We start from the raw sequence: 57,671 nt of genomic DNA on the forward strand, positions 1-57,671 counted from the left end.
CTACGTAAAAGTATTTTGATGTGTTCTTTCTCGCTAATGGGTGTTTATTCAGTGCTAAAGCACTTTGTAAACGCTCTTCCCTTTCGACTGGGTGGCATTATACGCGCTTTTAGTAGGGGGTCAAGGGGGTTTGAAAATTTAAATTGATATATCTTCTAACCCCTTGATTGCTTAGGATTTAAATCTGATTTTTTGGCTTTAGTCTTACATTTTACTCTTTAAGGTGGTTACGATACCTGATAATGCATAGATGATACCGATGGCTAAAATGCCTACTGGGATATCATATAAGATGATACTCATGACCAATACGCCAATGATAAGCACAACAAATGGCACTTTCTTTTTATCGAACTCTTTAAAGCTATAGTATTTAACATTACTGACCATCAATAAGCCGCAGATAACCACCCATGCCGCAAATAAGAACATGATGGCAGTATCGTATTGTCCGACCCATTCATTATGATCGACCGCAACCATGACAGCGGCGGTAACCAAGATAGCCGCAAGCGGACTTGCCAAACCGACGAAGTATTTTTTATCGACTATACCAACTTGCACATTAAAACGTGCTAAGCGAAACGCGGCGCAAGCGGTAAAGACGAAGGCGCAACCAAGACCAATACGACCTAACGGCTCTAAAGCAAAGCTATAAATCAGGATTGCAGGCGCAACGCCAAAAGCCAACATATCAGCGAGTGAATCATACTGCTCGCCAAAAGGACTTTGCGCATTAAGCATACGCGCAACACGCCCATCGGCACCATCAAGGATAGCGGATAAGAAAATCGCCAGTGAGGCTTTATAAAACTCGCCTTGGGTACTGGCTAAAATAGAATAAAAACCCGATAGTAAGGATAAAGTGGTAATCAGATTCGGTGCTAAATAGACACCGCGACTAACCACACGCTTACCTTCGGCAACCTCTGCTTCAATCACCTCAAAGGTCAAACCATCATAATTGTCATTATCCGCTAGGCGAATATTGAACTCATGCTCATCGACAAAAGGCGGCTGAGTGGCAGCACTATCCTGTAAGAGCGGCTCTTTTACCAAACCGTCATTCATAACCTTGTCGGTTACCAGACTGTCCTTTGCAAGGCTATCTTTGCCCATACTACTTGATGATTGATTCGTCGTCATAACGATATCCTTATTCGCCGACCAGCCAGCGCACATTAGTGGCACTATCAGGAGACATGTCTGGGGCATCCGCAACTTTTAACACCGGCTGTAAGAAACGCAAAATCTCACGTGCGTGATTGTCAAATTGCCAAGGCGGATTGATAACGAGTAACCCTGTACCATTTAGACCAACAGCGATGTCGTTAGGATAGATATTGAGCTCGCAGACCAATTGACGTCTCATTTCAGTCCGTTTTAGCTTTTTGTAAAACAGCTCAACCGCTTCCATGTTTTTAATTGGATACCATAACGCGTAAGTACCTTGTGGCCACTTATTATAAGAATGTACCAATAGGTCAATCAGGCGGGTGAAGTCTTTATGCTCTTGCTCGTAAGGCGGATCAAGAAAAATCAAACCGCGCTTCTCTTTTGGTGGAATCACCGCAGCGATACCTTCAAAAGAATTGCGATGATGAATACCAATCGGCAATTTATGGAGCTGATAATTTAGTGCATCGTATTCACTGGCTTTGGCTTCAAACGCTTCACCGCGCACGCCGGCATCAGGATTTTTTTCAACATGATGGGCAATCCACCAAGGTGAACCAGGATAGACTTTTTTATCATACGTGAAACGCGCTTGCTTAATGCTTTCCATATAGTCTTTGACGGCCGCCGGTGCTTTTTCGATGTCGGCTTTTAACAAAGCTTGGATACCGCCTTTGGCTTCGCCTGTTTTGCGCGCCTCTTCACTGCCGAGCGAATACAGTCCACGACCACCGTAAGCATCAAGCACATAAAAAGGTTTGTTCTTTTGCCCCAATTGATTCAGCAGTTGTACCAATAAAATGTGTTTAACGACATCGGCAAAGTTACCGGCATGATAGGCGTGTTTATAGTTCATAAGATCAAAAGTTTAAATAAGAAAAATTGCATCTATGGTAGCATAGGCAGAGTAAAAGATAACGATGGTTTTGGTAAAAAGGCATGGATTGGCTGTGTATTGACAGTGAATGGCATGTTTATTGATAACGGCGAGGCAAAATGACGCAGATTATTAGCAATCTTGAAGTGACACAGTTAGTCGTCGATCATCCGATTGGAGCGGATAACCCGCCACTACTATACCCACCTAGCGATGACGAAAGGCAAACGCTACTCACTCAGCATGAATTACAATTTTCGGACTTTGATGTCGATTGGCAAAATAAGCTAACCGATAAACAGCTAGATACGTTTGTAGACGATGGCTGGATGATTATTGACGATGTGTTTGAAAATAAAGCGCTATTGGCTCTGCAGTCTGAGAGCGGTTTTATTGACTATCGTGACGCCGAGCTGACGGCTGGCATTCGGGTTAGCAATATTCGCGGTGATCGCATTCGCTGGATTACCGAAAACTTCTTTGCAGGCTACTATTATTTACAAAGTATCAATGCGCTTGCTGCTTTATTCAATCAAAGCTTGTTTGCTGGTATTCGCCATAGTGAGGCACATTACGCTTGTTATCCGGTAGGTTTTGGCTATCAATGGCATAGCGATAATCCGGCTGGACGTGATGAGCGCGTTATCTCGGCGGTGTTTTATCTCAATGATGATTGGCGTGATAGTGATGGCGGTGCGTTAGAAGTAGTCGACAAACATGGCATCAATCATAATGTCATGCCTGTTGCCAATCGACTGGTCATATTTGATAGTGACTTACAACATCAAGTACAAATTGCCCATCGGCAGCGTTATTCTATCGCGACGTGGATGCGCCGTGATGGTTTGGTGCCTTTTGTTGAGGATAATATTTAAATATCGTTATATTTATATACTATTCTTCACAAGCGCCGCTTATTTAATTACTCTATCTATCATTTCATCATAAAAAAGGTTTCTCATGTCAGATATGGATAAAGACCTAGTTTCTCAAACCCATCAACAACAAACCTTAGATTTAAGCATCGCCCTACTTGAACGTCCTTCTGTCACCCCCGATGATGATGGCTGCCAAGACATATTGTCAGAGCGCCTGACGCAGGCTGGGTTTGATTGCGAGTTTATGTATTTTGGTGAGAGAAACCAAGGCGGCGAACATGCGGAAGTCAAAAACCTCTGGGCGCGCCGTGGCATCACCGATCCGGTTATTTGTTTTGCTGGTCATACCGACGTCGTGCCTACGGGTGATGAAAACAATTGGACTTATCCGCCATTTACACCCACCATTGCCGATGGTTATTTATGGGCGCGCGGTGCCGCTGATATGAAAACCGGCATTGCTGCTTTTACCGTTGCCGCCGAGCGTTTTGTCGCTAATCATCCTCAGCACAATGGCTCTATTGCTTTTTTAATCACCGCAGATGAAGAAGGCCCGTCCATCAATGGGACGGTGAAAGTCATTGAAACGCTTGAAGCGCGCAATGAGAAAATCACCTATTGCCTCGTTGGCGAACCCTCAAGTACCGACACGCTTGGCGATATCATTAAAAACGGTCGCCGCGGCTCATTGGGCGCCGAGCTGACCGTCACTGGCAAACAAGGTCATGTTGCCTATCCGCATCTGGCTTGCAATCCGATTCATGCGGCAATGGCGGCATTAGCAGAATTAACCAATGCCACTTGGGATAACGGCAACGAGTATTTCCCTGCGACTTCTTTGCAAATCTCTAATATCAATGGCGGTACAGGCGCAACCAACGTTATTCCTGAAACGCTAACCGTTATCTTTAACTTCCGCTTTTCCACAGAAACGACGGAAGAAGAATTAAAAGCGAGAACTCATGCTATTTTTGATAAGCATTTTGAGAACAGCAAAGCCAGTTATGATATCCAATGGAAATTATCCGGTCAGCCATTTCTAACCCCTGAAGGCAAACTCGTATCGGCCTGCCAGCAAGCGATTAAATCTGTGACTGATGTTGATACTACGTTATCTACTTCTGGCGGTACTTCAGACGGACGCTTTATCGCGCCAACCGGTGCGCAAGTGGTTGAGCTTGGCGTACGTAATGCGACGATTCATCAGGTGGATGAAAAGGTAGAAGTAGATGATTTGGGCAAATTGGCGCAGATATATGAAGGGATTTTGGAGAATCTGCTGCTTGATTAGACATAACCTATAGAAACAAAAAAAGCGCCATCTGCTTCGTATTTGGCGCTTTTTTATTATGATCTTTTATCGATAAGGACTTGAACAACACAAGTCAATTAAGCTACTTACTAGCTTCACTCAATCCCTATATAAACATCCACTTGCCCATACTCTAAATTACCATCAATATAGTGCTCAAAATCGACATTATAACTACGAGTATACTCACAGCTTGGGTCGTTGAAGTACTCCCAAGCCTTCTCCCACGCATTCATGACGGTATTAGGCATATTACCTGTTTCTGAAAAGACTAAGTATTTCCCTGCGGGAATGGCTATTGTTACAAGATTACTCTTATTGGCGACCGCCGCATTATCCGGCTGCGCCTGCTCATTGCCCACTTCCCAACCAGCGACAACATCAAACGCCCCTACTAAATCAGCACTTTCATAATTGTGGTAGATACCATAAATATCCTGATCTTCAGGCAAATCACCCATGTAGTTTTGATAAAACTTTTGCCATAAGCGGCCTAATTTTGCCGTTTCGTGGCTGATTTCAGCGTGATTGGTGGTACGTACGCTAATACCCTTGCAAGCTATCGCTTCGGGTAGCTCTTTAATTTGTGACGTCATGATGCTGCCTGCCCTGTTGTGCTGTGTGATTTTTATTTGATGTGCGATTAAATGAGCATAACTGCCTTAATCCGCTTCATCAATCCAATTCATTTGAATGGCTTCTAAGATACCCTCGTTTGATTTTTGCGGATCATCATCAAAACCTTCTAGCTCCGTCACCCAGCGGTGTAAATCAGTAAAGCGAATATACTGCGGATCGGTCTCAGGGAATTTTTCATAAAGCTCAATAGCGATATCTAAGCTGTCTGTCCATTTTAGTTTTTGCGGGCTCATGGTAGCTCCTTAACTGTTATTTATTTTATAGTTTTCATCAAACTAGAGATTAGTTTGACCAGTTGTTTGTATAATGTTTGTCTAACGCTTTACTTGCTCACTTACTAACCCCCTATCCTATCAAAATTCGCCAACTGATTATAGACAAGTTCGTTATACCGCCTTTGTTGCTTTAACTTTTCGCTTTATCTTTTTATTTTGTTTCTGCAGATTTAATCGCTACTTGATGCTGATTCCAAGAAACAATGACCTCATTTGTCTGCTCACCTGTCATATCCAATATCTCTGGTGCGCATTTGCCTTTTTTATCGTTTAAGACAAATTTAGTCATACCAACACCCATGAGCTGATTTTTTACCAAAAAGCGCGTTTCAAAATAGACGTATTTTTTATCCCAACCGACAAGCGTACTATTTACCGTCATTTTATTCAGGAATTTAATTTCTTTGAGATAGACCATTTCTTGCATGGCAATAATCCAGCCGAGATTTTTAAGCCCCTTTTGATGACAGCAGGCCATCAGCCATTTAGTGATGTTTAACTCGATAAAAGACAAGTAGCGGTAATTGGGCAGATGGTCGCGAAAACCCATGTCGTGTGGCAATACGCGATAGTGGCGCACAATTGGTTTGGTTAATGTCTCGACACTTAGGTGTTCATTAGCCGTTTGCTGTTTAAGCTGCTGCTTTAATAAGCTGACCATAATAAAAAAACGTATCAACATGTTCATAAAGGAAATCTCTGCACGGTTATTCTGTATGAATTATGAGTAAATATAGCTTTGATAAATGCTGCCTACCTTAACGCAAAAAAAGCCACCTCAGTGACTTTTTCGTGAAAATATTGCTAGTAGATGATTAGCAATTAATGACCGCCGCCATTGATACTACGTACCATCTCTTCAACCATTTTCTTGGCATCACCAAAGATCATCATGGTTTTGTCCATATAGAACAAGCTGTTATCAAGACCTGCATAGCCCGTACTCATTGAACGCTTGATAACCATGACCGTCTGCGCTTTATTGACTTCTAAAATTGGCATACCAAAGATTGGGGATGATGGATCATCTTTTGCCGATGGATTGACGACGTCGTTGGCACCAATGACTAAGACCACATCAGTACTGGCAAAGTCGGAGTTAATCTCATCCATCTCAAGAATGTCATCATAAGGCACGTCAGCTTCCGCCAATAGTACGTTCATATGGCCTGGCATACGACCAGCGACCGGATGAATGGCAAAGCGCACATTGACGCCTTCCTCTTTTAACAGCTCATACAATTCTTTGACCGCGTTTTGAGCACGGCCTTGCGCCATACCGTAGCCCGGTACAATCACCACACTGCTGGCATTAGACATGAGGAAACCTGCGTCTTCTGCCGAACCTGCTTTGTAGTTTTTAGGTGCGCCATCATCTGCGCCTGTAGCGGCAGCTGCCGTACCCATACCACCAAACAAAACGTTTAGTAGAGAGCGGTTCATGGCTTTACACATGATGTAAGATAAAATCGCGCCTGACGAACCAACGAGCGAACCTGCGATAATCAGCATCGAGTTGCCAAGGGTAAAACCGATACCCGCTGCTGCCCAACCTGAAAATGAGTTCAATAGCGACACAACCACGGGCATATCACCGCCACCGATTGGCGCAATCCACATCCAACCAAATATTACGGCTAATACTGCCATCGCATAGAAAGCTGGCAATGAATCGGTCATAAAGTAGACGATACCAAAACCAATCATAGCAATAAATAGAATCGCTTGTACCGGTTTTACCCAGCCGCCTACTAGGGTTTTTGCCCAACTTTTTGCGGCTAATTTACCAAAGGCAAAAACAGACGCTGAGAAAGTAATCGCACCAATAAAACAACCAATAAACAGTTCAGCACGGGCGACTGCGCCATGCTGTTGCTCAGTATGCAGTACGGTCGCTAAGGCAATCGCCACTGCTGCCAAGCCTACGAATGAATGCATCAAAGCAACGGTTTCTGGCATCTGGGTCATAGCAACCGTTTTTGCTTTCCACATGCCGACGACTGCACCCAATACCATGGCACCGATGATTAACCACAGCACAGGGCCTTCGGCTAAGAAAAAGGTCGTTGCAACTGCAATTGCCATCGCTACCATACCAAAGCGGTTGCCACGAATGGCGGTTTTTGGACTAGAAAGACCACGCAACGTTAAGACAAAAAGGATAGCACCGATTAAGTAAAACCAATCCGCATTTGCTGCAATCATATTTGTTAAATCGCTCATGCATCGCCTCCGCTTTCAGTCGTCGCAGTTTCAAGCGCTGGCGCTTTTTTTGCTTTTGGTTTAAACATTGCCAGCATACGCTCAGTCACCGCAAAACCACCAAAGATATTGATACTGGCTAAAAATACGGCAAAAGCACCGAGCAAGCTGGTTGGGGTAAACATCGCGCCGTCAATGGTGACGGTTTGTAGCATCGCGCCGACGATAACGATACTTGATAAGGCATTGGTTACTGCCATTAGTGGCGTGTGCAGTGCTGGCGTGACGCCCCAAACGACGTAATATCCGACGAAAATAGCGAGCACGAATACCGTGAAAATCGCTACAAACGGTGTGCTACTCATGGCCGCACCCGCTGGCGCTGCCGCTAAAATAGTGGCAATCATCTAATCCTCCTAAAAATTTGTTCGTGTCTGGCAAATGTAAGGTAATGAAATTCGAGACTGGATATTTAAGGCTTAGCGTTTAGCAAGACGTACTTGATTGTCATGCGTCACTGCTAACGCCCCTTGAATCTCATCATTCATGTCTAAATTCAGTGCCAGCGTTTTCGCTGAAGCGTCGTCTTTAGCTGCAGGAGCCATTAAAGTAGTGATAAAATTAACAAGGTTATTGGCATATAAATCTGAAGACTGCGCCGCCAATTGTGATGGAATATTGGCTGCCCCGACGATACGCACACCGTTTGGCGTAGTAATGGTTTCATCAGGCACGCTGCCTTCGACGTTGCCGCCCGTGCCAGCGGCCATATCAATCAGTACTGAGCCAGCTCTCATTTTGGCAAGCGTTGCCCCATGCACCAAGCGCGGCGCGTTACGTCCAGGAATCTGCGCGGTGGTAATGACGATATCTGCGTTGCTCAAGGCTTTATCTACGACAGCAGCCTGATCTTTGATATATTGCTCAGAGGGCGTCCATGCATAACCGCCCGTGGCTTTGGCTTTTTGCGCTTCGTCTTCGCTCATTGGCACGTCAAGCCATTTACCACCAAGCGATTCCACCTGTTCTTTGGCAGCAGGGCGCAAATCACTGGCTTCAACGACGGCGCCCAAACGCTTCGCCGTCGCAATCGCCTGCAAACCTGCAACCCCGACACCTAAGATGACCACTTTGGCAGGTTTCACCGTACCCGCTGAGGTCATAAACATCGGAAATGGACGCGAGTATTCATTAGCAGCAAGCAAGACCGCTTTATAACCGGCAAGGTTGGCTTGTGACGATAAGACGTCCATATTTTGCGCACGTGACAAAGTACGTGGCAATAACTCCATGGCAAAGACGGTTGCACCTTTGGCCGCATAAGTATCTAGCTGGCTATTGCGATATGGGTCAAGCATACCAATGACCACTTGACCGGCTGTTAAATGCTCAGTTACCGCCGCTGGCAAGTCGTTGACCGTGGTAATAATTTGAGACTGGGTGACGACCTCGGTACTACTGTTGGCAATGTCAGCACCCGCCGCTTGATACAGCTCATCAGCGTAATACGCCGCTTGACCTGCACCTGACTGAATGACGACTTCAAACCCTAGTTTACGTAATTTTTTTACCGCGTCTGGGGTTAGCGCTACCCGTTTTTCACTCGCGCTATCTGCACTAATAACACCAATCTTCATACCGTCTCCTTACTTACGTCAAATGACTATACTCACGTTTAATGACTATCTTTTAACACCCGCAACGCATCTTTAAAAAGCACAGGGGACAAAAAAATCTTTGGTCGTGGTTGGTTAAGAACTTAAGACCAAAGATTATCAATTTAATAAATGATAGCTCCTTTGCCATCATGCCTTTTTATTATAGAGATAACATCTGCAAACTTTCATTGCCTAATGATGACCCACAAGTAAAATAAAAAGTTAGGCATTTACACCATCATCATAACTTTTATTGTTATATTAAAAACTTTTATTTTTTCCAAAAGCGCGCAAAGCCTGTAAGCTATTAGCTCTGAGCCAACGCACAAATTGTTTTGATATTTGACATATGTCTACGATGACGCTTAAAAATACAAAACAGCTACGACTAAGTCAAGATAAAATACTGTCTACCGTATAATAAGAAAACTTGACACTTAATTAGAACGCCCTTTAACTCATTATAAATAAGGACTAACCATGTATTTTTTACTTTCCCCTGCTAAATCTCTTAATGAGAAAGATGCTGTACCAGTCAATCTTGGCAACTACTATAGCCAGCCCGAGCTGATTGAGCACTCGCAAGTGCTAATGAAAAATCTAAAAGCCAAAGAGCCGATCGATTTACAAGAGCTGATGAGTATCTCTGACGATTTGGCGCAGCTTAATGCCAGACGTAATCAAGACTGGGCTTGGAGTACAAATAGTCCCTTTACAGGCGACAACGCCAAACCAGCGGGTTATTTATTTGACGGAGATGTTTATAGCGGGCTTGATATGTATCAGATGGACAAAGATACTGCTATTTACGTTAACGAACACTTGGGTATTTTGTCAGGTCTTTATGGCGTGCTTAAACCGCTCGATTTAATCCAGCCATATCGCCTAGAGATGGGCACCAAGCTAAAAAATGAGCGCGGGGATAATCTTTACGAGTTTTGGGGCGAAAAAGTGACTAAAACAATCAATGCACGTATGGCAGATAGTGAGGACAAAGTTTTAATTAACCTTGCTTCTAATGAGTATTTTAAGGTAATAAAAAAGAAAGCGCTAAATGCTGAAATTATCACGCCAAGATTTGAAGATGAGAAAAATGGTCAATATAAAGTGATTAGTTTTTATGCCAAAAAAGCACGTGGATTGATGGTGAAATACGCAGCTGACAATAAGCTGACCAATGCAGAGCAGCTAAAGCAGTTTGATTTGGCAGGCTATTATTATGTTGATGAGCTGTCTGACGATAAAACGTGGACATTTCGTCGGGATGAAGCAAGTCAGTAGTCTTCAAACAAATATCTAATTTGCATAAAAAAACCCCGATAAGCTCAGCATATCGGGGTTTTATTTTACTACGTACTATAAAATATAGTAGTAAGCATTATAGGTAAAGAGGCATAAATTACATCATGCCGCCCATTCCACCCATACCGCCCATTCCACCGCCAGCACCCATGCCAGCCATAGCATCATCACCTTGCGGTAAGTCAGTAATCATGACTTCAGTTGTAAGCATGAGGCCTGCAACAGAAGCCGCATTTTCTAGTGCTGAACGTGATACTTTTGCTGGATCAAGGATACCCATCTCTAGCATATCGCCGTATTCGCCAGAAGCAGCGTTGTAACCGTAGTTACCACTGCCGCTCTTGACTTCATTAACCACCACTGACGCTTCTTCGCCTGAGTTGGTCACGATTTGACGTAAAGGTGCTTCCATCGCACGGCGTAGGATTCTAATACCCGCATTTTGGTCGTCGTTATCGCCACGTAGTTCAGACAAGGCATTCATCGCACGAACGAGGGCAACGCCGCCGCCAGGGACAACGCCTTCTTCAACCGCTGCACGAGTCGCATGTAGCGCATCATCAACGCGGTCTTTCTTCTCTTTCATTTCAGTTTCAGTTGCCGCGCCTACTTTGATAACGGCAACGCCGCCAGCAAGTTTTGCCATACGCTCTTGAAGCTTCTCTTTATCGTAGTCAGACGTTGATTCTTCAGCTTGACGTTTGATAGATTCAACGCGGTTTTCGATGTCAGCTTTGTTACCAGCGCCATCAACGATAACGGTGTTTTCTTTACCGACCGTGACTTTCTTGGCTGTACCAAGCTGCTCAAGAGTAGCAGTCTCTAGGCTTAAGCCAATCTCTTCAGAGATAACCGTACCGCCAGTTAGCGTTGCGATATCTTCTAGCATGGCTTTACGACGATCGCCAAACCCTGGTGCTTTAACCGCACAAGTTTTTAAGCCGCCACGCATGTTGTTTACAACTAGTGTTGCCAATGCTTCGTTTTCTACGTCTTCAGCAATGATTAGCAACGGTTTGCTTTGCTGCATGACTTGCTCAAGTAATGGCACGATCTCGCGGATATTGCTAATTTTTTTATCAACAAGCAAGATGTAAGGATTTTCGAATTCAGCGGTTAAGCTGTCTTGCTTATTGGCAAAGTACGGGCTGATATAACCACGGTCAAACTGCATACCTTCAACAACTTCCAAGGTATCTTCAAAGCTTGAACCTTCTTCAACGGTGATAACGCCTTGCTTACCGACTCTTTCCATCGCTTGGGCAATCAGTTCGCCAATTTTGGTGTCTGAGTTAGCAGAGATAGAACCCACTTGGGCAATCGCTTTTGAATCATCAGCTGGCGTTGATAGCAAATGGATTTGCTCAACAGCAGCGCGAACGGCTTTATCGATACCGCGTTTTAGATCCATTGGGTTCATGCCAGCGGCAACTGATTTCATGCCCTCAACCAAGATTGACTGAGCCAATACAGTCGCAGTCGTTGTACCATCACCAGCAACATCGTTGGTACGGCTAGCCACTTCACGCACCAGTTGTGCGCCCATGTTTTCAAATTTGTTTTCAAGCTCGATTTCTTTGGCAACCGAAACACCATCTTTAGTGATGGTAGGTGCGCCAAATGATTTATCGATAACCACGTTACGACCTTTAGGGCCTAAAGTTACTTTTACCGCATTTGCTAGAACGTTTACACCGTCCATCATTTGTTTACGGGCATCAATGCCGAATTTTACGTCTTTTGCCATGTTAAATTACTCCACTATTATAAGTATGAGAATGCAATGAAAGGTTTCAATGATATTTTTTTATAAATGTTCTTGGGTATAACTGTTGTTGGCTAAAAATCGTTAGCCAAAAAATGTTAGCCAAAATTTCCTTATTGGCAATTAGCCTTCTAGTACACCCAATACGTCTGCTTCTTTCATAATCAATAGCTCTTCGCCGTCAACTTTTACCGTTTGACCCGCATATTGACCGAACAAGACTTTATCGCCAACTTTTACATCTAACGCGCGAGTTTCACCGTTGTCACGAATCTGACCGTTACCGGTTGCTAGCACTTCACCTTGAGACGGTTTTTCTTGAGCTGAACCAGGAAGCAAGATACCACCAGCCGTTTTTGTTTCTTCTTCGATACGGCGGACGACAATACGGTCATGTAAAGGACGAATATTCATCGATACGACTCCAAAATTTGGTTAGTTAACATAAGGGTTTATTTGAATGAATGATCTCAATACCAAGATCTAGCAGAATGTCTGCTTAAAAACAGCATTCTTTAGATAAGCTTTGAGCTTGTATCAGAAAGTGGGGGCAAGGCAAGTTTGCTTCAAGTGTAAAGCCCAAAAATTTACAAGAATTTTGCACATCCTTACCTATGCAAGCAGTAGTGAGAGTGATAAATAGTCCATTGATTAAATTGCACGCTATTAAAGGCTTGAGCATTGCTTTAAAACAACAAGCCTTCCATCAAATAATAAGGAGAAAATGAGCGATTATAAATGAAGCTTTTAGCAGTATCAGCTCATTAACTTCCTCATTTCTTACCAAGCTTACAGCAAGTTACGGCGTAAGCTCGCTTTAGCTAAACCAGCAACATCGACTACAATAGCCTAACGCTTCACTGTGCCCCTGCCCTTGAAAATGTAACAGAGTATGACAATATATAAGGGTGAGCACATAACAACCCCTATAAATAATAGTTAAATAAAATACAGTAGCTTTAATCGAAACTGCCAATACAGCTTGAAACCAAATTAAGGAATATCCATGAGTTTTTTATCACAAAATAAACAATCCCTAACAACCCATTCTAATAACCCGAAACGCAGCCCCTCTAAAATTTTAACCGCCTTAGCCACTGGGGCAAGCATTGCTGCGATTGGAGCTTTAAGTATGACCGCACCTACCCTTGCCAGCGCCAAAAGCGTTGAGCCCTCAAGCGCGAACTATAGTTTCACCATTGAAGATAAATATAAAGGTACAGCTACCCGTACGTTGAATAAATCTGGTAATACCTGGAAATACAATGTCAATGCTCGCGTTGCTGGTGTCGCCACCGCCGCGCAAAATAGTACCTTTACTATTAACGGTAATAATGTGGTGCCAACTCAGGCCAGCACCACTTATAAACTATTGGGCGTTGGTCGTACGCACAAATTGGACTTTAATCCAAGCAGTAAAAAGGTAGTAAGTAACTATCGCGGCAAATCGACGACTTTAAATATGGCGCAGCAAGCCTTTGATGATTTAAGCCTTGAGGTGCAAATTCGCCAAGATTTATTAAATGGTAAATTCTCTGGCAACTATTACATGGCGAAAAAAGACAAAATTGAGAAAACGCCTTTTAAAAAATCAGGCAATACTAAAATCACCGTACCAGCAGGTACGTTTGATACCGTGCGTGTGGACCGCGTGCACGATGACAATAGCCGCTCGACCAGTTTTTGGTTGGCGCCAAGCTTAGATTATCTGCCAGTTAAAGTCAGTCAAATTAACGATGGTAAAAAGATGGATTTAGAATTAACCAAAGTCAATTAAGCCCTTATCTTTGTATAAATGGTTAACGTAAAAAAGCGGCGCTCTAAATGAAGCGCCGCTTTTTTTATCCGTATAAAACTTTCTATGTGAATTTTAGCGAGAACGTGGCTGTTTAACGACATTGTTCATTGACGGTAGACGTTTTAACAAGATAAATAACCAGACGTTGATGGTAAGTAACAACACAAAATCAAATAGATAGACCATTATCTCAGCCCAACTACTGCCATAAACACGGGTAAATAGCACCACCCCACTCGCGCCAAGATAAACCAAGGTAAACATACTGTCTATCAATAGCGCATAAGGCGAACGCCCGCGTAATATCGATGGCGTTAAGACCAGCGCCGGTAGCAACCATAACGCTTGCCAAGCGATACCGCCAACGATATCGGGACGGCTAGGATTAAAGACGCTGATTAAAATCGGCAATGCCAATAATCTAAACGCTAGCCAAACCAACCACGTCACCATCAAACGCTGACGTATAGGCGCTATCGGCTTTTGCGCATTAACTATCTCAGGCGTTTTTGCTGCGGGCGTGTCGATATTACTGTCCTGCTTGGATTGGTTAGTGACCATGAGAGATATGTATTTCCTAATTGATAACAGCAAGCGGCAATATATAAGGGTTAATTAACGCTGCCAATTGGCTTGCGCTAAGGCAGACGCGGTAATTGCCAAACGCCGACCTTGGGCAATCGCCAGCTCGCGCTCATCTGCCGATACTGGTTGGTCATGTAACGCGCCGCTGACATGACTTGCGCCATAAGGCGAGCCGCCACGCTGCGTTCTATTTAACGCAGGCTCAGCATAAGGGACGCCCACAATCATCATGCCATGATGCAATAGCGGCATCATCATCGTCAGCAAGGTCGTTTCTTGTCCGCCGTGCATCGAGCCTGTGGCCGTAAATACTGCAGCCGGTTTGTTTTGCAGATTGCCAGCCAGCCATAGGGTGACGGTATTGTCCCAAAAATACTTCATTGGTGCGGCCATATTACCAAAGTGCGTCGGACTACCAAGCGCAAGCCCGCTACAATCTTTTAAATCATCCATGGTGCAATAAAGGTCGCCTTCATCAGGAATGGCAGGCTTAGTTGCGGTGGTTTCAGGCGCGACGGTCGGCACCGTACGAATACGCGCCGTCATCCCAGCGTCTTCAATACCTTGAGCAATGGCATATGCTAATGTCTTCGTCGTACCATAATTTGAATAATAAAGCACCAAAACATAAGGGGCGGTCTGACTCATTAGCAAAACATCCTTAAAAAGTCGTGAAAATGAATGGTTAAAAGCGCGTCAACCACACTATAAATGACCCGCATGAATAATAGATGTGCATATTATGCCCGAGTCATGCATTGACAGCAAACAAAGCCCATTTAGCAATGACGTTTTGTAGATGCTATAGACAAGCATGTAAACCAACGCTGACTCAGTGCATTTTGACACAATTCAGTGGCAGATTCTGCACGCTTACTTTTGTTACACTATTCGCACTCTTATTGCCGTTAAATGGTTGTCATGGAAAATTTACTAAAAAAAATCCCTTTTTTACACCAACGTTGGTTTCAGTTTCTACGTTTTTTGACGCGGCACTTTTTTGAAGACAACTGCCAACAAAAAGCGGCGTCGCTAACGTATACGACGCTATTATCGATTGTGCCTATCTTAACAGTACTATTGATGATTTTGTCGTCAGTGCCAGCGCTTGCGTCGGTCAGAGCGCAGATTTATGAAGTGATATATAGCAACTTGTTGCCGCAATCGAGTTTGCAAGTCAGCAAATATATCAATAACTTCGCTGAAAAGTCATCTAATCTGACCATCATCGGTTCGATGGTACTGTTTTTTACCACCATCATGACTTTGACGACCATTGAGCGCGCCTTTAATCAAATCTGGCGAGTAGAAAACCGCTCTGGTGGCATGAAAAGTATTCTGCGCTACTGGACGATTGTGACATTAGGACCGCTGATTTTAGGCACAGCATTTATCGTCTCAAGTACGGTGCAAAGCTTAAGTTTCTTAAATCGACAAATCGCCGGCTACGGTATCGACTGGTCGTTTTGGATTCAAATCGTTTCTATTGCGGTCACGGTAGCGGGCTTTATTAGTATGTACTGGTTTATACCCAAAGCGCGTGTCCCGGCAAAAAATGCGGCGATTGCTGGTGTCTTTGTGGCGATTATTTTTGAGTTAATGAAGAACCTTTTTGGTACGGTCATGGCGAATTTTACCAGCTATGAGGCCATTTATGGGGCGTTTGCCGCGCTGCCAATATTTTTATTATGGATCTATCTGTCGTGGAATTTGATTTTGCTCGGCGTTGAGATTAGTTATACCTTGACCATTTTTGAGACCAAAGAGGTTTATCCGCGCCACCCGCTCCTAAGTTTGCTTGATATGTTAAATCTCATTTATACCCATCATTTAAAAGGCGAAGCGGTGAGCGAGCAAGCGCTGCGTAATGTCTTAGGACGTAAAGAGCTGCCAAAATGGTATACCTACATTAACTATCTGCAAGACAGCAATCTTATCACCATGACCGAAGAAGAAGATTATGTGCTGAAAAAAGATTTGAGCAAAATGACCTTGTGGGATTTTTATCGTACTCTGCCTTACCCTTTGCCTATCAAAGATGAGCTTGATGAGATGAGCATTGAGGACCAAAAACCTTGGCTGAGCTTATTGGTTGATCGCTTTGAAAATACAGAAGCCTATGCCAAACAGCAATTGGCTTTACCATTGAATATGATTTTCGCTCATAGCGAACCCCGTAAAAAATCTGAGGAAAATACAGCAAATTCAACTAAAAAGACTCGCTCTAAACTCTTTAGAAAATCTAACGAGGCAACCCCTAACTATCTATCTAAAAAAGATAAAGATAGGGATAACGTCACGCCGGACTTTGATCCTATCGCTTATGATAAGGACAGCGACGTAGAATGCGATGAGAATAACAATGAAATTCTCATTCCTAAAGATATTGGCGACAATAAACCTTCTACACTTGACCACAGAATCGGGAAGAGAGACGATATTATTACAGAAGCGGATAAGCCTATAATAAAGTAAGCTTATGTTAAGTAAGCTAACTATCATTTTTTATCTTCGTTACAACATATAAATAAGCTCCTATCATAGGGGCTTTTTTTACTAAATTTTTAAACGATCCTATTTATATGGTAAGGTAATTCCTTTTAAGCCTCGTCATTTAGTGAGGCAATAGCACGGCTTTTTTCAATAGAACTTGTTTAGTTTTTAGGTCATTTTTGGAGCGCATTATATTGGATAAACACCCTAAAAATGGCTGGCTTAAGTCGCTATTGCTCACCCTTATGCACAGGTTAAAGCAATTTGCCCAGCTGTGGTCGCTACAGACGCTATTGGATTTACCCGATCGCCTAAAAAATCTGTGGCAGCAGCTGATTGGTTCTTATTGGTTTATTCCTAGCGCTTGTGTGTTAGCGGGTATTCTCCTCGCGCCCATATTGGTCACCATTGATGAACATTTTGACCGCGAGACGGTTAGAGAGCTAAGTTTTGCTTTTACCGGCGATGATGAGGCCGCTCGCGCTATCATGACCACCATTGCTGGTGCCGTACTTGGTGTCGCGGGGACTACTTTTTCGATTACCATTGCCGTGTTATCAATGGCGTCTTCGCAATTTGGCCCCAGATTGCTGCGTAATTTTTTGACCGATACGCCCAATCAGTTTGTTTTAGGCGCGTTTATTGGCACCTTTAGCTATAGTTTATTGGTGTTAAAAGCGATTCATAAATACGATGTTGCCTTTGGTGTACCGCAATTGGCGGTGACCTTTGGCATTATCATGGCAATTATTTGCGCGTTATTATTGGTGTATTTTGTGCAGCATATGGTGCATGCGATTCAGGCATCGCATGTGATCGAAGGCGCCAGTAATGAGGCGATTAAAAATATTCACTACTGGTATAAAGACCGCTGTAATATCAAGCATCAACGTGATGTTGTGCATCAGGATGTCGAACAGTTTCACACTTGGTCTGCAACGCCGATTTATGCGCCAAGCTCGGGGTATTTACAGCAAATTTATCTTAAATCACTGGTGACGTTGAGCCAAGATTACGCAGGCGTGGTGCAAATCAAAGCCAATCTTGGTGATTTTGTCACTGATAGAAATATTATCGGCTATTTTTATCAGCGCCCAGCCAACCATCCAGACAATCGCCAGCAGACCAACACACCAAAACTTGCTATTGTGCCGCGCGCGCCAGATAGCTTGTTTTGGCAGCGCTTTGCTGGTTGTATCCGTATTGAGCAGCGCCTAAGCCATTCTAACGATATCGCTTATAGTTTAGGACAAATGACCGAAATTGCGGTACGCGCCCTTTCTCCAGGAATTAACGATCCCAAAACTGCGGTCAATTGCGTACAGTCTTTGACCAGCTGCCTTAGCATCATGATGCGTCGTCAGCCGCCAAGCCCCTATCATTTTTATATAAAAAATCCAGACAAGTCGACGTCAAATAAAACAACATCTGATAATAGCACTATTGAAAACTTAAGCCATAAACCACGCGACGCCATATTAGCCGTCGTGACTCATACCCCTAAAATATCCGACTTTATCGATACCTCGCTTGGCGAGATACGGCGTTACGCGACCGCAGACTTAATGGTGTTAAAGGCGCTTTGTCAGGCAATGGTAGACCTTAATTATGCCAAAGTTAATAATGCTCAGCAGCAAACGCTCTTACATGAGCTGACGTTGATTGAACGTGCGGGACAAGACAATCTTAGCTATCAGGCCTTGGTCGATGACTTAAGCGCCATGTGTGCGCAAGCCAAGCAGTTTATTCTCAGCGACAATGACCAACACCAATATTTTGCTTATGTCGCTAAGTTCGATGCTCATATTCATCAAGCTCTACAAACACAATCAAGATAGCGTTTAAAATGATCTTTATAACTAAAAATAAGTTTGCCACTCATAACTGGTAAGCCAGCACAAAAACAACTAAAATAAAACCCCGTTAATCCTCCTAAGTCCTAAAATCGGGGCGAATTTTTATCATTACTTGAGACCCTTTTTATGGCTCCTACCAGCAGCTTGAGCGTACTAGAAATCAGCGCTATTTTTTTATCGATTACTGCCTTACTGACTTATGTCAATCATCGCTTTATCGGCTTACCAACGACTATCGGCGTGATGGTAATCTCCATTTTATTATCTATCGGCGCGATATTTTTGGGCTTTTTAGGTTTTGATCAGCTCATTGATTACGAAGTGAGCTTATTAGAACAGCTTGATTTTACCGAAGTCTTATTGGACGGCATGCTGTCTATGTTGCTCTTTGCGGGCGCGCTACACGTCAATATTGGCGATTTAAAACGTTATAAACTGCCCATTGGTATCCTTGCTTTTATTGGCACCATCGTATCGGCGTTACTCATTGCCGCTGCCCTTTATTTTATGCTGCCGCTATTTGGTTTTGGCCTGCCGTTTTTGTGGTGTTTATTATTTGGCGCTTTGATATCGCCGACCGACCCAATCGCCGTGATGGGTATTTTGGCCTCAGCTGGCGCACCAAAAAGTATTGAAACGGTCATCGCTGGTGAATCACTATTTAATGATGGTATCGGCGTGGTTATTTTCGTGCTGCTGCTCGGTATTTTATCCAGTGGCGATATCCCAACGGCCAATTATGTTGCCCATACCTTAGCCGTTGAAGCTGGTGGCGGTATAGTCTTTGGTTTAGTGCTCGGCGCAGTTTTGTACTACATGCTCAAAAGCATCGACAGCTACCAAGAAGAGGTGTTATTAACGCTAGCAGGCGTCATAGGCGGCTATGCACTCGCCAGCCATTGGCATTTATCAGGGCCACTTGCGATGGTGATGATGGGCTTAATGGTAGGTAATCGTGGACGGGCGCTAGCGATGAGTGATAAAACGCGCCATTATATTGATTTGTTTTGGGAATTAATTGATGAAATTCTTAACGCGATTTTATTTGTCTTGATTGGTTTAGAGGTGGTGATGATTGCTTATTCGGGCAATTTATTTATCGCTGCTGGTTTGACCATTGTTATTGCCCTAGTTGCACGCTTTATCGTCGTCGGCATGACCACCAAAACCTTTCATCGTCAGCTTGATTTGCCAAAAGGCGCGTGGAAAGTGCTGACATGGGGCGGATTGCGCGGTGGCATTTCGGTTGCTTTGGTGTTGCAGCTGCCAGCAGGCGGTGAGCGCGATATTTTATTGGCGCTGACTTATGCGGTGGTGATATTCTCTATTTTGGTACAAGGTTTGAGCGTTGGTAAAGTCGCCAAAAGCATTCGTACCGACGAGAAAGTCGCAGAAATATAAGCTTTACATAGTTTTCATTTAGCCGTTTTAATCAAAGAAATGCCAGTATAAGAGGATAACTTATACTGGCTTTTTTAGGTCTCTTAAACCCGTTTATTGGTTTGTATCACAGCCTAGTTATATCAAACCTTTGCGCTTCATATTGCGATAAACCACGATAACAATAATAATATTTGATATTAAGATGGCAAGCTTAAACCAGTCAAATGGGCTAGCAAACAAATAATAAATCTCAATAGGAATAAATATCCCGTAGCCCAATACCCCAAACCAATACGCCCAGGTTTTGTCTTGCCACAAACCATAAGCTTCAAGAAAGCGCAAACTGGCATAAGCAAAAATGAGCAATAAAAATACTGGCCAATTTCTGCTTGCCTGCTGAGCAATGCGTACCGCACTATCAACTTGCGGCGCTAGCAGTTGCCCAAAGACTTGCTGCCAAGACGCAGTCGCTGTCGTTAGCCAATGCTCAAGGTCACTATGCCAGGACCATAAAGCCCCCGCCCCTAATAGCGCACCAACGCCTTTGACCACTTCATAGATTGCCACCGCTTTGATCGATTCGCTAGAGGTACTAGCGCCACTGCGCGGTGTATGCGGCTGACTGGTTAAATCTTGGTTATTATCCTTCGAGGATGGTAGCAGACTGTCATCCTGTCTGGGCAAATTAGGCAAAGAAAGTCTCCACCACACGACCCTGCAACTGCTCATTAAAGAACGGTGTGTTTTTCCCATTTGACAGCATGGTTTCTGTGGTTACTTGCCACTCAAGATTGGGATCGACCAACACCGCGCCGCCGATACTTTCATACTTCTCACTAATGCCCGCAATTTTTGCGGGGTTCAGACAGATTTTATCGACCAGTTGATCAAGCGTTAATACTTCATCGCGTACCAGCTGACAGGCCAGCGCCATAAAGGTATCAAAGTTTGAGATACCAGGCGTACTCTCAGCAAAGGGTGCTTTTTTAGCGGTACTATTTAGCGGCTCATGATGGCTGCAAATCGCATCAATAGTGCCGTCTTTTAGCCCGCGGCGAATGGCTTGCTGATCGGTATTACTACGCAGCGGCGGTAGCACATAGGCTTGGGCATTAAAGCCTTTTAAATTATCATCGGTTAAATACAGCTGATGCATCGCCACATCACAAGTCACCGGCAGACCTTTGTCTTTCGCCCAGCGCATCAGCTCAATCGAAGACTTACAAGATAATTGGCTAAAATGTGCGGCAATACCCGTTTCTTCTACCATCAATAACTGCGTTGATAAAGCAACCGTTTCTGCAATCCAAGGAATGCCTTGCAAACCATGATACGAAGCGATATAACCTTCATGTGCCACGCCATCACCAGAGAGACTTGGCTCGTCAGGATAAAAGAATACTTTCATGCCAAAAGTCGCCGCATACTCCAAAGTACGCAGTAACACTAAGTCATTACGAAAAGGTCGACGCGCATTAGAAACTGCGATACAGCTGCCTTTTTTCAGACCAGCGATATTTGATGGTCGCTCGCCTTCTAAGCCTGCGGTCAACGCCCCTAAAACATGCAAATAAATACCGCCATCACTCAGCGCCCGCTCACGCAAACCTTTTAATAGCGAGCCATTTTCTAAAATGGGGTTGGTATCAGGTGGAATCACCACATGCAAAAAGCCATTGCCACGGGCCGCACGCCCTTCTGACTCTAACGTACCGTGTTGTTGTTGACCCGGTTCGCGTAAACGGGCGCATAAATCAACCAAGGGAGGCAGTAGCCACATTTCGCGCTCTGACTCAAGAGAAGCCAGCTTATCGGTTACTGTGCTTGGTAGCCCGTCTTTAAATGCTTTTGGAAGTAAGTCGTGCATATGAATATCTGAATTCGTAATGTGAACCATGAGCGTTATTACCGTATCAATAAAATGTGATAAATAAATATAAAACAGCGCAGCAGAGAATTATTGACTCGCCGCTTGATGCGCGCGCTGACCTTCCATAGCTAGCGATAACACTGCCATGCGAATCGCAATGCCATTATTTACTTGCTTTAAAATAACAGACTGGTCACCATCGGCAACGCTTGAGGCAATCTCAACCCCGCGATTCATCGGCCCAGGATGCATCACCAACGCATCGGGTTTAGCCAGTGCTAGGCGTTCAGGCGTAATACCATAGTGTTTATAATACTCACTCGACGACGCCAGCAGCGGCGAGCCGATACGCTCATTTTGTATTCTTAATCCCATAATGACATCACAGTCGGTGACGCATTCGTTCATATCTTCATAAACTTGCACGCCAAAACGCTCAATACCTTTGGGTAATAAGGTACGCGGCGCACAAACACGAATATCTTTAACGCCCAAGGTTTGCAGCGCACTGATATCTGAGCGTGCGACCCGCGAATGCTTAATATCACCGACGATGGCTACAGACAACTCTTCAAATGGCCGCGGTGCTTCACGGTGAATGGTCAGCATATCGAGCATACCTTGCGTCGGATGAGCATGCCAGCCATCACCGCCGTTGATAATAGCAATATCTGGCGTCACTTCGGTTGCCATAAAATGCGCCGCGCCTGACGCTGAATGCCGTACCACAAAGATATCCGCCGTCATCGCTTGTAGATTCCATAAGGTGTCGCGCAAGCTCTCGCCTTTTTTGGTACTGGAGCGCTCAATATCGATATTGAGCACATTGGCACCAAGACGCTTTTCGGCGACTTCAAAGGTTGTACGCGTGCGCGTTGACGGCTCAAAAAACAAATTCATCACCGTATAGCCTTCAAGCTCAGGGCGGTTAATCAGTTGCCCATTATCATCAAAAAATGTCTCTGCTTTGGCAATAATTGCCTGCAGTTGCGCTTTACTTAAACCCTCTACCCCTAAGAAATGGCGAATACTGCCATCGTTATTGAGCTGCGGACGACTGAGCGAGGCGTTGAGCTTTTGATGAATAGTCTCAGGATCAAACTTGGCATAATCAGTCGGCGAAACGGTTGGTGTTGAGCGACTATCGATAGAATTTGACATAATGGCACATCTTTATTGTTAGGTGATATGAGGTGATTATCATTATTTAGGCGTTTTACGCTCGTTAAGCACACAGACAAGGACATTTTGGCGCTTATTTGCTACAATTTAGCGCAATGACAAACAACCTTAAAAGATAGCTTTTGGCGTCTTAGTGAGCAATGGCTCTAGACATATAGCAAACCTTATCAAAAGCCACTTATTAACACCATAAATAAATAATCATAGCGCTAGTGTAGCTGATTTTGTGGTCAGGACAAAGACGCCTTGCTGGGTATTTAAAAATTTGCCAAATTTAGGCAAATTAAAGGTGACCTAACCGTCTCTCAAACCTCTATTTAATTTTTATTCTCATTGGTCTTATTTTTAAAAGTATTTATTTTAATACTATCTATTTTAACCGCCTTTATCAGGAAACCTTATGACAACCTTAGCAAATTATCTAAACGCTGATGCCAGTAACCCGGCACTTAATGACGTAATTACCACTGTGACTGATGTTGGTAAAACCATCTCGCAGTTATTAAGAAAAGGGGCGTTAGCAGATATCTTAGGCGAAGCAGGTAATCAAAATGTCCAAGGTGAAGAGCAGAAAAAACTCGACGTCTTAGCTAACGATTTATTATTAGAGGCGTTGGCAAACAACGCGCATTGTGCAGGTGTTGCCTCAGAAGAGCTCGACGATGCTACCCCTGCCAATGCTGATGGTAGTTTATTGGTATTGTTCGATCCACTTGATGGCTCATCAAATATCGATATTAATATGGCCGTCGGTACCATCTTCTCTATTTTACCGTACCAACGCCAAGGTCAAATCAGTGCAAATAGCGATTTTCTACAAGCGGGTAATCAACAGCTAGCCGCCGGTTATTTGCTATATGGCACCTCTACGGTACTGGCATTAACCATTGCTGATAATGTCGTGATGTTTAGCTTAGACCCTGATACCAATGACTATGTGCTGATAGAAGAAAATGTTCAGATTGATGCGGATACTAGTGAATACGCTATCAACGCTTCAAACTATCGCTATTGGCAAGCGCCTATGCAGCAATATATCGACGAGCTCATCGCTGGCAAGACCGGTGTGCGCGGCCGTGATTTTAACACGCGCTGGGTAGCAGCGATGGTCGGCGATGTGCATCGAATTTTATGTCGTGGCGGTTTATTCACCTATCCATTTGACACCAAAGATGCCAATAAAGCCGGCAAGTTACGCTTGATGTATGAAGCCAATCCGATGAGCTTATTGATTGAGCGAGCGAGCGGCGCTGCTACCGACGCGGTGCAGCGTATCTTGGATATAGAACCAACGGATATTCACCAACGTGTCCCTGTGGTACTTGGCAGTAAAAACGAGGTCGATTACGTTAAAAATCTACATTTAAAACATGCTGATAAATAAATCATTTGCACCCAATTTGATAATACACAGCGTACAGCGATATAAACAATCGACTTTACGCTGATGATTCAAACTCTTTATATTTTAAGCGATCTATTATGGTAGCAAATCCCACCGAGCTGATTACCTCAGATAAAAATACGACTGTCAAACTTATCAAAGGGCTATTGACGCAAGCGCGCCAGCGTAAGAAACAAGGGCAAACCGTCATTGAAGGCGTGCACCTTATCGATGCCGCTCTGCGTAGCGATTACCCATTTGTGCAGATATTACTGTCTGAATCGGCGCACCAGCATTCTGAAGTTCAGCAGCTTTTGACGCGCCTACCGACTTATACGCCTATTTTGACTTTAGCAGATAGCCTGTACGAAGGTATTCGTAGCTTAGGGACTGGCATCGATATCATGGCGCTGATTAACATTCCAGCGCCTAGCCTTAAACCCATCAATGATGACTGCTTGATTCTTAATGATGTCCAGGACAGCGGCAATGTCGGTACGCTACTGCGTACGGCGGCGGCGGTTGGCATTAAAAACATACTTTGTACCAGTGCAACAGCGCAAGCATGGTCACCAAAGACGCTCAGAGCAGGTATGGGCGCGCAGTTTGCCCTCAGCATTTACGAGGGGTTAAGTGTGCAAGATATTTTAGATTTCGTACAAACGCCGCTATTTGCCACCAGCTCACATACCGATACGGTCATTTATCAACATGACTTAAGAAAGCCAATCGCTTGGATTATGGGGCATGAAGGCCAAGGTGTTTGCGACGAGCTAATGCAGTGTGCCACCCCTATCGCCTTGCCGCAGCCTAACGGGCAAGAAAGCCTGAATGTCGCCATTGCAGGCTCATTATGCTTGTATGAAACGTTGCGACAAAGAAATTATATTTAAAATCTAAAGTTTTAAAAGGGTTAAGTGGAAAAATAACTGAATATGAATAAAATTTACTCAGTTATTTTCCGTTTCAAAACCTTGAGAGATAATTATCATATTTGTAAGATTATATATAGTATTACTCAATACCTCTTCAGTATATAAATCTATTTTTAGAAAAACTTTTTAATATTAGTTGTTATCGTATTGCAGCCAGCTAACTAACATAAGCGTTAGTCCTCAACCATTTAGTTGCCAAATACTTAGTTCCTTTAATAACAGGCATACCAGCATGTAGACTCAAAGGTTCTACACTTCCATCAAACTTAGTATTACTAAAGTAGAGTGCTGTACCTTTTTTAGGACGCACTTCAAGATTAATTTTAGGAAAACATGTACCACCCCCTGATTCGACATCTGATAGGTACATTAATAAAGTACCCACACGTTGACCTCCTTTTCCCGTAATTTCCTTATGATTGGGATGTTTAGGATCGAAGAAGTCGAAGTGTGGACGATACTCTGCTCCTTTTTCATAATGTAGCACTTGTAAACCTTCACCGCGAATCTCTGGCCAATGTAATAATGCTTCTATTCTTTTTTCAATTTTCGTTATTAAATCTGTCGCACCTCTTTGAAAACCGCAACTCGTACTAGTTCGTGCATCATGGTCTGCAAAACTACCATCAATAGGGCTAACGACTCTAGAGTTTTTTAGCTTCCCCTCACTACTTTTTATTAGTTGATCACATTCTTTATTACTCAAGAAGCTATCTATAACTGCTACGAAAGGTGGGTAGAAAGTTGAGGTCAACTTCACAGTTCTGTCTGGCAGTGCTATTGAGTTATTACTGACATCTATATAAGGTATATTTATAACTTCAGACTGCTGAGACATAAGCTCATATGCTGCATTATAGAAACCTCTTTCAAAAAGCGTGTTTATTATATTATTGAAAGGTACACCACGATTGATATTCTCTACAATCCATTTTTGCCAACTCGGTTCTAGCTGTAATATCGCGTTCATACTCACTCCTTTTGATTTTACCTATAAAGAAACCATACAACCAATATAACAGTATCTCATAATCATTTATTTAATCAAATATTCATGAAACAACCGAATTAAAAAATTTGATAATAAAAAAACCCGCTATAAAAATAGCGGGTCTTTTTTGCTTCATTCCTTATGCAAGAGGTAACAATTAAATCTTGCTAGTCAGCTCAGGCAATGCCTCAAACAAATCGGCTTCTAAGAAGTAATCAGCAACGCTCGCGATTGGTGATTCTGGATCATTGTTGATAGCAACGATGACTTTAGAATCTTTCATACCTGCTAAATGCTGAATCGCGCCTGAGATACCCGCTGCAATATAGAGATCTGGAGCAACGATTTTACCTGTTTGACCAACTTGCATATCGTTTGGTACATAGCCTGCGTCAACAGCAGCACGTGATGCACCAACCGCCGCGCCAAGCTTATCAGCTAGTGGCTCGATGTATTTAGTAAAGTTTTCACCGTTTGCTAGCGCACGACCACCTGAAACCACGATGCTTGCTGAAGTCAACTCAGGGCGGTCAGATTTTGCCATCTCTTCATTGACGAAGCTTGATTTACCCAAATCTTGAACATTATCGAGTGTCTCAACAGACGCTGAGCCGCCTTCGCTTGCCACAGGATCAAAAGCCGTTGTACGGACTGTTAAAACCACTTTATCTTCTGAAGTCTTAACCGTCGCCGTGGCATTACCTGCATAGATAGGACGCTCAAAAGTGTTTGCGTCTACGACCGCAGAGATCTCTGACAACATGCTCACGTCAAGTAAAGCGGCGACACGTGGCATAAAATTTTTGCCAGTAGTAGTAGCAGCAGCGATGATATGGCTATAATCACCAGCGATGTCAGCAACCAATAGGGCGATGTTGCCTGCCAATTGATGCTCATAAGCGGCGTTATCGGCTAATAGTACTTTAGTCACGCCTTCAGCTTTAGCGGCTGCATCAGCTGCTGCCTGCGCGCCGCTACCAGCGACCAATACATGGACGTCATCGCCTATTTGCTTAGCAGCAGCGATCGTGTTCAAAGTTGCCTTTTTTAGACTGGCATTGTCATGTTCTGCATATACCAAAATTGCCATTGTTTTTATCCTTTATTTATTCGTATCATCTATTCATGCGGTTGTTTGTGTACAAAACGATTTATCAAATCAGCTTAAATATGAAACCTTTTAGATAACATCATTTTGCACAAGATATGCCGTAGCAAAATATTAAAAGACTCACGCCTTAGATAACTTTTGCTTCATTTTTTAGCTTATCGACCAACTCGTCAACTGAACCTACCTTGATACCCGCTTTACGCTCAGAAGGTGGCACGACTTTGATAATTTCTTGCTTAGAAGTCATATCGACACCGAAATCAGCAGGTGTTTTTTCATCAAGTGGCTTTTTCTTTGCTTTCATGATGTTAGGCAATTTTGCATAACGTGGCTCATTTAAGCGTAAGTCAGTGGTGATAACCGCTGGTAGCTCAAGTGCTAGGGTTTGCAGACCACCGTCGATTTCACGCGTGACGTTGACTTTGCTGCCTTCAACTTTTACTTCTGACGCAAAAGTACCCTGACCGATACCCATCAATGCTGCTAACATCTGACCAGTTTGGTTGTTGTCGTCATCGATGGCTTGTTTACCCAATAGGATAATATCCGTAGACTCAGATTCAGCGATATTCTTAAGGATTTTAGCAACTTGTAATGGATAAGGTTTTTCGTCAGATACAACCAAAATCCCACGGTCAGCACCCAAGGCTAAAGCTGCACGAATTTGCTCTTGTGATTCTTTTGGACCGATTGAGGCGACGATGACTTCATCAATCACGCCCGCTTCTTTTAGACGAACGGCTTCTTCAACAGCAATTTCATCAAAAGGGTTGATTGACATTTTAGTGTTAGATAAATCTACGCCCGAATTATCAGCTTTTACACGAACTTTTACGTTGTAATCAATGACACGCTTGACCGCTACTAATGCTTTCATACGTTCCTCGTTTATTAATGTTATGAATTAAAAATTACCAATTAAGAACCAAAGGTTCATTTTTTTCAAACTGTGATGCAAATTGTCGTTCAAAATACTACTAAAGGTTTTTACCACATTAGCATAGATTTAAACATAAATATGTATAAGCCGCTCACCCAAGATATCGCGGTATCATATTTATTATTCGCTAGTCGTGATTTATTATCGGTATTTACTCATCTAAGTATTTACCAATAACAAAAGTATACCAGTAAACGATTAAATCCTGCTAAAACTAAGCCAACCGTTATTATCAGACCCGTCTATCTTGCGTGAGCTCAGGACTAAGGTCAAGACAACGCCGTGAATAATGCGTCATAAATTTGTCACCATTGTTGCAAAAACAGTCTGTAAGTGCCTAAATAGAAAGTTATTTGACGTCTTAGATTAACACATGAAGTGCAATACCAAATGCAAGGTGAAAAAAAGACCTAGATGCGCTAGCATCAAAGTTTTTATCCACCGACCAAAGTGAGATTGCAACCATGAGCTATACGCATCTAAGCCTAGGGGAACGATACCAGATTTATGCCCTAATAGGGGCAAAACATAGTATTAATTTCATAGCTCGAGAGTTAAACAGAAGTCCCAGTACCATATCAAGAGAGCTTAGGCGTAATAAAAGCCTACGAGGTTACCGAGCAAAGCATGCTAATAACAAGGCTTGTGACAGACGGCCAAACAATGCGCTCAGCATCATCGCTGACGTATGGGGCTGGGTCACAGATAAGCTTAAAGAGAACTGGAGTCCTGAGCAGATAGCTGGCGTTCATGCTGGTATCAGTCATATGAGCATTTATCGCTATATTTGGCGTGATAAGAGGCAAGGCGGCACATTGTGGCAGTGTCTCAGACGTAAAGGAAAACCATACCGGCAGCGTCTAACCGCTGAGACCCGAGGCCGTATCAATGACAGAGTCTCGATTCATGAGCGCCCTTGTATTGTTGAAGAACGCTCACGTATTGGAGATTGGGAAGCGGATACGGTGATTGGTCAGCATCACAAGCAAGCGATTGTCACGCTCGTTGAAAGTAAAACAGGGCTACTGAAGATGAAGCGTGTCGATAATAAAACAGCACAGCAAGTATCACAGGCAATGATAGAACTCTTAAAGCCAGTAAGGTTGCAGGTTAAGACCATTACCTCTGACAATGGTAAAGAGTTTGCTCAGCATAAGAAGGTGAAACAAAAGCTCTTTAGCCCTTTCTTCTTTGCCGATGCTTATGCGTCATGGCAGCGAGGAACCAACGAGAATACCAATGGCCTTATCAGAGAGTACTTGCCTAAGGGTTGTGACTTTAGACAAGTCTCTGATAATGAGATACAGGACATTGAGAACAAACTAAACAACAGACCAAGAAAACGATTAGGGTTTAAAACGCCTATGCAGGCGTTCTATAATATTAATTAGCGTTGCACTTGGTGTGTTAATCTAAGATTTTAAATCCTGGGAAAATATGGCCTGAAGCCTTACCTAAAGCTTAATTTTAAAAAAACTGCAGTATGAAAAAGCGTTTACCTTTAATCTCACAATTAAAGGTAAACGCTTTTATAGTTTTAATATGGTTCATTTATTTTGAAATAAATGCGTGACTGCAGATATCAATTTTTTGAAGCCTCTAGCGTGCACAGCAAAAAGCAAGCGAGGACAATTGATACCCGCACCGTGCAATTAAAGACACGCTTCGTGCGTTTTGAACTGACTATCCTACAACATCTGGTCAATCGCCATTTGTGTCAATACCCGACCACGCGCCGTACGCAGCACATAACCTTGCTGTATTAAATATGGCTCAATCACATCTTCAAGCGTACCGCGATCTTCGGCCATTGCTGCTGCTATTGCTTCAACGCCTGCAGGACCACCATCGAAACGCTCGTGTAATATCTCTATATAGCGTCTGTCCAAATGGTCGAGACCTCGTCTATCTACGGCGAGCATATCAAGCGCACTACCGGCTATCGCGCCATTGATACTGCCATCTCCTCTGACTTGGGCATAATCACGTACACGGCGTAATAGCCGATTGGCAATCCTTGGCGTTCCGCGCGAACGGCGCGCAATCTCTACTGCGCCATCTTCGCTCATCGGTACCCGCATCAAACGCGCCGCACGGCTAACAATCGTTGTCAGATCAGCGATATTATAAAACTCTAAGCGCTGCACAATCCCAAAACGATCTCGCAATGGCGAAGTCAGCAGCCCTGCGCGTGTGGTTGCTGCCACCAAAGTAAACGGCGGTAAATCAAGCTTGATAGAACGTGCCGCTGGACCTTCGCCAATCATAATATCAAGCTGAAAATCTTCCATTGCTGGATAAAGAATTTCTTCAATGACCGGACTTAGACGATGAATCTCATCGATAAAGAGCACATCGCCCGCTTCTAAATTGGTCAGCATGGCGGCCAAATCACCAGCACGCTCAAGTACAGGCCCTGAGGTAGAACGCAGATTGCCACCCATTTCACGGGCAATAATATTAGCAAGTGTGGTTTTACCAAGCCCCGGCGGACCAAAAATCAAGGTATGATCTAATGCCTCGTCGCGACCACGTGCCGCGCCAATAAACACTTCCATCTGTTCACGCACCACCGGCTGACCAATATATTCAGCCAATAATGCCGGTCGAATATTAGAGTCAGGCGCATCACCTGCTCCTTCTAACGGATTAATCAAACGATCTTGCATCATAGGTTTTATCATTTTATTAAAATCATTATTTTTAAAAGACTAAATCATAAACAGCATAACCAAACGCTGCGCATAAGTCATGCAAAACATCATAAAGCAGGTAGTCAATAAAACACAGCCCAAAACGAAAATAAGCGACAATCAATGTCGCTTATCTGTTTAAAATTTAACATAATTATTTATAGTTTAAATAATTAAAAGCCAGAGAGCTGTTGCAGAGTGGCTTTTAACAAGCTCTGCGTATCGGCAAAGGTATCACCATTACTTTTCGCCGCTTTAATAGCTTGCTGCGCTTCTCGTTCTTTATAACCCAAGCTAATCAACGCGCCCTCGACCTCAGCGATGATACTGCCTTCAGCAGAAATAGGCGCAGGTTGAAGCGCAAATTCTAAACTGCTATTATCAACCTCGATATTTTTCAGCTTATCTTTTAACTCAATCAATAAACGCTGTGCAGTCTTTTTACCGATACCGGGAATACGCGTCAATGCCGTCTCAGACTCTTGCTCGACGTGCATCTTTAGCTCAGCCGCTGACATCGCAGACAGCATCGCCAGCGCCATTTTTGCCCCAACGCCATTGATTTTAATCAATTGGCGAAAAACATCGCGCTCTTTACGATCGATAAAACCAAAAAGCAGCTGCGCATCTTCACGCACGTGAAAATGCGTCCAAATGCTCGCCTGCTCTTTGAGACGCAACTGACAAAATGACGGCAGCGGCAGCTCTATATCGTAGCCTACGCCAGAGGCAGTCATGATACAGGCAGTTGGTGCCATCAAATATTGCACCTGCCCCGTAATCAATCCAATCATTATCCACCACCTTTTATAAGATTTGACCATAAAAACTGCTTATAGCATTTGCGCTAAAAATAAGCGGCTGTTATGGCTCAATGAGCTTGCTTTGCTAACCACGCTTATTTATAAAAATCGACCATACCTTCGAGGCTGATAGGACGAATTTTATGCGCCTGACCCGCTGAACCAAAGGCTTCAAAACGATTGGTACAGATATCTGACATCGCCACCATAGAGGCTTTAAAATATTTACGTGGATCAAATTCGCTTGGGTTTTCTGCCAAGAATTTACGGATCGCGCCCGTTGATGCCAAACGTAAATCGGTATCGATATTGACTTTACGGACGCCGTGCTTAATCGCTTCAACGATTTGCTCAACCGGTACACCATAGGTTTCACCGATATCACCGCCGTTTTCATTAATAACTTTTAGCCATTCTTGCGGTACTGACGACGAACCATGCATGACCAAATGGGTATTCGGGATACGCGCATGAATCTCTTTGACGCGCTCAATCGATAAGATGTCGCCTGTCGGTGGACGGGTAAATTTATACGCGCCATGACTGGTGCCAATAGCAATCGCTAGCGCATCGACATTGGTGTCTTTAACAAACTGCTCGGCTTCATCAGCACTGGTCAATAGTTGCTCGTGATCCAATACACCTTCTGCGCCTGAGCCGTCTTCTTCGCCTGCCATGCCGGTCTCAAGGCTACCTAAGCAACCGATTTCACCTTCGACAGACACGCCGCACGCGTGGGCCATTTTGACTACTTCGCGGGTCACGCTGGCATTATAATCATAATCCATTGGCGTTTTACCGTCTTCACCGAGAGAGCCGTCCATCATCACCGATGAGAAACCAAGCTGAATTGAGCGCTGGCAAATAGCAGGTGACATACCATGGTCTTGATGCATCACCACCGGAATATGCGGCCATTCTTCAATCGCAGCAATAATCAGATGACGTAAAAATGCTGACCCTGCATAACTACGCGCGCCAGCACTGGCTTGCACGATGACAGGTGAATCACAAGCGTCGGCCGCCATCATGATGGCACGCATCTGCTCTAAGTTATTGACGTTAAAGGCAGGGACACCATAGCTGTGCTCAGCGGCATGATCCAAAAGTTGACGTAAAGATATTAAGGCCATAAAACGCTCTCTGATTAGATTTTAAAATAAATACTTGTAACGATTTGGTGATTACAAGTGTTCTATCCTCGCTGCAAGGTAGGTAAATCGACAAGCAGCACTATAGAACAGTTGGGAAAATGCAGGATTTTTACTAGCAATTATCACGCGCAGATTATAGCAAATTTTGCCCACGCTTCGTAGCGGTTGAGCGACTATTTATTAGGCTCACATTATTAAGCTCGATTAAGCTTGCGGTTTTATTGAGCATACCGATTGTATTGAGGTTACAGCTTTGGTTTAATTGATGAATGATGCTATTGCATACCTTACTTTTAGCAATGCATAAAACGCAAAAAGCCTTGGTCATCACCAAAGCTTTTTAGTATTTCGAGGCTTATAAGACCGCTATTGATTATAGCGCTATGCATGCAAGTCGATTATTAAAATCAAATAACTTGAATGAATCATAACTGATTAGCAATCAATTAGTACTGTTGTTCTGCTTCTACTGCGTTTTCACTGGCTTTCTCTTCAACAGCAGAGGCACCATCAGCAACCACGCCAGCAGTAGCGGAAACGGCTTCATTTGCGCCAACTACAACTGCTTCACCAGTATTTTCTATCGCGTCAGTCGCAGCAGCACCAGCTGTTTCAGCGCCTTCAGCAACTTCTGCGCCGGCGTTTTGGGCAGCAACTTCAGCGTCAGCAGCAGCGGCTTCGGTTTCAGCAATAGCAACTTCTGTGTTAGCAGCAGCGTCATCACCAGCAGACTCAGCAGCAGCTTCCGTTTTATCTTGTGTTTCTTGGCTACATGCAGTAATTGCAAAGGTACCAGCAAGGACACTAGCAAGTAACAAATGACGTTTTAACATAATAAACCTCTCGTAAATAAAGCATGCCAAATACATGATTTTCGCTATTTTATAGAGTACAAATTGGGCATGCAATCATAATTTTCAGTATGGAAACAAATAATTACTACTTAATAATAAGCTGTGACCTTTCACGCTCACCTTTATCCTGCAGCTCTCATACAGACAGGCCAAACAACAATAAAATCAAACACGGTGGTCACTTTATTATTTTTATAGCCTACCCCAGATGCTCATAATAAGTTGTACGTCTAATGTTACTTAATTGATAAATGACGATAGAACGATTACTCGCCAATTTGTAAAGCAGCGACTGCTGGCAACACTTTACCTTCTACAAATTCCAAAAAAGCGCCGCCGCCCGTTGACATATAGCTAACCCCATCAGCCACTTGATATTTATCAATTGCCGCTAACGTGTCACCGCCGCCTGCAATCGAAAACCCTTGGCTGTCTTTAACCGCGTTTGCCACAATTTGCGTACCTTGACCAAAAGCATCGACTTCAAATACGCCGACCGGACCATTCCATAAAATGGTTTTTGCCTTAATGATAGCAGCCGCTAATTGCTCAGCGCTCTCTGGCGCGATGTCTAAAATCATGTCATTATCGCCAATGGCATCGACCGACTTAATAGTAGCGGTAGCTTTCTGTAATGAGCCGGTAAAGTCCGCAAAATCAATCTCATTTTTATTGGCCACGACCACATACTCTGGCAATAAAATCTCAGTCTTACTCATAATATCACGAGCGGTATCGACCAGTTCCACCTCATATAATGATGCTCCAACGCTATGACCTTGCGCTGCCAAAAAAGTATTGGCAATACCGCCGCCAACGATAATTTGCGAGCAGACTTCAGCTAAGCTATGCAGTACTTCAAGCTTGGTCGAGACTTTTGAGCCACCAACGATTGCCAGCATCGGTTGGGCTGGCGTTTCAAGCGCAAGACTTAAGGCATCAAGCTCAGCGGCCAATAAAGGTCCAGCGCAAGCGACTTTGCCCGCCTGATGCATCGCTTGGGTCACGCCTTCGGTTGACGCTTGCGCGCGGTGCGCCGTGCCAAAAGCGTCCATGACAAACACATCGCACAAATCCGCATATTTTTGCGCCAACGCTGTGTCGTTTTTCTTCTCGCCGTTATTAAAGCGCACGTTTTCTAGCAGCACGACTTCGCCTGCCTTGATTGCCACGCCTTGAGTTAGATAGTCTTTATTTAAGCTGACTGGCGCAGCTAGCTTATCGCTTAAATAGTCAGCAACTGGCGCAAGCGAATAGATGGCCTCAGGACTGCCTTCTGTCGGACGACCAAGGTGTGAGCAAACAATCACCGCCGCGCCTTTTTCTAACGCCATTTTGATGGTAGGCAAACTGGCTTGCAGGCGCGCATCGCTTGCGACTTTGCCATCTTTGATAGGCACATTTAAGTCTTCACGAATCAATACCACCTTATCCGCTAAGCTCAGCTCACTCATACGCAAAAAATTCATTACCTGCTCCTATGCATCATCTATGGTTAATCTACAATATGGCTGTTTGCTAACTGCAAAACGTTTTTACGAAATAGTCATCTTAAAACGTATATTATGGGTCATTCTCGCACTTGGTGTTATAGAACTGTCCAAGCAAGAATTTCAGCGGTGTATTCTAGCAGTTTTTAGTCTTCTCTTATAAAGAACTGCGATAAATTTTGCGCTATAGATTATCAATCCATATAACTGCCAAATTTCAATAGTAATCACATGCACTAAAAACAGTAACATTTCGTGGTGGTACTTCATCATCAGGCTGTTTATGATAAAGGCGTGTTTGTGATAAGCACCGTTGGCTCTAAAAAAGCAGCTTATTATAAAACCTATGATGATAATGAATAATAAACCTAACAATAAAAACAATTTCTCAGGAGAAAATTATGAGTATTGATATTGAAACTGCCAAACAAGACCTGCTAAACCTAAAGGAAGAATATGAAACTCGCATTGATAAAATCGAAGACCATATTCAAAACCCGCAAGACGACCTCAATGAACATTGGGAAGATCAGGCCATCTCATACCGTCAAAACGACATGCGCGCAAGCTTGATGGATGAAGCACGTCAAAGCCTTATCTACGTCGAAAACGCGCTAAGCCGTATTGAAAACGGTACCTACGGTGAATGTGAAGTGTGCGGCAAACAAATCGAAGCGCAACGCTTAAAAGCGCTGCCATATGCCACGTTGTGTATGGAACATGCAGAATAATTTTTAATGTCTATTTTAAATACGTTTCACTTGAAATAACTTTCTAATCAAGCAGGCGTTTGCCATCTGCTAAGCGCCTGCTGCCATTGCTGACAACGCGCGGCAATTTGCTGTACAGGCAAATCCATAATATCGCCAACGACCGCCACATAGGCAATTGGCAAACCCGCCAGCTCGGTTATATTTTCCGCCGTCAACCCCCCTATCACGCAGATATCAATCCCCTGTTGACAACCTTCGATGAGCTGCTGGCGAGATATCACATGGGCATTAGGTTTGGTGTTTGAGGCAAAAACTGCGCCCATCGCCGCATAGCTTGCGCCGTCTTCTTTTGCCTGTTTGACCAGCGCTACATCGCCGTGACAAGTTCGCCCAATAACTTGTTCGGCTGCAAGATAACGTTTGGCATCATCGATAGCGCCATCTTGTTGACCTAAATGCACCCCGATGCCAAGTTTTTTGGCAAGGGCAATGTCATCGTTCATCACAACATCGACATTATAGACTCTAGCTAAGCTGACTATCTGCTGTGCTTCCTCATAGAGTTTTTCTTTGCCATTTGCCGATTGTAAGGTTTTTTTACGGCGAATTTGCAATAATGCTACCAGCCCTGTTGCTAATGCTGCTTCTAGTTTTGCATATAACACTGCGAATTCATCATCATTGGTCAGTAAATATAGTTTGGGCGCGGGCGTCATAGCCGATACTTGGAACATATGGTTTTTCCTTAAATGGGCTTAAATTTGACCCAATAAAAAGGCTGTTATATTACATAACAGCCTTGTACACCAATATTAAAATAACACGCTTATACGGTACGGCGAGTCGCCAAACTGTTTAAGATATTTTTCGCATCACCCCAACGCGTCGCTGAACTGTTTGCGCCCAAAATCACGATAATCGCTGGACGGTTATTAACGCGGGTTTCCATCACCACGCAGCGCCCTGCTTCATTGATAAAGCCAGTTTTTGAGATACCGATTGGATAGCTACCATCACGCACTAAGCTGCTGGTGTTGTTGGCTTTATAGGTACGGTTGCCGCTTGAGTAGTTAGAGACATAAAAGTCATAGCTTTTGGTGGTCGAAAAACGACGAATGACATCGTAGTTGCCAGCTGCACGTACCATTTTAACGAGATCATTTGATGAAGCGACGTTACGCTTATCAAGACCCGTTGGGTCACCGAAGAAAGCGGTGGTCATGCCCAAGTCTTGAGCTTTACGGTTCATAGCGCGCATAAAGGCACTATAACCACCTGGATAGTTACGCGCTAGGCTTTTTGCGGCTGGGTTTTCTGACTTCATCAATGCCATGAGTAGCATCTCAGCACGGTTCAAACGGTCACCTGACTTAAGGTTTGAGCTGGCGCGTTTTGGACCGACGAAATCTTCTGGATCAAGGGTAATCTCTTCACGCATGTCAAGACCGGCGTCTAGCACCACCATCGCTGTCATAATCTTAGTAATACTTGCCATCGGACGGGCAATATCAGCAGCTTTTTCGTAGATAGATTCGCCGGTTTCAGCATCGATGACCACAACACTGCGCGAATCGGTACTGATCGGAATCATACTACCGCTGTTAAAACCACCACGATAGGCGGTGTTATAGCTGTTGGTATTATTGAAGCTATTATTGCTGCTACCAAAACTGTGTGCATTAGTAATATTGGTGGCGCCGTAGCCATTGTCTACTTTTTTAATCGCCGAGCTATTACTGCTGTTGTACATGATTTTACGCGCTTCAGATAAGCTATCGGCACCGCCCCAGCTCACACGAGCACTAGACTCAGAGCCAGAACTACCATTAATGGTAAGCGCCGCTTGTGCAACACTGCCCAAACTCAATGAAATCAGAGCAGCGATTAATTGCTGTTTGGTTAATGGTAGTTGCTTCATTATGCCTCCTGCAGCCGCGCTGCCATTAGTTAGAAAATTAGTTACATACTAACTAACACCAACAACGTACGTAGCGTTTGTGGTTGTGTTTGTAGATACTCGCATAGAGTTTTTGTATTTTTAGTGTATCATGGTTTGCATTTAAGTTTAATCTACTAAATCAATTAGATGTCGTTTTTTGACCACATTCAAATTTTACTACATTTAATTTATATTGCAGCAATATTAATTAACAATGGAGCAATATAGCATTACATTTAAGCTTATAAAGGCACAGTTGCAAAGTTCCTATAAAAGTATGCTGCTTAATATAAGGGAGTTTGTGAGTTTACATATTTTAATTAAAAAATTTATAGCAGCTGATATTTATAATAAGACAGTAAAATCATTTAGATAGTTTAAGTTTAACAGTGCACCCTTTATTCTGACCAATAGAAAAGAGTATAACTATGATTCGAGTATTAGTAGTAGATGATCATGATTTGGTGCGAATGGGCATTAGCCGCATGTTGGCAGATAGTGCCGATATAGAAGTCGTCGGCGAAGCGGATAGTGGCGATATGGCGATTAAATTGGCAAAACAGCTGCGTCCGGATGTGATATTGCTCGATGTCAATATGCCCAATATTGGCGGCCTCGAAGCCACCAAACGCCTCATCCAGCTTGATATGGGCTTTAAGATTTTGGCCGTGAGTAGCATGTCAGCGCAGCCTTATCCGTCAATGCTTATTAAAGCGGGTGTCAATGGTTATATTACCAAAGGGACGCCGCTTGACGAGATGATACGCGCGGTGAAAAAAGTCTATCAGGGCGGGCGTTACTTTAGCCAAGACGTCGCTGAGCAATTGGCGGATGTTTTGTTATCTGATAATGCTAGCTCACCTTTTGACTTATTAAGTGACCGTGAAAAACAGGTCGCGATGATGGTGGTGAATTGCCAAAGCCCGCAGCAAATCGCCGACCAGTTATTTGTCAGCGTCAAAACCATCAATACTTATCGTTACCGCATTTATGAAAAAGTCGGTGTCGATAGCGATGTAAAATTGACCCATTTGGCCATTCGCCATGGGCTTATTCAACCGTAAGTTAGTAAGTTACTAAGCATAAATAACTAAGTATAACCCCACTCTCAACTTGTTTTTCTAAGGTATTGGTTTACTTAGTTTTTAAAATTTCAGTTAAAACAATTAGAATTTTAAATTCTATAAAAACCAAAAGCCTACGATAAGTTGAGATTGGCGTAAGTATAGTAAGCACCTTCCCTTCTGTTACGCTCAACTTAAGGCTTTAGAGCCAGTGAACACTTTAAAGCCTATGAAACCTTCAAAGCCTGTGCCATCGTCAAAGTCCAAGCAACATGAGCAGCATAAGAAATCTGCTCCTAGCGTTATAGCCGCTATTACGGATTATTTTCAGCGCGATGACACCTTACCTTTGCCGCAGCTGCGCAGGTTAGGATTGATTTATAGCAGCTATCGCTTTGTCGTCAGCCTATTTTCTATGCTGATGGTGTATATCACAGCGCGCGCTAGCGATGGTTCATCGTTACCAAGTTTTTTGCAGCAAACCGCGCTCAGTTTTTATGTCCTTTTAAGCTTAATTTTATTGGGTTTATTTTATGTGGTGACCAAGCATCCACGGCAACAGCTGGCGTTTGGTTTAGCGGTAGACGTCATTATTTTAAGCTTACTGCTCTATACCGCTGGCGCGCCTGATTTGCAGTTGACCATGCTGTATATGGTGGTGGTTGCCGCCAGCTTTATGCTGCTTCATAGCTCGCAAGCGCTGATTATTACTTTACTGGCGATTATTTTCGTTATCTATCAGCAGTTTTTTTATGCGATTGCCAATAGCATGAATTTGGCAAATTTAGGCGATGCGCTCCTGATGTCAGCCAGCTTTTTGGCAGTCGGCGGTTTGAGTTGGTCAATCTCGCAGCGCTTGGTACAAGTTGAGAAAGTAGCGGCCCGCCACGCCAAAGAAGTCGAACGCTTAAACGTTATCAATCAAGAAGTCATCACCCAAATGGCCAACGGTGTCATCGTCATTGATTGTGAACAAGTGGTTTTAGCCAACCTTTCGGCTTATCAATTACTGAGTATTCCAAATGCTACGGCAATGGATGCAGAGTATGTTGAGACAAATGCTGCGCTAAGTAGCTCGCCAAACAGCTTGTTAAACAATTCTTTAAACAGCCATGCGAACAACTCTTCAAATAATATTAAAAATCATATTGCAAACAAACCACTCGCCGACTTTCAGCAGCAGTTTCGCGCGCAACATCTACAGTTATTTGAAGCTTGCTTATCGATAGAGACGGGACAATCTCGTACTTTTATTTATGAGTTGCCAGCTACTGCCAATGCCTCTGTCTTTGGTAAGCTTCGCGTTGAAATTATCCCGCTAAAAGATGACAGTAAGCTTGTCATATTGGAAGACTTACGCCGCGAACAAGCCAGCGCCCAACAGTTAAAATTGGCCTCACTCGGGCAACTGACCGCCAGTATCGCTCATGAAATAAGAAATCCGTTAGCCGCTATCTCGCAAGCCAGTCAACTACTGATAGAAGATATTGAAGAAAGTCAGGCCATAGAGAGTGCAAGCGCAAATGATGCGTTGGCTGGCAATCATGAGCTTTATAAAATGATATTCACGCAAACAAAGCGCGTTAATCGTATTATTGAAGACGTTTTAAAACTGTCACGCCAGCAAACCGCCAAGCAGCAATTCATTGCCCTTGCCGACTGGATACCAGAATTTTTGGCAAACTATTTTCAAGGTCACGATGTTTTTTTACACAGCCATGCGCAGCCGTCCATCTCGTTTGATCCGCATCAGTTAGAACAAATTTTTATCAATTTAATTAACAATGGCTTACGTCATAGCAGTTATGCTCACCCTCATGCCGTTGTGGAAATCGAGATTTATTGTGCCGACAACGATGTTATAATTGATGTATTGGACGATGGAACAGGTGTAAGCACGGCAGACTTAACCCACCTGTTCAATCCATTTTTTACCACTGATAAGGCGGGTACGGGTTTAGGCTTGTATTTATCGCAAGCATTTTGTGAAGCCAACCATGCGCGCCTACTTTATATTCCAGAACACAAAAAGACTTGTTTTCGTTTGATTGCGCCTGCTATTGACAACGCGGCCATTGATAATGAAGCAGTTGAAAACTTAGATAAAACCTATTTTTAATGCCTTGCAATATTTTAAGACAATGAGATGATGTATGACCACAACCGCGCTAGTCGTTGATGATGAAGTAGATTTATGCCGCTTGATGCAAATTACCTTAACCAAGATGGGCATCAAAAGCGATGTGGCTTATACCTTATCGCAAGCCAAAACCTATTGGCAAGCAAACGACTATGACTTTTGTCTAACCGACTTAAAACTCCCTGATGGGTCAGGCTTAGAGTTGGTTAAACATATTAGCAGCAGTTCAAGTACGCCCATTGCCGTGATTACCGCGCATGGCAGTATGGATTTGGCGATTGAAGCGTTAAAGCTGGGCGCTTTTGATTTTGTTAATAAGCCGCTTGAGCTGCCGCGCCTGCGACAATTGGTCGAAAATGCACTCAAGGTTATTCATCAAGATAACGCCGCAAAGTCAACGCCTGAGCGCTCACCTGAGCAGCAAATGCTCGATAGTCGTCTGATTGGCGACTCAGCTGTCATGCACCCGCTAAAAAGTACCATTTTAAAATTAGCGCGTTCGCAAGCGCCAGTTTTTTTATCGGGGGCATCGGGCACTGGTAAAGAAGTGGTTGCGCGCTTGATCCATGATTTAAGCCCGCGCCGTGATGGCAGCTTTGTACCAGTCAACTGCGGCGCGATTCCGTCAGAGCTAATGGAGTCAGAATTTTTTGGTCATAAAAAAGGCAGCTTTACTGGCGCTGTGGCTGATAAACAAGGACTGTTTCAACAGGCTAATGGCGGTACGCTATTTTTAGATGAGGTCGCCGACTTACCACTAGCGATGCAGGTCAAATTACTGCGCGCCATTCAAGAAAAAACCGTGCGCGCAATCGGCGATACCAAAGAAGTGCCAGTTGATATTCGTATCCTATCAGCGACGCATAAGGATTTAAATCAGCTGGTACAAGCAGGTAGCTTTCGCCAAGATTTATATTACCGCATCAATGTCATTGAGCTTAAACTGCCGACGCTTAACGCAAGACGTGATGATATACCGGTATTGGCCAAGCACTTTTTGACCCTGATTGCCGATGAATGGCAATTGGAGTCGCCGCCAACGCTGACCGATGCTGCTTGCGCGCGCCTACAACATCACGACTTTGCGGGTAACGTACGCGAATTACGTAATATCCTTGAACGCGCGATAACCTTAGCGGAGACATCCACTATTGATGCGAGTCATTTGGGCTTGGCTGATTTTGACAATCAACAATTAGAGAACGCGCAAGAAGCTATTGCAGAAGTAGAGCAAAATAACAACGCTGACAAAGCGACCCTTTCGAGCAATGCTATTTTAGATAAAAGTGAAAGCTTAGAAGCGCAATCTATAAAAGATAATGCGGAAAAAAATAACGTAGAAGGTGCAGAAAAAGACAGCGCACAACAAGCAAAAGCTACTATATCTCCTTATCGCACCATTACGCAGCACTATCCTTCAATGAATGCGCACGCTGCAGCCAGTCCTACAGCACAACCTGATAAAACAGCAGCCAGCGCTATGTCAGAACCATTAAGCAATGAAGCAGAAAATTCAGAAAATTTAAGACCACCCGTAAATCAAGAAAATATTAGCACCGGTCAATTACCTGCCCAAGGCTTAGAGCATTATTTGCAAGAGCAGGAAAGGCAGCTGATTATTACCGCCCTTAAACAGACAAACTGGAATAAGACCCAAGCTGCTGAATTGTTGGGCACCACTTTCCGCTCGTTACGCTATCGTATGTCAAAGCTTGGAATTGCTGAAAACCAGTCTGAATAATATATAAGCGCTAACCGTAAGACGATAATTAAATCAGCTCGAAAAGTCTCAGTTTAAATGCTAACGAAATTAGGGCTTGGCTTTAACTGTCGGCTTTTCAGTCACGTGCTCGATGATTGTATTGTTTTGAGTCACTTTATTTTTAACAACTTTAGTATTAGTGTCATCTTGATTAGAATTATTCGCTGCTTGAGGCTTGCGTACAAAGCGAACACCCGACGGCAGGGCTTTTTTTCTGAGTAAATCAAGCGCCTGTTGCTCCCACGTGCTTTCACTTCCTGTTAAAGTCACATCAGGCGCTACCCCAACCCCATCTATTTTTTTACCTGAAGCGGTCATGTAATGGGCAACCGTCAGCTTCACCGCCTGCTCGTCATTAAGCGGTATCACGGACTGCACCGAACCTTTACCATAACTGACCTCGCCTAAAATAGTCGCGCGTTTTTGCGCTTGCAAACTACTGGCTAAGACCTCAGCCGCTGAAGCAGAATAACGATTTTGCAACACCACAACTGGCATAGTATCTAATAACGCTGCACCTTGCGTCGATAGTGTGCGTGAGTCGCTTTGACGACCTTTGACTTGTACCACATCGGTATTGGTCATAAATAAGCTGGCAACGCTTACCGCTGACGCCAATACACCGCCTGGGTTGTCACGCATGTCTAATAAAACGCCCTTAACAGGCGCGTCCAAATCAATTAACCCTTGTAACAGCTTTTCACGGCTATTGTTTTGAAAGGCGGGTAATCTAACAATAGCCATTCCATCTACCAGGCGCGTTTCAATAACTTGTGGATGGTTGTGATTACGCTGTAAAGTCGTGGTATGTTTACGCCGGCCTGCTTTTGATGTCACCACATCTACTTGGGTACCTGCAATGCCCGTTAGCAATTGCTCAATGTCATTACTTTCTTCGTCTTCGCCAAGTTTAAACTCGTCTACTTGGTGCAAATAATCACCAACGGCAATGCCTTTTTTATCAGCAGGCGAGCCATCAACCACCTCAGTAATCACCCAATAGCCTACTTTAGGCTGATACTGCACCTTGATACCGATATCGCCGACGTCGCCTTCAGTAAAAGCGCGCAGATTCTCATAAGCTTCTGCATCCAAAAACTCAGCGTGGCTATCAAGCTTGGTCAACATCCCGCTCATGGCGTTGCTAAATAACTCTTCGTCATTGACTGTATCCACATATTCGCGTCGTACCAAATCAACGACGGCCACAAAGGTTTTGAGCGTTTCAGGCGAAATGGCCTTTAACGATACTTGCGCGACTTCAGCGGGAATATCGGTGTTTATCACGTCTGACTCGTCATTTAGCGCACTTTCATCAGCGACAGCATCTATCGAGTCATCGACTTGATCGGCAGATTCGAGCATATCGGCGATATCTGATAAATCGTCGGCGTTATTAACTTGCTCGGCATTACTTAAGGATACATCGTCGTCATTAAGACCAATCAATTGCAAGCTTGCCGTGGGATTTTCGCCAGTATTATTGATTTTACCGTTATTGGTGGTAGCAGCTTGTGCTGGCATATTGACCACACCTAGCCCTACTACACTGCTTATAAGAGCGGGTTTTAATAGCTGAGAGCCGATTAATTTGACATTAAAAGACTTCATTTTAAAAGATTTAGAACCAATGAATTTAGAAGTAATAGATTTAGAATCAACAGGCAATGGCATGATGATATTTCTCAAGCTTTTAGACCGCAATAAGGATAAAGGGCGAATTGAACGCATAATAAATTACTCAAAGAAAGGGATTGGTTATTATTTTTATAACTTTTAGATTATATCGATATTTATGATTATAAAGTTATTCATGAACGATGTCGTCTAAAATAACACTGAGCTTCTACCTAAGACTAGGACAGTATTGCAAGTAACTTAAACAATATGTATCAAGCAAAATGCGGGGATGCGTAGAAAAAATGCAAAAAAAGGGAAAGATACTCAATATCTTTCCCTTTTTATAAAACTCAATAGCTTTAGCAGTAGTAATAGACTGCTAAATGCCCCTATTAAATGTCTCGTTTATGTAGCCGAAAGCAGTAAGTTTTTACCGGTCATATCATCTGGCTGCTCGATATCCATTAATGCCAAAATCGTAGGCGCGATATCACTAAGCTTGCCGCCGCTACGTACTTTTACGGCTTTCTCACCAATATAAATCAGTGGCACCAGCTCAGTGGTATGCTGTGTATGCACCTGACCACTTTCGTAGTCTTGCATCTGCTCACAGTTGCCATGGTCAGCGGTGATCAGCATGTCGCCACCCGCAGCGCGTACCGCTTCTTCTAAGCGACCAATGCACACATCCAACGCCTCTACCGCTTTGACAGCGGCTTCAAAGACACCTGTATGCCCGACCATATCGCCGTTGGCATAATTAACCACCAACACATCATATTTACCCGACTCGATAGCAGCGACCAGCTCATCGGTCACTTCAGGCGCGCTCATTTCTGGCTGTAAATCATAAGTAGCAACATCAGGCGATGGCACTAAAATCCGCGTCTCGCCTTCATATTCATCTTCGCGGCCGCCGCTAAAGAAAAAGGTCACGTGCGCATATTTTTCAGTTTCAGCGATACGTAGCTGGGTTTTACCTTTATCTTGTAGATACTCGCCAAGCGTGTTGGTCAAAGACGCTGGATAATAGGCAATACTGGTTTTTGGATTGTCCGCTAGCACGTCAGAATACTTCGTCAACATCACAAAAGCGGCAAGCTTTGGTTGCTTATGACGGGCAAAACCAGAAAACTCATGATCTGGTAGCACAAAGGCTTGCGCAAGCTCACGGGCACGGTCAGCGCGGAAGTTCATAAAGATAAGTGCGTCATTGTCATCGACGGTATAAGGCACTTCGTCGCGACCAATCACCACCGTTGGATTGATAAACTCATCGGTTTCGCGTGCTTTATACGCCGCTTGTATGGCGCCATCGGCACGTGTTGCTAAGCGGTCGGCTTTACCCTCGGTGATAAGCTCATAGGCTTTTTGCACGCGGTCCCAGCGATTGTCACGATCCATTGCATAATACCGCCCAATAATACTGGCAATTTGCACGCGGCCACCTTCATAGTGGTCATTGAGCTTAGCAATATGATCGCGTAAGCGGTTGATGTACTTATCAGCAGATTTTGGCGGCGTATCACGGCCATCTAAAAAACAATGCACAAAGACATTTTTAGCACCGTGTACCAATGCCGAATGGCACATAGCCTCGATATGGTCTTGATGTGAGTGCACGCCGCCATCAGACAACAATCCCATAATATGCACGTTACCACCGAGCTTATTTGCCGCTTTTACGGCATTAACCAGTGCTTCGTTTTTATAGAACTCACGATTGGCGACTTCATTTGAGATACGAGTGGAGTCTTGATAAAGCACGCGGCCAGCGCCCAAATTCATATGACCAACTTCTGAGTTACCAAACTGACCATCTGGCAGACCGACATCCTCTCCTGAAGCCGATATCAATCCATGCGGATATTGCTGATAAATCTTATCTAAATTTGGCATATGGGCGGCAGCAATCGCATTATCCTTATCGTCTTCACGATGCCCAAAACCATCTAATATCATTAAGACATGGGGCACTTTTTTATTTTGCTCGCTATCTTGCTTATTATTGAGCTGAGCCTGACTATCGTCGATAATTTCTGCTTGTTGCTGGTTATGGGTCATGGATTACCGCTCCTCAAGTGAATGAACGCCTAGAATGCTATCTTAGGATGTTTACAGTCCTCTATATTAACACATATCTCAAAATAGCTGAAAAATCGTCCTTTTAAGCCATATTTATGCCCTTAAAAGTTCTGCCATTTCATGGTAAATACAGTGAACACTCAACATCATTCATGCTGCTTATTAACCCTACGTAGCAATCTGTAAATCCTACTTGCAATCACTCAAGTCATTGGTTAAGATAATTATATTCTGAAGTGTTGGCTAGTAGATGTTTATTCCCTGAGCCGATAATGCTTTACCAGGATGTGGTACCTATTGCCTCATTGTGTATGCCTGCACCGCTTGCGGTGTCTCAGGAAACCTGCAGAGGCAGTGACGCATCCGCCCTGAACTTCACGGTTCATGGGTCACCATCTTACGGCGGCACTTCGGTTGTTTTATTCAGTTATTAGCTATTTTATTTATAAATATTATCTTTTATAAAAAATGGTTTTTAACCACGAAAAAGCCCCTTTTATCAATGATAAAAGGGGCTTTTTTTATGCCGGCGAAAATGTCTATTTAATAATAAATTGATTATTCGTCATTGGCAGATTTGGTAATTTTCTTCACATCTTTAGGGATGTTTTTAGCCGTCCCATCGACAGTAGTATGTTGTTTAAACACATTGCCAAACGGATTTTGTTGCTGCTGACCAAACGGATTTTGATTGTTCATACCACCAGCACCGCCAAATGGATTTTGACCGCCCATGCCGCCTGCGCCACCAAACGGGTTTTGTCCACCCATCTGTTTTGCCATCATCTCCATCATTTTTTGCTGATTGTTCATAACGTAATTATTAGCAAAGTCTTTGAGCTTTTTTTGCACCGGCGGCAATATCACCAGTAAGGCTAATAAATCACTGAGCACACCCGGAATCAGCAGCAAAAGACCCGCCGCTGCTACAGCGACACTTTTAATCATGGTTGATTCTTGTGGACGCATCGCAGGGTTCATCATACCGCCAGCTTTCATCTGCTGCGCCATTGGATTGAGTGCTGCCATCCCTTTACGTATAAAAGAGATACCGATAACGGCGGCGATAATAAACCACATAAATACCCACCAACCGCTCATAAACTGCGCAAGTAAATACCAAAGCAGCATCTCGATAATAAACCAAACGATGGCAATACCAACTATCTGACCCATAAAGTGTCGTCCTATAAGATAAAATCTAAAAAATTAAGCGCCATGCAAATTAATATGGCTAACATATGATGTATATGGGGATTGATTGCTATACTATCAAACTTACGGCTGATTTTTAAGCCATAAAACAAAATGTAAGTAAGACGGAATACTATGGCAATTATTATCGGGATTGACCCGGGTTCGCGCATGACCGGTTATGGCATTATCCAACAAACGGGCGACAAACTTACGTATATAGACGCAGGTACCATTCGCACAGATACCAAAGAGATGCCTGAGCGCCTAAAGCGTATTTTTAATGGCTTAACGCGTATCACCCAGCATCATTTAAAATATGGCGACGAGCCGATTTATACTGCTATCGAGCAAGTTTTTATGGCAGAAAACCCAGACTCAGCGTTGAAGCTCGGGCAAGCTCGCGGTGCGGCGATTGCTGCTATGGTCGCTCTTGATTTAGAAGTATCGGAATATACCGCTCGCCAAATTAAACAAGCGGTCTGCGGCTATGGTGCAGCGGCAAAAGAGCAGGTACAAGAGATGGTCTGCCGCATTTTGGCGTTAGAGGTGGTGCCCCAGCAAGATGCCGCTGATGGTCTTGCCTGCGCCATTTGTCATGCGCATTCAAGCCATTCCATGAACAAACTCATAATGAATAGCGCCATGCGCGGACGCGGCACATCGAAGAAAAAAGGCCGCTGGCGTTTGACCGAAGAAGACTTGGGCAATTTGCGTTAATATAAAAACAGATATTCATAGAATAAAGCAAACGCCCATAAAAAAACACGCGTGCAAACGGCGCGTGTTTCTTGTTTAAATTATCTCTTCTATTTAAGTCATAATTTTAAATAATAAAAATGACCAACAAACCTACTTTAACAAAGCATTACTCTACCACGCTACTCTCAATCACTGCATCGAGTACATAGGCATATTCTTGCGCTTCTTCATTCTCGTTAGCGTCTAACTCATAGCGCTGCAGACGTAGTACTTCATCGTGCATACCATCGGGCTGATAGCCATCGATTTCACCGTTAAAGGCTGTCCACTCACCTTCGCTAACCTTGATACCTTGGTCATCATAAGTAATGGGTTTTACTTGTAAGCATAACTCTGAACTCTTGTCGGCGCAGGGTATTTTCTTAGCATTGACCGCCCAAAATACCGTTTCACCTTTACTGTTATATTTAGCTTGCGAAGTCAGCTTTCCTACCCAAACTAGCGTCGCCGCGTCGCTTGTGATTTGCGTTAAGACAGGTTGATGACTTTCAGCCGTTGCGCTCTCAGCACGACCGTTTTCGACATTGGCGTCTAATACTAAGGTCAATTGATTCTCACCTTGCATTAGCTTATTCAATTGGTTTTCAGCCTTATCAAGCTCACCGCACGACATTTTGGTGCTCATACCGTCTTCGATGGTCAACGTCTGACCTTGAAGCTGATATCCTGCGCTCATGGTATTGCAGCCGACACTATAGTTTAGGCTATTCTCACCTTGGTATTGGCTAAAGCTCAAGCGCACTTGGTCTTTGATATCGAGCAATGTATTTAGTGGCTGTGCACCTTTATCGCTTGCAGACATCAGTGTCCAGCGATAACGGGTAAGATTGGCTATCATTTGTTCTTCAGTGCTCATCTCAGCCGCCTTGGACTCATCATTTTCTAGCGTAGCAGTATCACCATCGACTTCGTTAGCATTTTCTGTCTGTACATCATTCTCGCCATTCTCGCCTAGCACTGAGGATTCTTGGCAGGCAGTTAATGTCAGACTTACCGCTAGAATGCTAGGCAATACAGCAAATCTAGCCAAAGACTTTATAAAAGATGATTCCGTAAAATATTGGGTGTCAAAAGATGAGGTCATAACAGTCATACCTTGTGAGTAAACCTTTTCGATATTCCGCTTTTTAACATACGAAGTTTTTACTATACAAATCGCAATTGTATCTATTTTTGTAAAGTGTTCATAATTTGACCACTATAGCGCCGATGTCATCTATTATTGTTACAAAGTGTTTAATTTTATAGATTGATAGTAACTGTTTTCGATAGTTTTTCTAATTTTACAATAAAAAAAGCCTTAACTGGCTAATATGGTGGTTAGCGCATTAAGGCTTCTGGCTATGTAAAGCTCGATTTATAAAGCGACCTTATCATTCATCATAAGCAGGTTTGGCTTTTGCCATATTTTTAATACTAAAGCGCTCATGCATCATTTGATAAAAACGCGCCAAATTTTCGCCCTGCTCGTTTGGATTAAATTTTAGCGCTTTACCAAAATCTAGACCCAAATACAGTACGATATCGGCAAAACTTAACTGATCACCGACCAAATATTCATGACCGTTTAAGGCATTTTCAAAATAAGGTAGGGCTTTTATCGCGCGGGTAATAGAGGGCGCGACAAACTCAGGTACTTGCTCGACACGCTGCGCTTTGGACGGATGGCTATGCTGAAACGCCAGCATAAAGTTGTATAGCACCTCAAACTCGGCAATACGGCGCATCGAGCATACTTGCGCCCGCTGTACGACGTCATTACCCATCACCGAGCGTTCGCCATAAACACGGTCGAGATACTCGCATACTGCCTGCGAGTCATTCAGCACCGTACCATCATCCAAGGTTAGAACGGGTACGGTCTGCATAGGGTTAATTTTGGTAAATTCCTCGGACATCTGCTCATTGGTAGCAAAGTCGATATCGACCACATCAAGATCATCCATATCATCGACATCGATACCTTTTGACGCCAATAAAATAAGCGCTTTACGTGGATTTGGGGCGGTACGGGTTAAGTATAATTTTTTCATGGCAAACTCCTTGTAAGACGGTTTTAAAGCGACTCAGCGCCCTTTGGTTTTATTATGATTATTGCATCATCGTTCATGGATAAAATTATGAATATCATGTGTAGACATTTCAGCCTGTTATTATCATAACAAAACCTTATGAAATATGCTGTTTTAATAAAAATCTGAGAAAGTAAAAGCCCTATAACATGACGTCATAGGGCTTATTAACTTAAAACAACTGCTTGGACTAGCTGCTCAACTTATTTGTTAGGCGCAGGCGTGGTACGGAGATAAGGTTTAATTTCGGTATGGCCTTTTGGATAATTGGCGGGAATATCTTCATTTTTCACGCTTGGTGGAATGATAACGTCATCGCCTTCTTTCCAATCAACTGGCGTTGCGACGTTATACTCATCAGACAATTGCATCGCATCGATAACTCGGACGATCTCATCAAAGTTACGGCCACAGCTGGCTGGATAAGTCAGCGTTAAGCGTACTTTTTTGTTTGGATCAATGATAAATACACTTCGAACCGTCGCGGTATTGTCGGCATTTGGATGAATCATGTCATAAAGATCCGCCACTTTGCGGTCTGAATCGGCAATGATAGGGAAGTTAACAGCGGTACCTTGGGTTTCTTCAATATCTTTGGCCCAGCCTTTATGGTCCTCTAAACCATCAACTGATAGGGCGATTGCTTTTACATTGCGCTTTTGGAACTCACCGCCTAATGCTGCGGTACGACCAAGCTCAGTGGTACATACTGGCGTGTAATCTGCAGGATGTGAGAAAAAGACAACCCAACTGTCCCCTGCCCATTCGTGGAAATTGATATCACCATCAGTGGTTGTCGCGTCAAAATTTGGTGCAGTATCACCTAAACGTAAATTTGCCATGCTTTATTCCTTATTTATATGAGTGATGAGCGTTAGTATTTATTCACCTCTAAAGGTATCCATGCGCTCTATTGTTATAAACGTACTTAGTTATAAATGTACTTAGTTATAAATATTCCTAGTTATAAATGTACCTAGCTATCAACGTACTTGGTCAATACTACACAATAACTCAAAGTACGTCAGCAAGAATTCTCTTCTATCTTAGCAAACTGGTTATGAATGTCTTGTGATGGATTGTAATGCGCTTATGCCATTTATTACTAAGCGCATAAGTTTGCATTTAAAATATTCACCAAATTAATATTCTGAACCCTTCAAGAAAATCCACGTTCATAAAAAAGCCCATCTCTAGCGTACTAGAAATGGGCGATTTTGAAAACTACTATTGTTGAGTAACGTTTTAAACTTTAATAATAGCGCCAATAGTTCTACACTAAGCCGGTTTATAGCTGTCACGTAAGCTCACGATTTGATTAAACACTGGCTTGTCGCTCGAGTGGTCTTCACTATCAGCAATAAAGTAGCCCTCACGCTCGAACTGGAAACGCGTACCAGCATCGCTATTTGCCAATGATGGCTCAACTACGGCATCGAGCTCAATCAACGAGTTAGGATTTAGCGCTTGATGAACGTCGGCGACGCTACTTGGATCTTCAGCGCTAAATAGCTGCTCATACATGCGTACCGTCGCTGGGACGCCTTGGCTTGCTGAGACCCAATGAATCACGCCTTTAACCTTACGGCCTTCAGGGTTGTTACCCAAAGTCGCAGGGTCAATCGTGGCTTTTAGCTCAACAACATTGCCAGCGTCATCAAGAATATGCTCAGTCACTGCCAACACATAAGTGTTACGCAGACGGATTTCTGGCTTTTCTGGAGATAAACGCTTATAGCCTGCTGGCGGCTCGATCTCGTAATCGCCTTGGTCAATATAAAGGGTTTCGGTAAACGGAATTTCACGCTCGCCCATATCAACATTTGGATGGTTTGGCTGCGTGAGCCATAAAGTCTGAGCGTCTTCATCCCAGCGCGCATTGACGCTATCAGCTTTTTGCGATTCCCAACTGCTAACCGCATCGTTAAAGTTAGTAATCGTCACTTTTAAAGGTTTGAGAACCGCCATACCGCGCGCGGTCGTCGTCTCTAATGACTGACGAATACTAAATTCTAATAGACGAAAATCAACGACGCTGTCTACCTTAGTCACGCCGACGCGTTCACTAAAATCGCGTAAACCTTCAGGCGTATAACCGCGGCGGCGCATACCTGCAATCGTCGGCATACGTGGATCATCCCAACCGCTAACGATACCTTCGTCAACCAACTGCTTTAATTTGCGTTTACTGGTCAAGGTATGGTCGACGTTTAGACGACTAAACTCGTACTGGTGCGGCGGCACATCAAAGCCAATTTTTTCAACTGCCCAATCATAAAACGGGCGATGGTCTTCAAATTCCAGTGTACATAAAGAATGGGTAATGCCTTCGAGTGCATCAGAGAGCGGATGGGCAAAATCATACATCGGATAAATACACCATTTATCACCGGTTTGATGATGGGCTTGGTGCATAACACGATAGATAACAGGGTCGCGCATATTCATATTTGGGCTTGCCATGTCAATCTTGGCGCGCAGCACGGCTTTGCCTTCGGCAAACTTGCCTTCTTTCATATCATTAAAGAGTTTTAAGTTTTCTTCGACACTGGCATCACGCTGCGGCGACGGCGTGCCAGCCTCATTAAATGAGCCACGATTATCGCGAATTTGTTCAGGCGATTGCAAGTCTACATAAGCATCACCCTGTTCAATCAATTGCACGGCCCATGCGTACAACTGGTCAAAGTAACCGGACGCATGGTGCGCCTCGCCTGCCCACTCAAAGCCAAGCCATTTCACATCATTTTCAATATTATCGATATAGTCTTGCTTTTCTGCAGTTGGGTTGGTGTCATCAAAGCGCAAGTTACAAACGCCGCCAAACTCTTCGGCGATACCAAAGTTTAAGCAGATAGATTTGACATGACCTAAGTGCAAATAGCCGTTTGGCTCAGGCGGAAAGCGCGTCACGATTTGCGGGTATTTTTGCGCTTTGATATCATCGCGAATGATATTACGAATAAAGTCATTTTTTTGTTCGTCTTTTTGTACATTGTTGCTTGAGTGCTCACTCATTACTCATTGCTCCTAGCGTAAGGTTTTAGCCTTTAACACGTGTCATTACGCTTTATAAAAGGTTCAAAATAAGAAAATTTAAAATAATTAATCAAAAATCGCTGATAAAAGATAACGTTGCGTTATTCTATCAGCTTTTGCAAAGGCATTAACAGCCTGATACATGACAGACGACAAAAAAGCCGTTAGACTAGCCATAACTTTTTAGTCAGCAACTTTTTAGCCACCATTTAACAGCGTTATTTTAGACGCTATAATCAAAAAGGAATATCACATGGTAGACATGCCACCAGTAGTAGAACTTGACACCAATATGGGTGCGATCGTTATCGAACTCAATGAAGAAAAAGCGCCAAAAACTGTCGAAAACTTTTTAAACTATGTTAAATCTGGGCATTATGACGGTACGATTTTCCATCGCATCATTGACGGCTTTATGATTCAAGGCGGCGGTATGGACGCTGAAATGAATGAAAAAGCGACCAATGCACCCGTTGAAAATGAAGCGGACAATGGCTTGAAAAATGACAAAGGTACGATTGCGATGGCCCGTACGCAAGACCCACATTCAGCAACCAGCCAGTTTTTTATTAACGTAAAAGACAACGATTTCCTAAACCACTCTGGCAAAAACATGCAAGGTTGGGGCTACACCGTATTTGGTAAAGTCACTAGCGGCATGGATGTTATCGACAAAATGCGCGGCGTACCAACCGGTCGTTTTGGCATGCATGCTGATGTGCCAAACGAGCCAGTGGTTATCAATTCAGCCACCATCATTACGCAGTAATCGTTTTTTATAAACGGTATAAGCGGTTTGTCATTAATAGCCGCTTATCTTACCTTATGAGGATAAAGATACATGCAAAGCTTTAATCATTTAATCACGACCCGCCCTCATGAGGTGCGGCAAGTTTTGATTAGCGATTTGCATTTATCGCCAGAAGAGCCTGCCTTAGTGCAGGCTTTTTTGGCCCTGCTTGATGATTGCCTTGCCCTACCTCAGCTTAATCGCTTATTTATCTTAGGCGATTGGTTTGAGGTTTGGATTGGCGATGACGCTTATTTGACTTTGTCAGAAGACGCGCGCCAAATCCATTGGCTCACGCCGCTTATCGTTAAACTAAAAAAACTACGGATAGCTGGCTGTGAGATATTGGTCATGCATGGCAACCGTGATTTCCTCTTAGGTCAGCCCTTTTGTAGCTTATTTGGCGGTGAGCTGATTTATGAGCCGTATTATTTAACCGTCGGACAGCAGAATTACCGCTTAGAACACGGCGATGCCTTATGTACCGATGATAAAAAATATCAGTTTTTTCGCAAAATGATGCGTAACCGTTTTACCCAGTGGTATTTACTCAATAAATCGCTGACAAAACGCTTAGCCATCGCAGATAAATTACGGCAAAAAAGTCAGCAAAATAATGCCAACAAAGCCGCTTATATCATGGACGTCAATAAAGATGCAGTAATACAAGCCATAGCAGACAGCGATGCGTTGTTACATGGTCATACCCATCGCCCAGCCATTCATCAGGCGACGGCAGATAAAAAACGCTATGTACTTGGTGATTGGCGCTTGCTTGATAAAGACTCACGCCAGTCAAAAGTCAGCGCCGTGATTGGGGCGGTGACGGCAGATAGCGATACAGGCGATAATGCTGCTGATTTTGAGTTGGTTGAGTTTAAGATATTGGTTTGAAACATATCATTCTGAATAAAAAAGGGTTGCCATGAACTGACTCTTTCTATATTTGGCGGTTAACTTATCTACTCAAACCCATAGCTGATTAATCCTAAGGCATCAACTTAAAGAAATGCTGACGATAATGTTTTAGTTCACGAATAGAATCGCGAATATCATCTAAGGCTAAATGGCTGCCGCCTTTTTCAAAGTTCCTTAAAATATCTGGACGCCAGCGGAAACACAGCTCTTTAATCGACGACACATCAAGGTTGCGATAATGGAAGAAGCGCTCAAGCTCGGGCATTTGGCGGGCTAAAAAGCGGCGATCTTGGCAGATTGAGTTACCACACATCGGCGACTTGCCACTATCGACCCATTTATTCAAAAACTTAATGGTTTCCGCTTCTGCTTCCGCCAAGGTCACCGTACTACGGCGCACACGGTCAACCAAGCCTGACTGGCCATGCTGCTTGGTATTCCAGTCATCCATTTTATTTAATATTTGATCGGATACTTTAATGGCAAACACTGGCCCTTCGGCAAGGACGTTTAAATCCTCATCGGTCACCACGGTCGCAATCTCAATAATCTCATCATTTAAGGTATCAAGTCCGGTCATTTCTAGGTCAATCCATACCAGCCCTTTTTTACCTTGGTTTTTGATTTTAATTTTATTGGGATGGTCGTCGGTACTCATAAAATATCCTATGGTCAATAAAGTTTGGCACAACTTGTGAGCCATGTTAATCAATTAAACTGACTCTAAATGGTCAGGCTAAAATCATATGCTTTGCACTTGGTTGGCTATAATGCCTAATAAAACGAAAACATTACAAAACCACTATCTGCTAGCGGCGCTTTAGGCTGTATGTTAGCAAATTTTCACGCTACACTTAGCAATATTTTTCTAATAGGTCACAACCCATGGCATTAATCCGGCAACGCAAACTGACTAAACAACAGATTCGTCGCATCGACAAACAACAGCTCGATAGCCAAGACAGCATCGATGACAGTTTGATGGATGGCGTGGTCATGGCGCATTATGGTAAGCAGCTAGAAGTACAAGTGACCAGCTTGCCAGCAGTAATTCCTGTGCAGCCCGAGATTGCGCCCGATGACCCTGAGCCATTTTGGCAGGAATTAACGTTAGGCGATATTTGGCGTTGTCATGTGCGTACCAATCTGCCTATGCTAGCAGCGGGTGACCAAGTACGCTGGACTGCAGACCCTAATACCGGCTTTGGACGTATCGAGTCCGTCAAGCCTCGCACCTCGCTCATTTCGCGTCCTGACCGTTATCATAAGCTCAAACCCGTCGCCGCCAATGTCGATATTTTGGCCATTGTATTTGCGCCCTTGCCTGCCGCTGCGCCGACATTGATTGATCGCTATTTGGTCGTTTGTCATCATGCGGGCGTAAAGCCATTATTGGTACTCAATAAAGCCGATTTGTTGGCGCAGGAAAACGGCGTCGATACCAGTGAATTATTGGCACAATACGCGGCGCTTGGTTACGAGAGCGTACTGACCTCGGTTGCGTGCCCTGAAAACATCGCTAATAGCGATGAGCAAATAGGGCTTGATGAGCTAAAGCGCTACATCGATAAGAAACTGGTCATTTTTGCTGGTCAATCAGGCGTCGGTAAAAGCAGCTTAATCAACGCCTTGCTGCCAGAATCAGGACAAGTGGTAAATGTCATTTCTGAAAACTCAAAGCTCGGTCAACATACCACCACCACCAGTCGCTTATTGCCCTTTAACCCCGACGACTTAGACCAAGGCGGCATTGTCGACACCCCTGGTATTCGTGAGTACGGTATTTGGCATCTCACCCCTGATGATATTATCTCAGGCTTTATCGAGCTTGCACCGCTGGCAGGTGATTGCCAGTTCCGCGATTGTCGCCATACCCATAACAGTAAAGGCTGCGCCTTATGGCAAGCGGTTGCGGACGGCGAAGTGTTGCAGCGCCGTGTTGAAAACCTTGTGACGTTAACAGAAGA

51 protein-coding genes and 1 other RNA gene (1 of these 52 running past the window's edge) are annotated in these 57,671 nt (G+C 43.7%); 19 read left to right on the forward strand and 33 right to left on the reverse strand.

Translation table 11 applies throughout. The features are described from left to right. Window positions 1–204 precede the first annotated feature (204 nt). Complete coding sequence (gene pssA / locus FOR85_RS09235; RefSeq protein WP_144297693.1) at window positions 205–1,146, reverse strand: CDP-diacylglycerol--serine O-phosphatidyltransferase; 942 nt, start codon at window positions 1,144–1,146, stop codon at window positions 205–207. 10 nt (window positions 1,147–1,156) lie between these two features. Continuing rightward, complete coding sequence (locus tag FOR85_RS09240; protein WP_144297694.1) at window positions 1,157–2,032, reverse strand: 23S rRNA (adenine(2030)-N(6))-methyltransferase RlmJ; 876 nt, start codon at window positions 2,030–2,032, stop codon at window positions 1,157–1,159. Window positions 2,033–2,172: 140 nt separating this feature from the next. Between FOR85_RS09240 and FOR85_RS09245 the strand changes: the two genes are divergently transcribed. Beyond that, a complete protein-coding gene (locus FOR85_RS09245) occupies window positions 2,173–2,928 on the forward strand; it encodes a 2OG-Fe(II) oxygenase (protein WP_144297695.1) in 756 nt (251 codons plus the stop codon). A gap of 85 nt (window positions 2,929–3,013) precedes the next feature. Further along, window positions 3,014–4,222 carry a succinyl-diaminopimelate desuccinylase gene (gene dapE / locus FOR85_RS09250; protein WP_144297696.1) on the forward strand — a complete coding sequence of 403 codons (1,209 nt, stop codon included), beginning with the start codon at window positions 3,014–3,016 and terminating at the stop codon, window positions 4,220–4,222. A gap of 116 nt (window positions 4,223–4,338) precedes the next feature. On the opposite strand, the gene FOR85_RS09255 is transcribed toward dapE, so the two are convergent. From FOR85_RS09255 to FOR85_RS09280, 6 genes are all read right to left on the reverse strand, one after another. Next, a complete protein-coding gene (locus FOR85_RS09255) occupies window positions 4,339–4,839 on the reverse strand; it encodes a GyrI-like domain-containing protein (RefSeq protein WP_144297697.1) in 501 nt (166 codons plus the stop codon). Between the two features lie 66 nt (window positions 4,840–4,905). Continuing rightward, window positions 4,906–5,115: a Fe-S cluster assembly protein IscX gene (gene iscX / locus FOR85_RS09260; RefSeq protein ID WP_144297698.1), complete on the reverse strand. Its 210-nt coding sequence runs from the start codon at window positions 5,113–5,115 to the stop codon at window positions 4,906–4,908. Between the two features lie 193 nt (window positions 5,116–5,308). Further along, entirely contained in the window at window positions 5,309–5,845 is a 537-nt protein-coding gene (locus tag FOR85_RS09265; RefSeq protein WP_144297699.1) for an acyl-CoA thioesterase, read from the reverse strand. A gap of 134 nt (window positions 5,846–5,979) precedes the next feature. Further along, on the reverse strand, window positions 5,980–7,380 hold the full coding sequence (locus FOR85_RS09270; protein ID WP_144297700.1) for an NAD(P)(+) transhydrogenase (Re/Si-specific) subunit beta: 1,401 nt from the start codon (window positions 7,378–7,380) through the stop codon (window positions 5,980–5,982). Then, window positions 7,377–7,724, reverse strand: coding sequence for a proton-translocating transhydrogenase family protein (locus FOR85_RS09275; protein WP_144297754.1), 348 nt, complete (start codon window positions 7,722–7,724; stop codon window positions 7,377–7,379). Before FOR85_RS09275 ends, FOR85_RS09270 begins: the two co-directional genes overlap by 4 nt. Window positions 7,725–7,838: 114 nt before the next feature. After that, complete coding sequence (locus tag FOR85_RS09280; RefSeq protein WP_144297701.1) at window positions 7,839–8,996, reverse strand: Re/Si-specific NAD(P)(+) transhydrogenase subunit alpha; 1,158 nt, start codon at window positions 8,994–8,996, stop codon at window positions 7,839–7,841. A 501-nt stretch (window positions 8,997–9,497) separates the two neighbouring features. On the opposite strand from FOR85_RS09280, the gene yaaA reads away from it, so the two are divergent. Further along, window positions 9,498–10,298, forward strand: a complete 801-nt coding sequence (gene yaaA / locus FOR85_RS09285) for a peroxide stress protein YaaA (protein ID WP_144297702.1) — start codon at window positions 9,498–9,500, stop codon at window positions 10,296–10,298. Between the two features lie 118 nt (window positions 10,299–10,416). Here yaaA and groL read toward each other — a convergent pair whose 3' ends face one another. After that, the gene (gene groL / locus FOR85_RS09290; RefSeq protein ID WP_144297703.1) at window positions 10,417–12,066 is read right to left on the reverse strand and encodes a chaperonin GroEL; all 1,650 of its coding nucleotides are present in this window, start codon (window positions 12,064–12,066) and stop codon (window positions 10,417–10,419) included. Between the two features lie 141 nt (window positions 12,067–12,207). Continuing rightward, window positions 12,208–12,498 (reverse strand): co-chaperone GroES, encoded by a 291-nt coding sequence (locus FOR85_RS09295; protein WP_144297704.1) that lies wholly within the window; start codon window positions 12,496–12,498, stop codon window positions 12,208–12,210. Window positions 12,499–13,090: 592 nt separating this feature from the next. Here FOR85_RS09295 and FOR85_RS09300 point away from each other — a divergent pair. Further along, window positions 13,091–13,861, forward strand: a complete 771-nt coding sequence (locus FOR85_RS09300; RefSeq protein WP_144297705.1) for a DUF3108 domain-containing protein — start codon at window positions 13,091–13,093, stop codon at window positions 13,859–13,861. Window positions 13,862–13,954: 93 nt separating this feature from the next. Here the strand turns inward: FOR85_RS09300 and FOR85_RS09305 are convergent, their stop codons facing one another. Together FOR85_RS09305 and wrbA are read right to left on the reverse strand one after the other, a co-directional pair. Then, entirely contained in the window at window positions 13,955–14,443 is a 489-nt protein-coding gene (locus FOR85_RS09305) for a hypothetical protein (protein ID WP_144297706.1), read from the reverse strand. Between the two features lie 54 nt (window positions 14,444–14,497). Next, window positions 14,498–15,115, reverse strand: coding sequence for an NAD(P)H:quinone oxidoreductase (wrbA, locus tag FOR85_RS09310; RefSeq protein WP_144297707.1), 618 nt, complete (start codon window positions 15,113–15,115; stop codon window positions 14,498–14,500). Between the two features lie 273 nt (window positions 15,116–15,388). Between wrbA and FOR85_RS09315 the strand changes: the two genes are divergently transcribed. From FOR85_RS09315 to FOR85_RS09325, 3 genes are all read left to right on the forward strand, one after another. After that, window positions 15,389–16,942: a YihY/virulence factor BrkB family protein gene (locus tag FOR85_RS09315; protein WP_144297708.1), complete on the forward strand. Its 1,554-nt coding sequence runs from the start codon at window positions 15,389–15,391 to the stop codon at window positions 16,940–16,942. A gap of 263 nt (window positions 16,943–17,205) precedes the next feature. Then, window positions 17,206–18,798 carry a DUF2254 domain-containing protein gene (locus FOR85_RS09320; protein ID WP_144297755.1) on the forward strand — a complete coding sequence of 531 codons (1,593 nt, stop codon included), beginning with the start codon at window positions 17,206–17,208 and terminating at the stop codon, window positions 18,796–18,798. 144 nt (window positions 18,799–18,942) lie between these two features. Further along, window positions 18,943–20,217 carry a sodium:proton antiporter gene (locus FOR85_RS09325; protein WP_144297709.1) on the forward strand — a complete coding sequence of 425 codons (1,275 nt, stop codon included), beginning with the start codon at window positions 18,943–18,945 and terminating at the stop codon, window positions 20,215–20,217. A 117-nt stretch (window positions 20,218–20,334) separates the two neighbouring features. Here the strand turns inward: FOR85_RS09325 and FOR85_RS09330 are convergent, their stop codons facing one another. The 3 genes from FOR85_RS09330 to FOR85_RS09340 all read right to left on the reverse strand — a co-directional run bounded on the left by FOR85_RS09330 (window position 20,335) and on the right by FOR85_RS09340 (window position 23,230). Further along, window positions 20,335–20,892 carry a DUF2127 domain-containing protein gene (locus tag FOR85_RS09330; protein ID WP_144297710.1) on the reverse strand — a complete coding sequence of 186 codons (558 nt, stop codon included), beginning with the start codon at window positions 20,890–20,892 and terminating at the stop codon, window positions 20,335–20,337. Next, a complete protein-coding gene (locus FOR85_RS09335; RefSeq protein ID WP_144297711.1) occupies window positions 20,885–22,066 on the reverse strand; it encodes a dihydroorotase in 1,182 nt (393 codons plus the stop codon). Before FOR85_RS09335 ends, FOR85_RS09330 begins: the two co-directional genes overlap by 8 nt. Window positions 22,067–22,156: 90 nt before the next feature. Continuing rightward, a complete protein-coding gene (locus FOR85_RS09340; protein ID WP_102076262.1) occupies window positions 22,157–23,230 on the reverse strand; it encodes an aspartate carbamoyltransferase catalytic subunit in 1,074 nt (357 codons plus the stop codon). 421 nt (window positions 23,231–23,651) lie between these two features. On the opposite strand from FOR85_RS09340, the gene FOR85_RS09345 reads away from it, so the two are divergent. Both FOR85_RS09345 and FOR85_RS09350 read left to right on the forward strand, forming a co-directional pair. Then, window positions 23,652–24,635 (forward strand): class 1 fructose-bisphosphatase, encoded by a 984-nt coding sequence (locus tag FOR85_RS09345; RefSeq protein ID WP_144297712.1) that lies wholly within the window; start codon window positions 23,652–23,654, stop codon window positions 24,633–24,635. 98 nt (window positions 24,636–24,733) lie between these two features. Beyond that, on the forward strand, window positions 24,734–25,528 hold the full coding sequence (locus FOR85_RS09350) for an RNA methyltransferase (protein ID WP_144297713.1): 795 nt from the start codon (window positions 24,734–24,736) through the stop codon (window positions 25,526–25,528). A 199-nt stretch (window positions 25,529–25,727) separates the two neighbouring features. Here FOR85_RS09350 and FOR85_RS09355 read toward each other — a convergent pair whose 3' ends face one another. The 3 genes from FOR85_RS09355 to FOR85_RS09365 form a co-directional block, all read right to left on the reverse strand. Further along, window positions 25,728–26,540, reverse strand: a complete 813-nt coding sequence (locus FOR85_RS09355) for a 2OG-Fe(II) oxygenase (RefSeq protein ID WP_144297714.1) — start codon at window positions 26,538–26,540, stop codon at window positions 25,728–25,730. 178 nt (window positions 26,541–26,718) lie between these two features. Further along, entirely contained in the window at window positions 26,719–27,651 is a 933-nt protein-coding gene (locus tag FOR85_RS09360) for an electron transfer flavoprotein subunit alpha/FixB family protein (protein ID WP_102076260.1), read from the reverse strand. Window positions 27,652–27,799: 148 nt separating this feature from the next. Then, window positions 27,800–28,549, reverse strand: coding sequence for an electron transfer flavoprotein subunit beta/FixA family protein (locus FOR85_RS09365; protein WP_144297715.1), 750 nt, complete (start codon window positions 28,547–28,549; stop codon window positions 27,800–27,802). A 527-nt stretch (window positions 28,550–29,076) separates the two neighbouring features. Between FOR85_RS09365 and FOR85_RS09370 the strand changes: the two genes are divergently transcribed. Continuing rightward, window positions 29,077–30,003 carry an IS30 family transposase gene (locus FOR85_RS09370; RefSeq protein ID WP_144297716.1) on the forward strand — a complete coding sequence of 309 codons (927 nt, stop codon included), beginning with the start codon at window positions 29,077–29,079 and terminating at the stop codon, window positions 30,001–30,003. A gap of 297 nt (window positions 30,004–30,300) precedes the next feature. Here the strand turns inward: FOR85_RS09370 and ruvB are convergent, their stop codons facing one another. The 5 genes from ruvB to FOR85_RS09395 form a co-directional block, all read right to left on the reverse strand. Beyond that, window positions 30,301–31,281, reverse strand: a complete 981-nt coding sequence (gene ruvB, locus FOR85_RS09375; protein ID WP_068404994.1) for a Holliday junction branch migration DNA helicase RuvB — start codon at window positions 31,279–31,281, stop codon at window positions 30,301–30,303. A 197-nt stretch (window positions 31,282–31,478) separates the two neighbouring features. Continuing rightward, window positions 31,479–32,099, reverse strand: coding sequence for a Holliday junction branch migration protein RuvA (gene ruvA, locus FOR85_RS09380; protein WP_144297717.1), 621 nt, complete (start codon window positions 32,097–32,099; stop codon window positions 31,479–31,481). A gap of 104 nt (window positions 32,100–32,203) precedes the next feature. Beyond that, on the reverse strand, window positions 32,204–33,241 hold the full coding sequence (gene fba / locus FOR85_RS09385; RefSeq protein ID WP_144297718.1) for a class II fructose-bisphosphate aldolase: 1,038 nt from the start codon (window positions 33,239–33,241) through the stop codon (window positions 32,204–32,206). Window positions 33,242–33,708: 467 nt separating this feature from the next. Beyond that, complete coding sequence (locus FOR85_RS09390; protein ID WP_144297719.1) at window positions 33,709–34,095, reverse strand: hypothetical protein; 387 nt, start codon at window positions 34,093–34,095, stop codon at window positions 33,709–33,711. 287 nt (window positions 34,096–34,382) lie between these two features. Then, window positions 34,383–35,585, reverse strand: a complete 1,203-nt coding sequence (locus FOR85_RS09395; RefSeq protein WP_144297720.1) for a phosphoglycerate kinase — start codon at window positions 35,583–35,585, stop codon at window positions 34,383–34,385. Window positions 35,586–36,007: 422 nt separating this feature from the next. Between FOR85_RS09395 and FOR85_RS09400 the strand changes: the two genes are divergently transcribed. Further along, window positions 36,008–36,337, forward strand: coding sequence for a TraR/DksA C4-type zinc finger protein (locus FOR85_RS09400; RefSeq protein ID WP_144297721.1), 330 nt, complete (start codon window positions 36,008–36,010; stop codon window positions 36,335–36,337). Window positions 36,338–36,384: 47 nt separating this feature from the next. Here FOR85_RS09400 and FOR85_RS09405 read toward each other — a convergent pair whose 3' ends face one another. Further along, window positions 36,385–37,053, reverse strand: a complete 669-nt coding sequence (locus FOR85_RS09405; protein ID WP_144297722.1) for a thiamine phosphate synthase — start codon at window positions 37,051–37,053, stop codon at window positions 36,385–36,387. Between the two features lie 92 nt (window positions 37,054–37,145). Beyond that, window positions 37,146–38,237 (reverse strand): serine hydrolase, encoded by a 1,092-nt coding sequence (locus tag FOR85_RS09410; protein ID WP_144297723.1) that lies wholly within the window; start codon window positions 38,235–38,237, stop codon window positions 37,146–37,148. Window positions 38,238–38,686: 449 nt separating this feature from the next. On the opposite strand from FOR85_RS09410, the gene FOR85_RS09415 reads away from it, so the two are divergent. The 3 genes from FOR85_RS09415 to FOR85_RS09425 all read left to right on the forward strand — a co-directional run bounded on the left by FOR85_RS09415 (window position 38,687) and on the right by FOR85_RS09425 (window position 43,203). Then, window positions 38,687–39,322, forward strand: a complete 636-nt coding sequence (locus FOR85_RS09415; RefSeq protein ID WP_102076814.1) for a response regulator — start codon at window positions 38,687–38,689, stop codon at window positions 39,320–39,322. Window positions 39,323–39,533: 211 nt separating this feature from the next. Then, window positions 39,534–41,441: a PAS domain-containing sensor histidine kinase gene (locus FOR85_RS09420; protein ID WP_223808597.1), complete on the forward strand. Its 1,908-nt coding sequence runs from the start codon at window positions 39,534–39,536 to the stop codon at window positions 41,439–41,441. Window positions 41,442–41,475: 34 nt separating this feature from the next. Further along, window positions 41,476–43,203, forward strand: a complete 1,728-nt coding sequence (locus FOR85_RS09425; protein WP_144297724.1) for a sigma-54 dependent transcriptional regulator — start codon at window positions 41,476–41,478, stop codon at window positions 43,201–43,203. Window positions 43,204–43,272: 69 nt separating this feature from the next. Here FOR85_RS09425 and FOR85_RS09430 read toward each other — a convergent pair whose 3' ends face one another. Together FOR85_RS09430 and gpmI are read right to left on the reverse strand one after the other, a co-directional pair. Next, a complete protein-coding gene (locus FOR85_RS09430) occupies window positions 43,273–44,748 on the reverse strand; it encodes a S41 family peptidase (RefSeq protein WP_223808598.1) in 1,476 nt (491 codons plus the stop codon). Between the two features lie 501 nt (window positions 44,749–45,249). Beyond that, on the reverse strand, window positions 45,250–46,908 hold the full coding sequence (gpmI, locus tag FOR85_RS09435) for a 2,3-bisphosphoglycerate-independent phosphoglycerate mutase (RefSeq protein ID WP_144297725.1): 1,659 nt from the start codon (window positions 46,906–46,908) through the stop codon (window positions 45,250–45,252). Between the two features lie 246 nt (window positions 46,909–47,154). Here gpmI and ssrS point away from each other — a divergent pair. After that, window positions 47,155–47,350, forward strand: a non-coding RNA gene (gene ssrS / locus FOR85_RS09440) — 6S RNA. Window positions 47,351–47,487: 137 nt separating this feature from the next. Here the strand turns inward: ssrS and FOR85_RS09445 are convergent. Continuing rightward, a complete protein-coding gene (locus FOR85_RS09445; RefSeq protein ID WP_144297726.1) occupies window positions 47,488–48,105 on the reverse strand; it encodes an FxsA family protein in 618 nt (205 codons plus the stop codon). A gap of 153 nt (window positions 48,106–48,258) precedes the next feature. Between FOR85_RS09445 and ruvC the strand changes: the two genes are divergently transcribed. Next, entirely contained in the window at window positions 48,259–48,843 is a 585-nt protein-coding gene (gene ruvC / locus FOR85_RS09450; RefSeq protein ID WP_102076818.1) for a crossover junction endodeoxyribonuclease RuvC, read from the forward strand. A gap of 148 nt (window positions 48,844–48,991) precedes the next feature. Here the strand turns inward: ruvC and FOR85_RS09455 are convergent, their stop codons facing one another. From FOR85_RS09455 to FOR85_RS09470, 4 genes are all read right to left on the reverse strand, one after another. Then, entirely contained in the window at window positions 48,992–49,969 is a 978-nt protein-coding gene (locus FOR85_RS09455; RefSeq protein ID WP_144297727.1) for an META domain-containing protein, read from the reverse strand. Window positions 49,970–50,258: 289 nt separating this feature from the next. Continuing rightward, on the reverse strand, window positions 50,259–50,918 hold the full coding sequence (locus FOR85_RS09460) for a glutathione S-transferase family protein (RefSeq protein WP_144297728.1): 660 nt from the start codon (window positions 50,916–50,918) through the stop codon (window positions 50,259–50,261). Between the two features lie 242 nt (window positions 50,919–51,160). Beyond that, window positions 51,161–51,799 (reverse strand): peroxiredoxin, encoded by a 639-nt coding sequence (locus FOR85_RS09465; RefSeq protein ID WP_068406656.1) that lies wholly within the window; start codon window positions 51,797–51,799, stop codon window positions 51,161–51,163. 436 nt (window positions 51,800–52,235) lie between these two features. Further along, complete coding sequence (locus FOR85_RS09470) at window positions 52,236–53,975, reverse strand: glutamine--tRNA ligase/YqeY domain fusion protein (RefSeq protein WP_144297729.1); 1,740 nt, start codon at window positions 53,973–53,975, stop codon at window positions 52,236–52,238. A 274-nt stretch (window positions 53,976–54,249) separates the two neighbouring features. On the opposite strand from FOR85_RS09470, the gene FOR85_RS09475 reads away from it, so the two are divergent. Next, the gene (locus FOR85_RS09475; RefSeq protein WP_068406650.1) at window positions 54,250–54,765 is read left to right on the forward strand and encodes a peptidylprolyl isomerase; all 516 of its coding nucleotides are present in this window, start codon (window positions 54,250–54,252) and stop codon (window positions 54,763–54,765) included. A gap of 72 nt (window positions 54,766–54,837) precedes the next feature. Beyond that, on the forward strand, window positions 54,838–55,680 hold the full coding sequence (locus FOR85_RS09480) for a UDP-2,3-diacylglucosamine diphosphatase (RefSeq protein WP_144297730.1): 843 nt from the start codon (window positions 54,838–54,840) through the stop codon (window positions 55,678–55,680). A gap of 94 nt (window positions 55,681–55,774) precedes the next feature. Here the strand turns inward: FOR85_RS09480 and orn are convergent, their stop codons facing one another. Then, entirely contained in the window at window positions 55,775–56,362 is a 588-nt protein-coding gene (orn, locus tag FOR85_RS09485) for an oligoribonuclease (RefSeq protein WP_102077375.1), read from the reverse strand. 227 nt (window positions 56,363–56,589) lie between these two features. On the opposite strand from orn, the gene rsgA reads away from it, so the two are divergent. Then, on the forward strand, window positions 56,590–57,671 hold the 5' portion of the coding sequence (gene rsgA, locus FOR85_RS09490) for a ribosome small subunit-dependent GTPase A (protein WP_144297731.1). The gene runs 22 nt beyond the window's last position; only the first 1,082 of its 1,104 coding nucleotides appear in the window; its start codon is at window positions 56,590–56,592; its stop codon lies off the right edge, out of view.

Source organism: Psychrobacter sp. YGAH215, assembly GCF_007280595.1.
In the GTDB taxonomy this organism is placed as follows: Bacteria; Pseudomonadota; Gammaproteobacteria; order Pseudomonadales; family Moraxellaceae; genus Psychrobacter; species Psychrobacter faecalis.

Excerpts from the sequence above, each read along its gene's own strand:
- FOR85_RS09355 (WP_144297714.1), bottom strand. The coding sequence starts at position 26,540 with ATGAACGCGATATTACAGCTAGAACCGAGTTGGCAAAAATGGATTGTA.
- wrbA (WP_144297707.1), bottom strand. The coding sequence starts at position 15,115 with ATGAGTCAGACCGCCCCTTATGTTTTGGTGCTTTATTATTCAAATTAT.
- fba (WP_144297718.1), bottom strand. The coding sequence starts at position 33,241 with ATGGCCTTAATATCTTTACGTCAACTTTTGGATCATGCCGCTGAGCAC.
- FOR85_RS09360 (WP_102076260.1), bottom strand. The coding sequence starts at position 27,651 with ATGGCAATTTTGGTATATGCAGAACATGACAATGCCAGTCTAAAAAAG.
- FOR85_RS09430 (WP_223808598.1), bottom strand. The coding sequence starts at position 44,748 with ATGCCAGCACAAGCTGCTACCACCAATAACGGTAAAATCAATAATACT.
- ruvA (WP_144297717.1), bottom strand. The coding sequence starts at position 32,099 with ATGATTGGATTGATTACGGGGCAGGTGCAATATTTGATGGCACCAACT.
- orn (WP_102077375.1), bottom strand. The coding sequence starts at position 56,362 with ATGAGTACCGACGACCATCCCAATAAAATTAAAATCAAAAACCAAGGT.
- FOR85_RS09350 (WP_144297713.1), top strand. The coding sequence starts at position 24,734 with ATGGTAGCAAATCCCACCGAGCTGATTACCTCAGATAAAAATACGACT.
- FOR85_RS09255 (WP_144297697.1), bottom strand. The coding sequence starts at position 4,839 with ATGACGTCACAAATTAAAGAGCTACCCGAAGCGATAGCTTGCAAGGGT.
- FOR85_RS09460 (WP_144297728.1), bottom strand. The coding sequence starts at position 50,918 with ATGAAAAAATTATACTTAACCCGTACCGCCCCAAATCCACGTAAAGCG.
- FOR85_RS09335 (WP_144297711.1), bottom strand. The coding sequence starts at position 22,066 with ATGCACGACTTACTTCCAAAAGCATTTAAAGACGGGCTACCAAGCACA.
- FOR85_RS09270 (WP_144297700.1), bottom strand. The coding sequence starts at position 7,380 with ATGAGCGATTTAACAAATATGATTGCAGCAAATGCGGATTGGTTTTAC.
- FOR85_RS09455 (WP_144297727.1), bottom strand. The coding sequence starts at position 49,969 with ATGACCTCATCTTTTGACACCCAATATTTTACGGAATCATCTTTTATA.
- FOR85_RS09475 (WP_068406650.1), top strand. The coding sequence starts at position 54,250 with ATGGTAGACATGCCACCAGTAGTAGAACTTGACACCAATATGGGTGCG.
- FOR85_RS09275 (WP_144297754.1), bottom strand. The coding sequence starts at position 7,724 with ATGAGTAGCACACCGTTTGTAGCGATTTTCACGGTATTCGTGCTCGCT.
- FOR85_RS09365 (WP_144297715.1), bottom strand. The coding sequence starts at position 28,549 with ATGAAAGCATTAGTAGCGGTCAAGCGTGTCATTGATTACAACGTAAAA.
- FOR85_RS09390 (WP_144297719.1), bottom strand. The coding sequence starts at position 34,095 with ATGTTAAAACGTCATTTGTTACTTGCTAGTGTCCTTGCTGGTACCTTT.
- FOR85_RS09240 (WP_144297694.1), bottom strand. The coding sequence starts at position 2,032 with ATGAACTATAAACACGCCTATCATGCCGGTAACTTTGCCGATGTCGTT.
- gpmI (WP_144297725.1), bottom strand. The coding sequence starts at position 46,908 with ATGACCCATAACCAGCAACAAGCAGAAATTATCGACGATAGTCAGGCT.
- pssA (WP_144297693.1), bottom strand. The coding sequence starts at position 1,146 with ATGACGACGAATCAATCATCAAGTAGTATGGGCAAAGATAGCCTTGCA.
- FOR85_RS09325 (WP_144297709.1), top strand. The coding sequence starts at position 18,943 with ATGGCTCCTACCAGCAGCTTGAGCGTACTAGAAATCAGCGCTATTTTT.
- FOR85_RS09465 (WP_068406656.1), bottom strand. The coding sequence starts at position 51,799 with ATGGCAAATTTACGTTTAGGTGATACTGCACCAAATTTTGACGCGACA.
- FOR85_RS09405 (WP_144297722.1), bottom strand. The coding sequence starts at position 37,053 with ATGTTCCAAGTATCGGCTATGACGCCCGCGCCCAAACTATATTTACTG.
- FOR85_RS09395 (WP_144297720.1), bottom strand. The coding sequence starts at position 35,585 with ATGAATTTTTTGCGTATGAGTGAGCTGAGCTTAGCGGATAAGGTGGTA.
- FOR85_RS09370 (WP_144297716.1), top strand. The coding sequence starts at position 29,077 with ATGAGCTATACGCATCTAAGCCTAGGGGAACGATACCAGATTTATGCC.
- FOR85_RS09410 (WP_144297723.1), bottom strand. The coding sequence starts at position 38,237 with ATGAAGCAACTACCATTAACCAAACAGCAATTAATCGCTGCTCTGATT.
- FOR85_RS09345 (WP_144297712.1), top strand. The coding sequence starts at position 23,652 with ATGACAACCTTAGCAAATTATCTAAACGCTGATGCCAGTAACCCGGCA.
- FOR85_RS09320 (WP_144297755.1), top strand. The coding sequence starts at position 17,206 with ATGCACAGGTTAAAGCAATTTGCCCAGCTGTGGTCGCTACAGACGCTA.
- iscX (WP_144297698.1), bottom strand. The coding sequence starts at position 5,115 with ATGAGCCCGCAAAAACTAAAATGGACAGACAGCTTAGATATCGCTATT.
- ruvC (WP_102076818.1), top strand. The coding sequence starts at position 48,259 with ATGGCAATTATTATCGGGATTGACCCGGGTTCGCGCATGACCGGTTAT.
- FOR85_RS09315 (WP_144297708.1), top strand. The coding sequence starts at position 15,389 with ATGGAAAATTTACTAAAAAAAATCCCTTTTTTACACCAACGTTGGTTT.
- FOR85_RS09400 (WP_144297721.1), top strand. The coding sequence starts at position 36,008 with ATGAGTATTGATATTGAAACTGCCAAACAAGACCTGCTAAACCTAAAG.
- FOR85_RS09305 (WP_144297706.1), bottom strand. The coding sequence starts at position 14,443 with ATGGTCACTAACCAATCCAAGCAGGACAGTAATATCGACACGCCCGCA.
- FOR85_RS09300 (WP_144297705.1), top strand. The coding sequence starts at position 13,091 with ATGAGTTTTTTATCACAAAATAAACAATCCCTAACAACCCATTCTAAT.
- FOR85_RS09340 (WP_102076262.1), bottom strand. The coding sequence starts at position 23,230 with ATGTCAAATTCTATCGATAGTCGCTCAACACCAACCGTTTCGCCGACT.
- groL (WP_144297703.1), bottom strand. The coding sequence starts at position 12,066 with ATGGCAAAAGACGTAAAATTCGGCATTGATGCCCGTAAACAAATGATG.
- FOR85_RS09265 (WP_144297699.1), bottom strand. The coding sequence starts at position 5,845 with ATGAACATGTTGATACGTTTTTTTATTATGGTCAGCTTATTAAAGCAG.
- FOR85_RS09425 (WP_144297724.1), top strand. The coding sequence starts at position 41,476 with ATGACCACAACCGCGCTAGTCGTTGATGATGAAGTAGATTTATGCCGC.
- FOR85_RS09295 (WP_144297704.1), bottom strand. The coding sequence starts at position 12,498 with ATGAATATTCGTCCTTTACATGACCGTATTGTCGTCCGCCGTATCGAA.
- FOR85_RS09470 (WP_144297729.1), bottom strand. The coding sequence starts at position 53,975 with ATGAGTGAGCACTCAAGCAACAATGTACAAAAAGACGAACAAAAAAAT.
- ruvB (WP_068404994.1), bottom strand. The coding sequence starts at position 31,281 with ATGCAAGATCGTTTGATTAATCCGTTAGAAGGAGCAGGTGATGCGCCT.
- FOR85_RS09445 (WP_144297726.1), bottom strand. The coding sequence starts at position 48,105 with ATGGGTCAGATAGTTGGTATTGCCATCGTTTGGTTTATTATCGAGATG.
- FOR85_RS09480 (WP_144297730.1), top strand. The coding sequence starts at position 54,838 with ATGCAAAGCTTTAATCATTTAATCACGACCCGCCCTCATGAGGTGCGG.
- dapE (WP_144297696.1), top strand. The coding sequence starts at position 3,014 with ATGTCAGATATGGATAAAGACCTAGTTTCTCAAACCCATCAACAACAA.
- FOR85_RS09415 (WP_102076814.1), top strand. The coding sequence starts at position 38,687 with ATGATTCGAGTATTAGTAGTAGATGATCATGATTTGGTGCGAATGGGC.
- FOR85_RS09245 (WP_144297695.1), top strand. The coding sequence starts at position 2,173 with ATGACGCAGATTATTAGCAATCTTGAAGTGACACAGTTAGTCGTCGAT.
- FOR85_RS09280 (WP_144297701.1), bottom strand. The coding sequence starts at position 8,996 with ATGAAGATTGGTGTTATTAGTGCAGATAGCGCGAGTGAAAAACGGGTA.
- yaaA (WP_144297702.1), top strand. The coding sequence starts at position 9,498 with ATGTATTTTTTACTTTCCCCTGCTAAATCTCTTAATGAGAAAGATGCT.